Origin of the sequence: Nostoc sp., assembly GCF_036917675.1 — a bacterium.
GTDB lineage: Bacteria > Cyanobacteriota > Cyanobacteriia > Cyanobacteriales > Nostocaceae > Nostoc.
Genome location: NZ_JBALCT010000003.1, coordinates 115344 through 173014, shown reverse-complemented (window position 1 = coordinate 173014; position 57671 = coordinate 115344). Strand labels below are relative to the sequence as shown.

The window sequence follows — 57671 nt, the reverse complement described above, 5'->3', positions numbered from 1 at the left end:
ATGCCAAGCGAATTTGTTTAGCGGGATTGCTGGCATAGATAGCATTATTAGCAGCAATTAGCCAACGAGCATATTCCCGATGTGTAACAATTTTACTGGGTTCAAACTGGTTAGTTGTGGTAGTAGAGTTGCTCTTAGTTGCCTTTGGTTCTAGAGACAAAACACCTAATGCAGCCAAGTCTTGGATATGTTGCCGCCATTCTTGCGGTGCCTTATTCAGATCATTGAATGCCTGAGATTCGGCTGTGGCTGTAGGAGTTGTTTGGTTATTAGCCGTGCTTGGTGGCTGGGAAGCCAAATTTGCAGGTGGTGCCGGGCCAATGAACTGTGGATTACTTGGTTGAGGAACGGCGTTATTAGTTTCGCTAGGATTTGTAGTTGGGGTAGGTTGTACCGTTACAGTACTATTCGGTACGTACTCAATCAATAATTCAGTGGCTGTTTGGGGTTGATTGGGTGTGGCGTTAGTAACTGATTTAGGCTGAATGGAAACTTTTAACAGCAAATCGTTACGACGTGCCTCAAATGCACCTGCCGCATCATCTGTTGGCTGTTGCAAAATCTGCCAGTTATTTGTTTGAAACTGGCTGTGATAAAAGCTAGCAATAAAGTTGCTGGGATCAGAACTCAACCAACGAGTTGAGATTCTGTTTTCTGAGCCGCTAGCAGGTGTAACTTCCTGGAGTTTGGCGTTGGAATATAGTGGGATATCTTTAGGAAAATCAGCTGGTAACTTAATTGTTGATTCGTTTGGCTGTGCTTGCGGTTGGTTAACCTGAGATTCTCCAAAGACAGCTGGATTGTTTTGCAGCTTAGGATCTGCCGCCAAAGATTGCTCAAGGTTTTTGGCGACTGGACTGTTAGCACAGGCTGTTAACGAGGTGAGTAGAACAGCCCAAATTAGAAATACAGCTGGACGTTTACAGGGAAGCACAGGAAATCACAAATTGAGTTTCAATTCCTACCCTAGCGCAGACTGTTCATTAAATGGGAATCCGAATAGGGGATTAGGCATTGCTCTGCTCCAATCCCCTACTTCCCTGCTGTTCTTCCTATTGATGAAGATGATGATATCTCAAAAAATTAGTAAACGGTAGCAAAAAGCTACCGTGTTGTCTTTGTTTTACAGCCATTAGGTTTTGTTCCCATGCTTATTTATAGAATTCCCTAAAATTCTGGCAAACTAACATTTTCGGAAAAAAAATATAAACAAATCTGGAATGCTTACTAGATAAGAGTTTTCTGATCTTGGTGCTGTCTTTAGTTGTGAGATCAGGGTTAGAGCCACCCACTAGGAACTGAGCAAAATTAATCTGGCAGACTACTAGATCGTGAATCAATTTTTCAGATAGTTCTCGAAATATTCAATTACCAGAGCGGATAAATGATTGAAAACTCGCCAAAGAACAGTTTAGTTACCAAAAGCTTTAATCTCCTTGCAGATGCACTATTAGTCAGGCGATGCCTAGCTTGGGCAAAGCCTACGCCAACCTACTCAAGTGATAGACTAGGACTAAAGCCCCCCTTAGCCTCACCCAAGGGGGGCATCTCTAACGTTGGCTTACAATCGATTCTGGAAATTATTCATCTAACGATGGTAAGCTTAGTAAGGCAATAGCTGGAAAATGCCAGTTTTAAGCAATTCCAGGAACTTGGCGACTGGGGTTATATGCAAAGCAATCAAGTATTGCAGCAGTTTCCCTAGTATCTGTTATCTATGGCTGTTTCCCAATCATTAGTAGGATTGGGTAGAGACAAAAAAGACACTTCATCGGATGCACTGGCGGTTGAGAAAACCCTCTACAAACTTGGTCTGAACAGTTAACAGCTTCCTGATAGATTAGATACAATTAGGGTTTGCGTTTGATTGGGCGATCGCTTGTTCAAAGCTATCACTCGGATTGACATGGTGCTGCACTAGCCGATTTGACATAGTATTAAACCTTTGATCTGCTGGCTCTGACGAAAATTTTGATTCAGGGCAATTAAGACTTATATTCAAGGGGCTTGGGTGTTTCTTGGAGATGAAGTTAGCCAAAAGGGGCAAAAGGCAGCAAAAAGATATGTCTGATGTCAAAAACGCCGATCTGATAGAAGTATGAAAATCTAAAATAGATATTAAGAAGAAGAAACAACGACCATCGACAACCGCCAGTCCATTTTACTTTCTGTAAAGCGTCACCGGGTTGTTACGAGTGCTGAAACACGATTACATGCAAGTTTCCCAGGATCAGCCTATTTATTCTGAGGCTCCACTCCAGCTGTTACTGTTTGTCGATGGACACCCCAAGTCTCGACAACAGGTGCAGCGAATACGTGCTTATTTAAAAGAATTGCAGACTGAGTATAGTTTTGAACTTCAAATTATCGATATTGGACAACAACCTTACTTAGCAGAACATTTTAAATTGCTCGCAACGCCAGCTTTAATCAAAATCCATCCTGAACCACGACAGATTTTAGCTGGGAGTAATATCATAACGCAATTGAAAAACTGGTGGCCTCGCTGGCAAGCTGCTGTGGAAACCTACTTAAAATTACAGTCAGACTTACAAGAACGTATAGAGGACAATGCTAGAGTGACATTACCCAAATCCACTATCCGTTCAGTTGCTGTTTCTGCGGAACTAATCCGACTCTCAGACGAAATTTTTCAGTTGAAGCAGGAAAAAGATCACCTCCAAGAGCAGCTACATTTTAAAGATCGGGTGATTGCGATGCTGGCACACGATCTCCGTAATCCGCTAACTGCTGCCGCGATCGCCATAGAAACTCTCCAATCTAACTACAATTTAGAGACAGGGAAATTCCAGCGCCTCAAACCATCCTTGACGGCACATTTATTAAGACAAGCCCGTAATCAAACTAAGATCATTGATCGGATGATTGCCGACCTTTTAGAGGTAGGTCGTGGCAAAGATACAGAGCTGCCAATTATACCACAAAAAGTACAGCTAGGTAAACTGTGCTTAGATGTACTAGAAGAATTGGGCGATCGCTACACCGCCAAAGCCCAAGAGATAGAAACGGATATTCCCAATGATTTACCTTATGTATATGCTGACCCAGAACGCATCCGCCAAGTGCTAATGAATCTGTTGGATAATGCCATAAAATACACCCCAAAAGGTGGTAAGATTAGCATGGCCGGATTGCACCGCACTACCCAAAAAGTTCAGTTTAGTATTGGTGATACTGGACCTGGTATTCCTGTAGAGAATCGCGATCGCATCTTTGAAAATCACTTCCGCCTGCAACGGGATGAAGGTACAGAAGGTTACGGCATTGGTCTTTGTTTATGCCGATGCATCATCCTGGCACATTATGGCCAAATTTGGGTAGACTCTGCCCCCAATAATGGAGCATGGTTTCACTTCACATTGCCAGTTTATCCTTCTTAGGGATTGATGATTCACAAATGACAAATGACAAATGACAATTAAGAACTTGAGACAAAGCGATCGCGTCCCCCGTTTTTTGCTTGGTAGAGTGCTTTATCTGCCAGCACAATCAAATCTGAAGGTGAGGATTCCCAAGTGGGGACAACAGTTGCAATGCCCATACTGAGGGTGAGATACTGACTCACCGCAGAACCTTCATGAACAATTTGCAAATCTTTGATTCCCGCTTGTATCGCTGCGGCAACGTGAACTGCGCCAGATGCAGGGGTGTATGGCATAATCACAGCAAATTCTTCGCCACCATAACGCGCTACTAAATCCTGATGTTTTTGTGCCTTAAGACCTAAGAGAGTGCCCACCTTTTGTAAACAGATATCCCCAGCAGGGTGGCCATATTTATCGTTATAAAATTTAAAAAAGTCGATATCACATAAAATCATTGACAAGGGAGATTCGTCTTGTATGAGATTAATCCACTGAGTATGCAGATAATTGTCAAAGTGGCGACGATTTGCCAACTCAGTTAAGCCATCTACATAGGCAAGGTGAAGCAAAGCTTGGTTTGTTGCCTCTAATTGTTTGTAAAGTTGCGCTTCCTTTAGCAGTCCCCGCAACCGATGGCGCAATACAGCGAAGTTAATTGGCTTAGTGACGTAATCAGTCGCCCCTGCTGCAAAAGCAAGGTTTACAGATTCCTCGTCGTCCAAGCATGTGATTATCAATATGGGAGTGCGATCCCACATGGGGATGATAGTATTGTTAAGGATCGAGTCAGTATAAAAGGTTGCAACATCTGATATTCTTTTATTCCTGGCAATCTGGAGCAAGTGCTTACAGCAGGTAAAGCCATCCATCACAGGCATTACAGCATCTAGTAAAACTATATCAGGTTTGATAGTCTCGTAAGCATCTAAACATTGTTTACCATCATTAACCTCGACCACTCGATAACCTTCTTGTTCCATAGCTTTACGCAACAAGACTCGGGTGCTTTTCTCGTCATCAACCACTAGAATCAGTGGTGGTTGCTTAGAATCAGTAAATTGGCTTATGCCTGACATGAGTTGCCTTCTAGTTGCGGGACTATCTTGAAAAAGGCTGTGTAACTCAATCGCATGGGGGCGATCGCTCTTTTCATCAATGCCAGAATTTGCGGCAATGGTGGATCTGGCTTCACAATCAACTATTTTTTGACAATAGACTGCTGAATGTTAGTGAGCCAAGCAAGCGGTGGATAACTAAGTTGCATAGACAATCTATAATTGGAACACGAACGCAATTGTTACCTTTTTGTTCAACTATGGTTATGAGAGGAAGCATTGCTTTTATATTTCCCCATTGTTCAAGTTAAATTGCAATTTTTAAAAAAATTGTAAATGCATACCTTAATTATTTAGTTTTGGAGTTAGTTTTTAAACCTCTTGAGACAGGGCAAAGCAATTGCCAAAGTGCGCTCAGAAGATAGCTAATATTAATGTCATTTGACTTAAATTTATTATTTTGAACAACTAAATCCTATAGTTACTTCACAGACAGCACATAAAACCATCACCTTTTTGGCTACGCAAACAATCAGAAGTTCTTACAAAAAAATCAAACCCTATTTAGATTCACGAAAACTTTAAAATGCCAGACCCCTTAATGTACCAGCAAGATCACTTTGTTGTTCTAGAAACAAATCAACCAGAACAATTTCTGACACCATCAGAGTTATTAGAAAAGCTCAAAAAAACTCTCCAACAAGTCCCAATTGAAGATTTATCACCTGACTTGCAAAAGTTTGATGCTGTGGAAGCTCAAGCACAATATTTACTCGACACCAGCTGCAAATTAGATATTGCTCCTGGGCAATATTTACAGTGGTATGCAGTTCGTTTAGAAAAGTAACTTTTTAGTCAGTGGTTAAGAGGAAAATGTGTTAACTCGGCGATTAGTTAAAAGTCTGTTACACAACTAAAAGCAATGGGTAGTTTACCATACTCAGGGCTGTTAGCGGATAGCTAAAGCTAAGGTTTAGCCCGTGCTGAGTGAATTAAGAAGTACTCAGTTCAGATGAAAGGATGCCTACAAGCACTCGTATCAAATCTTCTAAACCTTCAGGAACACGGTAAAGTTTAATATCTTCTGCAACCCGCTTATCTTTTCTATGAAGAGTACCAAATTTCCAGTCATCTCCATTGGTAACTGCTCCATATAAAATAGCTTTCTCATGATCTAGGAACTGATCAAGAGCGATTAATTCTACTGCTAGCTGTATAAACCCTCTTCTGATATCTGATTGTTTTGCTTCAATCACCAATAGGGAGTTAGATTTATGTAAGTAATAATCAAAAGTACCTTTGAGTTGTTCATTAACATTAATCGGATACTCACTATATAGTTAAGCCTTTGTATGAGCGCATATTTCAGCAAGGATAGGTGCAATTAAAAATTCCCGTATTGATATCTCAGGGATTGGGTTAAAAAGCTTGATATTGCGCTGCAAATAATTTTGTAAAAATTCTAAATAGCTCAGTTCAGGCAAATATCTTGGTAATTCTAGCTCTGTGCGATCGTAGCTGTACTCAAACTCAGCCAGTATGTCTATTGTTGGGTTGGGCAACAAAAAGTATTCACTAAAAGTGTAACTTTGCTCCGGTTTTAAAATTCTATACTTGCTCATGGTTTTTATTGTCTATGAACCACACCGGAGATATTATGGCCGAATAATTATTAATTCATAATTAAAGAATGGGTACAGAGCCAATACTGAATTAAAGCCGAGGCTTTAATTCAGTGGTCTTAAATCAGTGGAGAGTTCAGGAGCTAACACTGATTTAAATTATGAATTATCAATTATAAATTATATTGACTCTTTTTGAGTATTAATCAGTGCTAGCTCAACTGTATTTTCAGATGGCTGCGTTATTTCAACTTCCAATCCAGGTCCAAAATAGTTGGTCATTTTTTCCTGCTTTTTTTGCCACACATCAATTGGTATTAGCGGCGAATCAAATTCTAAAATTAGGGCATAGCTGCCATTAACTTCTGTTTCTCGCAACCCTGTGACTGTTGGCCGTTCCTGGTCTGTGGGACTCAAACCTAGAAAAGAAAGTGTTGTATCTAGATGAGCATCTTGACCGTAGCAATATCGGGTGATGTCTTTGCGAATTTTATTTTGAGTCTCAGTTGCTTGCTGCTGGCGCAGTATCAATGCTGACGGTGACGTAGTTTCGCTAAATGGTACTGGCTTAAGTTCATTAGCTTTCAGCGCCAGCCCTCCCAACAATAGAGGAATCCCGTAAAAAAATCCGACAAGATTGAGTGTGGGATTATTAGCAGCATAGGCGACAAAGCCAATGATGGTTAAGATGCCGCCGATAGTTAAACCGATTGTTCCCAAAGAGATTTGGCGTAGCATGAGCTTAAATTAGTATAAATTATTAATACCTCAGTTTTATCATCGGCTATGACTAACAAATTATGGAAGAATATTAACTTAAGTCAGTAAGTGGTGGTATAAACAAACCAAATACTTAGATACCCGACTTCTCTAAGAAGTCGGGTATCTATCTCCTGAGCGTTTGATATTTAATTAGGTTGAGCTACTTAGTGCCCCAGAATGTTGGATTTTGAGTTAACTTTAAATTTAGAGGTAGTTAAAGATGGGAAAAAATAATGGATATACAGACTATAAAAGAACGAATTGTCGCAGTTCAAAGTAAACGCGAGTACCTATTAAGTCTACTGGAAGAACCAAACCTGGGAACTTTGAGAGTTGACGTAAATCAGGCTTTGGAAGAACTGGATGAATTAATTGATGAATTTAGACGCACCATTCCGGTAGCGTAGAAATTATCAAAAATTGCGTCGGTTTAACCGTCAACTTTAGGGTGTACCGACGCTCCTCAGTACTATCACGTCCTCAAATCCCCAGAATTGAACTAAGCCTGAGTTGGCGAAGCAACATACCTGGATCATTTATCCTGCAACTGGTGCATTTCCTGTACGCTGACCTAACTGCCTAACTAAGGCAATAAGTTCAGTTGTAGGTATATCTTTCTTACAAACGTCATCAAAGCTAGACATTGCCTTTGTACCCTGAAAATTTACGTCTTCCACTGAGGAGTAAGCAAGAATCTGGGTGTTCGGAGATATAGCTTTAATGTGACTAGACGCACTCCAACCATCCATGACTGGCATTTGTAAATCTAGAACAATTACGTCAGGATGGCAACGTTTAACCATTTCTATAGCTTCTTCACCATTACTAGCTAAACCTACTACTTGAATATTTTTCTGGCAAGAAAAAACCAATTGTAAGGTTAAACGAGTCAGTTCGTGGTCATCAACTACTAGAACACGCAAGGTAGAAAGCTCACAGGATAACATTAACATTGAGGGGAAAGAGGAAATTATTCAAAATAACCTCTCTAGTTTATGAGAACAAGTGCCAGCACTGACTCTATCCTATGGTTGAATAAGTTGTCTGAACCCATGACAAACAACTTAGGAATAAGAATTAAATAACATACAATTTATGTCCCTGGCTTACCTCACCCTCAATCCCTCTCCGATATATTGGAGAGGGATCGTGAGACAGGATGAAGTTTTGCATTTTATTTAATCCACGTTCTTTTAGATAACTTCTCAAAAATTCAAGTTTTCTAATAAAACTAAGTTGAGCTAGTTGTCAAGGTAGAAATAACTTATTTTTTAATCTATCAGGTTTGAAGCTACACCAGTTGAGCGTAATGCCATATTCATGAGAATTTTTTGTGAATTAGCTTCTGGAGAATCATCATAGGGACGGCGTTGAATGTAAGTGCCATCGGCTTGTAATTCCCAAGCTTGGCGATTATCTGCGAGCATAATTCCCATGATTTCTTGCAAATCTTTAGCAATATCCGGGTCTTTAACTGGGGTAATTACTTCCACTCGGCGATCTAGGTTGCGGCGCATCCAGTCGGCACTGCCGATATAGATTTCCTCCTGTGTGTTGTTATGAAAATAAAAAATGCGAGAGTGTTCTAAAAAGCGACCGATAATGCTGATTATACGAATGTTTTCACTAATGTCTTTGAGTCCTGGACGCAAACAGCAAACGCCCCTGATAATTAAGTCGATTTGCACTCCGGCGCGGGAAGCTTCATATAAAGTGGCGATAATTTCCGGATCGACTAGGGCATTCATTTTGGCAACAATGCGTCCAGAAAATTCATTTTTAACATTTTCGATTTCGCGGTGAATTAGTGCTAAAAAGCGATCGCGCATATTCACAGGCGCAACCAGCAACTCTCGATAAGATTTTTGCAGGGAGTATCCTGTTAAGAAATTAAATAAATCTGTGACATCAGCACCCAATTCTTCACGGCAACTGAACAATCCTAAATCTGTATACAGCCGTGCCGTTTTGGGGTTATAGTTACCAGTGCCAATATGCACGTAGCGACGTATCCGGTCTTTTTCGCGCCGTACCACCATCAGGGTTTTACTATGGGTTTTCAGCCCTACTAGACCATAGACAACATGAACTCCAACTCTTTCTAGTCGTTTTGCCCAGTAAATATTATTCTCTTCATCAAATCGCGCCTTTAATTCCACCAGTACAGATACCTGCTTACCATTTTCGGCGGCGGCAATTAAGGCGTTAACAATGGGCGAGTCACCAGAAGTCCGGTAAAGAGTCATCTTGATGGCTAACACATTCGAGTCATAGGCGGCATGGGTAATAAAGCGCACTACTGTTTCCGAAAAGGATTGATAAGGATGGTGTACTAGCAAATCCTTTTCCCGAATTACAGCGAAAAAGTCTTTTCCTTCGTCCGTCTCTACGACATCTGGGTTTAAATTCGGTTCCTTGAGTCGTTGCAGACGTAATGGTACAACAGATTGGCGTGGTGGATCTTTGAGTTCCGGTAGTGGCAAGGACATAAAGTACATTAAATCCCGCAGTCCCAAAAGACCGTCTACTTCGTAGATATCAGTTTCTGTTAATTCCAAATCTTGCAATAAGCGCGATCGCACTATTTCAGGAGTTTGAGATTGAATTTCTAGCCGGACTGGACTCCCACCCAGGCGCCGTTTTCGCAGTTCCTGTTCGATCGCTAATAACAAATCATCTGCGTCATCTTCTTCTAATATTAAATCGGCATCACGGGTAATGCGGAACGGATGATATTCTTGAATGTTCATCCCTGGAAATAGAGATTCCAAGTTATGAGCGATCGCTTGTTCTAAAGGTACTCCAGTCCAATGGGCAGGTTTTCCCTCGTCCACAGTTCCCAACTCAGGCGGTATCGGCAAAAATCGTGGTAGAACACTGGGGACTTTAACTCTGGCAAAGAATTCTTCTTCGGTGTCTGGGTTCTTGACGACAACAGCCAGATTCAGACTGAGATTAGAAATAAAAGGAAAGGGATGACTGGGATCAACAGCTAGGGGAGTCAAAACTGGAAAGACTTGTTCTTCAAAATAACTGTTGAGATGAGTCCGTTGTTTTTGATTTAAATCTATGTAATCCAGGATATGGATGCCATGATTTGCTAATAAGGGTCGAAGTACTTGCTCAAAATGTTGGTGCTGTTTCTTAACCTGGGGACTGAGGCTAGACTGAATATCGTCTAGCTGTTGTTGTGGCGTGCGACCATCGGGAGTTAATAGGCTGACTTTCGCCTCTACTTGTTGCTTTAAACCAGCAACCCGCACCATGAAAAACTCATCCAAATTAGAACAGAAGATTGCTAAAAACTTGAGGCGTTCCAGAAGGGGTGTGCGATCGTCACAGGCTTCATGTAACACCCTGCTATTAAATTCTAACCAGCTTAACTCTCGGTTAAGATAATATTGTGGATCGCTGAGATTGATGGGAGTAGCGCTTTTCTTAGATTTTGCCATAATGACCTAAAAGCAGGCAGATGAAGCCCATTGAGCTGGGGGACAATAAACATATTAAGTTAAATGGTGCTTGAGCATAACGCTGAGGCGATCGTTAGCCAAACAGAAACCTCACCCAATCCTGATGCACATCCCTCTCCTTACCGTAGAACAACTCTACTTCTCTCTAAGTTGAGATGTGCAAGCTTTTCAAAATATAACTAGATAACTCACAAAATCCTTCCCCTTCGGCAGCAGTGGTAATATAAGCAGGGTGATATTTCAATTGATTCGCATATTCCAGCACGTTTGCCACACCTACAGAAACAGGAAAATAACGCCGATCAAATAAACTTTCATCATTGGGGCTATCGCCAACTGTGAAAATTTGTTCTGGTGAATACTGAGGTAAATATTCGCGCAATACCTGCAACAATCCCACAGCTTTATCTTGCCCTTGGGGTTTAATGTGGCACTGCACATTGCTATAGGTAAATCCCCAACCCATTTGTTGACAGAGATTATCTAAGGTTTGTATTTCATCTTGACTCAAACCAGCTACATCAAAAGTCCAGTCGGTGATGCGAAAACGATTATCAGCAGATTCTTGGATTTGGGGAAATTTAGTTTGTAAATTCTCAAAAGCCGTAGCCAAGTGCTGGCGATGTTGAGCTAAATCGGGAATGGGTGTTAACACTACTGGTTTGTGGTTCCCAGGTGGAAAGTACAAACTGCCATTTTCTGCTATAGCACCGGCTACTGGCATAATCGCACTCAATCCACTCACCCACCCAGCAGAACGTCCGGTGACAATCAGCACCTTAATGTCAGCTGTCGCTAAATCCTCTAAAGCTTGCAGCAGTGCGGGAGTAAATTTTCCTCGTGTAGTCAGAGTGCCATCCATATCTGTGGCTATCAGGCGAATATTGCTCAGGCTAGTAGATGAAATCTCAGACAGGGCAGGGAGGCTCTGGTGTCTGGACATACGCGGTTTGTAAAAGGCTGTAAAGAAAGAATATTAATCATACAGCAAGATGGCATTGAAGATTTGGGCATCCTAAACATCAGGAGTCAAGTTTTTCAGTTTCTCAACCATGCCCACTTCGATCTTTCTTGCCCAGTCCTCCGGGACAAAGACTAAAAAGCCATCCCAGGAAGTGCCAGCGAGTAATCCTCAAATAGTACCATTATTGGTAGTAAGCTCTGGAGGACTGGCTTTAGCCGTCATTGCTTTGATTGTGTATAGTAAGCTCCAGATGAATAAGCTGGAGAAAAAACTTAAGTTTGAACAATTCCGTGCGCGAGAACTAGAGAAAAAATTTAAGCTGGCGCTGGAAACAATTCGCAAAATGGAAACTAATCCCGATTTGGTCAACTCACGGGACTTTAACCTAGATTATCTGCGAATGCGGATGGCAGAGGAGGTGTTTCATTTTGCAATCCTTAATCAAGTGAAGATTCAGATCAAAGATAAAATTACTCAAGCCCTGCGTCCAAATCAAGCACAACAAGGATCAGTCGGAATTGCTAATAGTGCTGGACGGCAAGTAGATGAAATTTTTGATGTAGAGTATGAAACTGGTAGTCCAGGGAATTCTGCCAAGCGGGTGCTGTTTCGCATTCAAATCCGGTTAACGAAGTTACCGACGCAAGCAACTTCTGCGACTATTAGTCAAATTATTGACTGTATAGAAACTTACCTAAGCCCGGTAGAAAACGAAGATAGTTGGCAACCAATAATTCAAGGTCGGATTGCTACTATGCATTGGGATCAAAAGGCTAAACCTACGCCTCTACTGGTGCTGGAGCAATCGAATGAAGGGGTGAATGTGACTTTTCGTACTAGTCGCCAACCAAATACCCCACCTCAGCCAAATCAACCTGGAATGAAAAAATCAGGCTCGACTAAATAATAATTATGGCTGTAATTAGTCATTAGTCATTAGTCATTTGTCCTTTGTAGATACAAATGACCAATGACATAGAAGCTTTGTGCAAGGTAGGACAACCCTTATGAGTAAATAGGCTATGTTTATTTGCGTCACAGCTTAGTTATATGAGTTATGATTCCTCACTTTGGAATTATGACTGAATAGCTGTATTTGGGGAATTACGGGTTAAAAGACCATCTTCCATTTCTACGATGCGATCGGCTATGTCTAAAATGCGGTTGTCGTGTGTCACTAATAAGATAGTAGTTCCCTGATTTTTGGCTAGACTCTGCATTATTTCCACAACATCGCGTCCTGATTGTTTGTCTAATGCTGCTGTTGGTTCGTCTGCTAGCACCAGTGGGGGACGATTCACTAGGGCGCGTGCGATCGCAATTCTTTGTTTTTGTCCACCAGAAAGATTGTCTGGGTAGTAATCTACTCGTTCTTCTAGACCAACTGACCCCAGCATGGCTTTTGATTTAGCCACTGCTTCTGTTTGAGAAATATTATTATTCAATTCTACCGCCATTTGCACATTTTGCTTCGCTGTCAAGAACCCTAGCAAATTGTGAGCTTGGAAAATATAACCAATCTTGCGTCGCATCTGCACCAGTTTATTTTGACTGACGCCAACGAGTTCTTCACCTAAAAATTTTAAACTTCCTTCTTGTACAGACCGCAAACCACCAATTAAGCTCAGTAATGTTGTTTTACCTGAACCTGATGGCCCCGTCATAATTACAATTTCACCAGAATAAATTTCTAGGTTGATATCAAATAATATCTGTTTTCTCAATGCGCCTTTGCCATAGTAGTGATTGAGATTTTTAATGGCAATTACAGGTTCTTGTTTCATCATAAATTTGTTAGTTATAATTTAGTAGTTTCGAGACGTAACTGTAGGAACTGTTAGAAATTAAGCTTTCTTAATTATTAACTTTAACCTAGGATGAACAACAATATCTTTTAATTAATATTGAATTAACTAAAAGATATCTGCTGGATCGGCAGAACGTAATTTTCGGACTGCGATCGCACCAGAAATAATGCACATCATCATAGTCAAAAACAACACCATTACGGCGCGATCAAAACTCATAAAAACTGGTAAAAGTGTTGCTTTTCTGGCACTATCATACATAAAAAAAGCAAATATAATTCCAGGAATATAGCCTAAAACCGCTAATAGTAAAGCCTCTTGAAGGATGACTGTCAATAAATAGTTTTGTGTATAGCCTATTGCCTTGAGAGTCGCGTATTCAGCTAAGTGATCTGCAACTTCTGTATAAAGGATTTGATAAACAATCACAGTTCCCACAATGAAACCCATGACAGTGCCTAGTGTGAAAATAAACCCAATAGCTGTACTATTTGCCCAATAATTCCGCTCAAAATCAATAAATTCTTGCTTAGTTAAAACATTTACCTCATTAGGTAAATACTTTCGTAATTCTTGGGCGACAACGTTAGCATCAGCTCCCGGTTTTAATCTAATCAACCCAATATCAATTAATCCTTTTTGACGATTATTAAATATACGTAGAAAGTTAATATCACTCGTAATTAAATTACCATCTGCGCCGAATGATGCCCCTAATGTAAATAGCCCTTCTACTTTAATTCGCCGCCTTCGCACTTCTGCTGTTACAGTCTTTCCTTGCTCATAGTTAGCAGCAATTGGCCCATATTCTACCCTAGAAGAACGGTCAAATAAAACTACATCAGGTAGTTTAAGTTTATCTAAATTCTCCTGAACTCCAGGTAAGTTAACTAGGTTAGTTTCTGGGTTCATTCCAAATATTAGGATACTACGAGGACGGCCTGTTACAGGATTTTTCCAGATTGTAAAGTCCAAATATATCGGATGTACTGATTGGACTGCGGGTAAATCTAAAGCTTTATATAATCGCCGTTGAGAAAAGCTTCTCATCGCCAGTACAGCGCTAGATTGACTGTTAATTAAAACAATATCGCCTTGCAAGCTATTATGGAATCGAACGTTACTATAATACAGAGCATCCCGGAAACCGAGTTGCATAAACATTAAAATATCAGCAAAAGCAATTCCTGCTAAAGCTACAGCTAGGCGAGTTTTTTCTCTTGTCAGTTGTAGCCAGGACAGAGGTATTTTTTGATTCATTTTCTAGACATCCAAGCACAGTTAGCGATTTTAGATTTTAGATTTTTCCTTAAATCCATGCGGGTGACGCTCATACCTATAACTTGATTAGTTATTAATTTCGACGACAACTTTAGCGTAAGTTAAACCAGAAACTTTCTGGCTATCTGCTGGAGGTAGAGCAATTTTTACTTCTACGACTCTGGCATCCACATCTGCTGCTGGATCTGTATTCAGCACATCTTTTTTACCAATTTTTCTGCCGATTTCAGTGACAGTTCCCTTTAATTCGCCGCTAAATGCTCCATTGTCGCTGGTGATAGTAGCATTTTGACCAATACGCACTTTACCAATGCTGTCTTCGGCGATTTCAGCAATCGCAAACATTTGCTTGGTTTGGCCAATTTCAGCAATGCCATTTGCACCGATCGCTTCGCCTGATTTGGTGTAAACTTTTAAAATCTCTCCAGCGATTGGTGCTTGAACGTAGCTCAATCTCAGTTCTGCTTCGGCTTTTCTGACATTTGCGATCGCATTACTAACCTGGGCTTGCGCTACTTGCACATCGGTAGGACTAACATCTAAAATTTTGCTCAGTTTGGCTTTTTCTTCATCGATTTGTCTTTGCAAAGTTGCTACAGTTTTATCGCGGTTAACTTTGGCTTCGATTAGCTGCTGTTGCAAAGTTGCTAAATTTTGTATTTGGTTAGCTCTAGCCTCAGCAAGTTGCTGTCGTAGAGTTGCCAATGTCTGCTTCAGCGTAGCTTGACTTTCAGCAACCTGCTGATTAGAAGTTACTGCACTCAAGCGTCTTCTGTCCCGCTCTTGCTGAGAAATCGCACCTTCTCGGTATAAATAATCATAGCGTCCGGCATCAACTTGGGCATTGCGCTGTTCGGCTTGGACACGTCCGATTGTTGCTCTTAGGACATCTCTTTGCCCACTAAGTTCAGCTTCTAGGCGATTTACGGTTGCTTGTTGGACGAGTTTACCACCACTTAACTGAGCTGCAATCCGCGCGATCGTTGCTTGTTGAGCATCCCTTTCCCCAAGTAACTGCGCTTGTAGGCGACCAATAACTGCTCTTTGGGCTTGAATATCTCTTGGAGATCCGGCTCTAACTTGCGCTAAATTCGCACGGGATTCTTGCATTTTGGCTTTTGCCTCTTCTAGTCCGGCTATTTGGGTATCGCGGTTGTCCAAAATTGCGACAATTTGACCTTGCTTTACCTGTTCACCCTCTCTCACCAAAAGTTGCTGAATTCGTGATGATGGTGCTAATCCTGATGATGGGGCGGACAATTTAACAACTTCGCCTCGCGGTTCCAAACGCCCTACAGCACTAATGGTATTGGTAGATGGCATTATGGGTGCGGATGTAGTTAGTTTTCTCAACTGCTCGATTTTGGCTGTACCTAGTATCCCAGCAGCGATTACTACTGGCACAGCGACAGCGATACCCCACCAAATCTTAGGTTGTTCACGATTAAGTGTCTGCTCACTTGGCTTTTCAGTCACCCTTGACATAGTATGTTGCCCGTTTACCTGAATTGTGCTGATGGAAGTAAAAATAAAAGGGTTTTTAATCAACAGCCAGCCGCTTAGGACAAACAACAGTGGTTTAAAGCTGGGTATGGCTTAAAATCCATTGTGTGATGAACGCTCAACACTATGGCTTTGTAAAATGGTGTTTTCTATAGCGATCGCTCGTTTGTATGCAATACAATGACCTCACTTCCCTTGCTCTTAAGGGGCTGTTCTTATTAGGTCTGTATTGAAACTAAAAACGCTATAGTAGCTGGCTATTCAATAACTCTGAGTATTATTGAGACATGAGTGCAATGGAAGTTAGCAGAATTCACAAGCAGTATGAATCTAGATGTAGAGATGCGATATATCACGTCTATACACAAAATCCTAAATTGGTATGATGCGGTACTCTACTGCTACATTCATTACGGCTACAGTTAGTCACAAAATTGAAAAGAAACATCAAAAATAGACTGTTGCCAATGCTTGATATAATGTTGATACAAAAGTGAGTCTTCCTTAAGTCAATCAACAATTAACTAACTAAAAAATATCTGTTCACCCTGAGCATTTTTAACATTAGAGTTGCCTTAACTTTCTGATCAATGAGTTAGCTGTCTCTAGTTACTTGCACCTACCAAGACAACAAACCATTTTGTGATATTCGCTTCAAAGACCTTTATACTCTCTCTGTTGCTGTTTTGGGACTCCATTAAACTCTCTTTGAATGAATTCTACATTTATCCGTTACGCGAAAACGTAACAGAGCCTACAGATGGTGAACTGTGAGTCTCCCAAACCAAGCTAAGGTGAACCCTATAGCTTTAAGGAAACAAAAGATAACATAGTAAAAATCCCACAGCAAAGCTGAATGTTCGAGCAAATCTTTAAAAATATTGATGAGGTTCTCTGGAAAGAGTCGGGCTGCACTACAGAGTTAGATTACACGGAGCAAATTTCTTGACTGCTGTTTCTCAAATATTTGGACGATCTGGAGCCTCAAGAGGTAAATGCTGCATGATTAACCTTGAGAACCTTGAAAAATGGCTGAATGTACCCGTAGAAACAGAACGGCTAGAATTCAAAGAAGCCAAGCAACAGTTTGATACAACCAAATTGTTTCGCTACTGCGTAGCTCTAGCCAATGAAGGCGGTGGATATCTGGTTTTGGGCGTAACCGACAAGCCCCCGCGTCAGGTCGTAGGTTCCCAAGCTTTTCTATCCCCGACTGACCTTAACCAGATCAAAGCTCGCATTGTGGAGAAACTCAGGTTTCGAGTTGACGCTACAGAATTGGAGCATCCTAATGGACGAGTGCTAGTTTTTGAAGTGCCAACCCGTCCCGTCGGGCAACCATTAGCCTTTGATGGAGCCTACCTAATGAGAGCGGGAGAGGATCTAGTGCCGATGACACCAGATGTACTAAAAAGCATTTTTGCGGAAGACCAACAAGATTGGTTTTCGCAACCCGCCCGATCTGACGCTAGCCCTGACGATGTAATTGCCCTCCTCGATACCCAAACCTACTTTGAACTGCTAAAAATCCCCTATCCGACTAGCCGCGATGCTGTCCTAGAACGATTGCAGAGCCAAGATTTAATCAAACAGACAGCACAGAGTTGGACAATCTCCAACCTAGCCGCCATCCTTTTAGCAAAAAAACTAGATGCCTTTTCCCTCGCATTGGCTCGTAAAGCACCCCGTGTCGTGATCTACGAAGGTATCAACAAACTGCAAACCCGTGATGACAAGATGGGTAATCGAGGATATGCAGTTAGCTTTGAGAGGTTAGTGGATTTTGTCCACTCAGCAGCACCGCAAAATCGTTTTATCGAGGAAGTTGTGCGGGAAGAAGTAAAGATGTTTCCGAAACAGGCTTTGCGAGAACTTATTGCTAATGCTTTGGTGCATCAGGATTTTCTAGCGACGGGCGCTTCAGTCATGATCGAGATGTACAGCGATCGCATTGAGATATCTAATCCCGGCATCCCGCCCATTAAGGTGGAGCGATTTATTGATGAAAATCGATCCCGCAACGAACAACTCACTTATATAATGCGACGTTTTGGTATATGTGAAGAAAAAGGCAGTGGCATTGACAAAGTTGTAAGCGCAGCAGAGATGTTTCAACTACCCGCACCAGATTTTCGAGTAGGTGAGACACGCACCACAGCAGTACTGTTTGCCCATCAAGATTTCGCCGACATGAGCAAACCAGACCGAATTCGAGCCTGTTACCAACATTGTTGCCTGTTGTACGTCAGCAATCAACCCATGTCTAATCAAACCCTACGAGAGCGGTTTCGTCTAAGTGAGTCAAAGGCAGTAATCGTTTCTCAGATTATAGGAGCTACCAAAGAAACTGGCTTGATCAAGGCAGACGAATCCGAATCAACCTCTACCCGCTATGCTCGCTATCTCCCTTTTTGGGCATAAAAGTGTTTTAACGCAAACCGATATGAATAACTCTCAAAGCCTGAAACCCTTTCACAACAAACAAAAAAGTGCTTAAAAGCAAACCGATATGAATAACTTTCAAAGCCTGAAACCCTTTCACAACAAACAAAAAAGTGCTTAAAAGCAAACCAATATGAGTAACTCTCAAAGCCTGAAACCCTTTCACAACAAACAAAAAAGTGCTTAAAAGCAAAACGATGTCAAAGTCTCTCTATATATATTTGAGGCTACTTTATCGTAAATTAAAGGGTTTAAGACCCCTACATCTATAGGTAGTCCCAGTTTCAGTCGGGGTTTAAATCCCCATCTGAAATTGTCTTTAATTTGGCAGATCGAATAGAACTGTGGTCATGTAATTTTCTGCCCAAGCTGGGCCAAAGGCTTTTTCTAGTACGCGGCGGGTTTTATCATTTTGCTGCTGTTTGGTGCAGTAGTTGTGTTGTCCGGCGATATTTTGTGTGACTTGTTCAATTGAAACAGGATGTGAGGCGATCGCTTGGGTGCAATGAATGTCTAAAAATTCTCGCACCCGCGACAGAAACATTGTTTCTTCTTCTGGCGAACTGGGGCGGACAAAGATGCAAAAATCCGAAAAAATATTTCCCCATTCAGGTAATTCACGGGGTTGGGAAAAGTTAAGCACTGTTAGCTGTGTTAGTGCAGAAGTATACGATTCTGGTAAGGTGCGCTCTACGTGAATCGGTGAAAGATCAGCGATCGCAGCACTAATTTGACCTCTACCCCCAACTAAATCGCAACCAAACATCGGCAGGTTGTATTCTGGACGGGGAAACATGACGCAATGCAAAATATCCAGCATATTTCCGATTTTTGCCAGTTCCAAGTGCATTTTCCGAAACTGGGGCGTTTGATAGCAGCGATTTTCAATCGTCAATTTTTCGCCTTCTAGTCTACCTTCCACATATCCCAACTCATCAGGCAAATGGTAGGGCGATAGATCCAGGTGCTGATGCCAAGCTGCCTCAATACAATCAGCTAGCTGACGAATTAGGGGATGTTGTTGTTCACGCAGCGAGGGCATAGAAGTAAATGACATATTCTAGTTGGGAATGCGATCTAGTAGCCAGTCTACAACCTGTTGTGCCACACCTGCTGTGGACTGCAATATTAAGCAAACACTTCATGGCCATTGGGCTATTGCCAGAAATCAGTGACATCGTATCCCAATTCACCTAGCATCTGCCGTAACAGGGGTAAACTGAGTCCAATTACATTGCTGTGACAGCCTTCGATTTTTTCCACGAAGAAACTACCAAAACCTTCAATGGCAAAGGCTCCAGCACACTTGAGGGGTTCACCTGTGGCAACATAGGCTTGGATGGCGCGATCGCTCATTTGAGCAAAGTAAACTCTTGTAACTTGAGACTTGACTAAAGTCCGATTTTGCTGTATATCAATTAAGGTGTGACCTGTGTACAAGTCGCCAAAGTTACCTTGCATTATCTGCCAACGTGCGATCGCTTCCGATATGTCTGGTGGTTTACCGTAAATTTCACCATTGATGGACAAAACTGAATCACAACCCATAATCAAAGCCGATTCAAACTGCGGGGCTACAGTTTTCGCCTTGTATTGGGCAAGAGCTTTGACTAATTCTGCTGGTTCACTTAGTTCAATTTGCGACTCATCAAAGTCACTGGGTCGAACTATCGGTTCAATACCAACAGTTTGCAGCAAGCGGCGACGGGCTGGGGAAGCTGAGGCAAGTACAAAAGGTGGAATTTTCATGATATTTCTGAAAAACTTGGTAATTGGGTATTGGGCAATTCAATTTTGGATTTTGGATTTTAAATTTTGGATTAAATTTCAATCTAAAATCCAAAATCTAAAATTCTTGCTCCCCCCACTCCCCAATTAATAAACAGAAAAAGAATTGACAACCTCATCAATCATTCGTTTAACTCTCTGCCAGCGTTTTTCAGGAATTGAGGCGTTGAGGGTAAAAAGTTTACCACGACTAACAGCGACACTGGCGATATTATGTCGTTGCTGTTGATTGGGGAGTTTAACCTCATACTCTAAAAGGTAGTATATTTTACCGTCTACTTCTCGCTCTGCGGCATTGACTAATTCAGCCGAACGACCAGAGTCAGGAGGTGCAAGAGCTGCTTTTCCTAATTTATATCCTACTTCTGTTGGGGTTCCCAATTGTGACAAAGTTTTGCCTTCTGGAACTGGACTAATAACAACCGAAACATTTTCCGACACCTCAATCAAATCGTGGAAAACCACATCTGGTCCGTTGGCAACTTTAACTTGCAGCCAGCCGTTAGGATATAAAAACTGATAGCCATCACTACTGTCTACAAAGCTTTTGAGTCCAGCCGCAGTCGCTACACCAGAATTACTCAGGCTGAAGCTCAACACCAATAGTAAAATTAATACAATTCTTTTCCACATTTCTACAGATTCCTTTGGGCTGGAGATAACACCAGGCTTGCATGATTTCTCGTTATTATTCTCCCACCAACCGCGACGCTTCGGATGACGCATTAGATCATTAGATGATGATCAAATGTCGGCAAATACTCACTGGTGTATCGCCTTACTGATGAAGCGGTGTGAAATGGGTAAGGATAGCTTGTCGTAGACAAGCTATCCTTACCCACCTTGGAATGAATTCCAAAGCTAATAGCTTAAGTCAGCTTAAGCTGACTGAAAGATTTTTAACCATTGTGGGAATACTAGAGGTAGTAATATTCCATTAAAAACAGCACGTACATGGCTCTGTGGCGACTTTACTATCATCTTATTTGGGCGACAAAAGAGCGACAGCCACTAATTACCCCCGAATGCGAAACTCAACTTTACGGTTATATCATTGGCAAAGCTAATACACTTGGTAGTATTATCCATGCTGTGGGCGGAATAGAAAACCACATTCATTTAGTAGCTTCTATTCCGCCTAAACGTTCTATCTCTGATTTTGTCCAAAATCTTAAAGGCAGTAGCGCTCATCATCTCAATCATCTCTCGCCCTCACAAGATTTGTTTGGCTGGCAACGCGGATATGGCGTTTTTTCAATGGGAAGCAAACAACTTGAGCAAGCTGTTGTGTATGTGCAGAATCAGAAAGCGCATCATTCCAACGGGACTATGATTTTGTCTTTGGAACGGCATAATCATGAAGATGATGGGCCAAAACTCACGCAGCTAAACCAATGAATTCAATTAATTTTTAAGTTCGTTGAACACTAGTCAGCTTAAGCTGACTTGAGCTATTAGCCTCAGAATTCATTCTGAGGCGGACTTGTGGTCAAGCCAATATTCCGCAATTATCATAATGTTCAATCTCGCGCCTGAACCCATCACCCGCCATAGGTTAGAAACCTACGGCTAATAGCGAAAGTCATCTCAAAGATGACTAAATCAATAGTAACTACTAAAAGCTAGCACTAGTTATGTAGTTAAGCTGTGTAAACAATTTTCACTAAAGTATTATAAATAGTTAAATATACTTGACAAGAAGACTGATAGCTTTTTAAGAGCTACTTATCAGGAACAGTATAAGATTATTTTTGGAGGTGTGGTAAGTGAAGTAGAGAAGATAGAATGGTTAACTGGCTAAGATAGTGGGATAAAAAAGAGTACCGATGTGCTTTGGGGAGTAGAAAAACTGAGCGATTAGCTGCATAAATCAAGTTAGTCGGAATTAAGCCAGAGATTTGAGAAGCTAGCTACTAGATCACCAAAGTCTTTACAATTCTTTTGTTACCTCAAAAAGTATTTTTCGACCTATGACGAATCAAGCTCCTATCCCGGTTATTGTCAACGGTGCTGCTGGTAAAATGGGACGTGAGGTGATTAAGGCGGTGGCGCAAGCGCCTGACTTAAACCTAGTGGGTGCAATTGACCACAGTTTGGAACATCAAGATAAAGACGCTGGAGAGTTGGCGGGTTTAAGCGAACCCCTGGAAGTGCCAATTACCAATCAATTAGAACCGATGTTGGGCTATGTGGCTGGCGATAGAAAGTCCCCTCCAGGGGTGATTGTAGACTTTACGCATCCTGATTCAGTTTATGACAATATTCGTAGTGCGATCGCTTACGGTATTCGTCCTGTAGTCGGCACCACCGGGTTAAGTCCCGAACAAATTCAAGAGTTAGCAGACTTTGCCGACAAAGCTAGCACTGGTTGTCTAATTATTCCTAACTTCTCCATTGGCATGGTGTTGTTGCAACAAGCCGCAGTCGCAGCCTCCAAATATTTTGACCATGTGGAAATTATCGAACTCCATCACAACCAAAAAGCTGATGCTCCCAGTGGTACTGCCATTCAAACGGCACAGTTATTAGGAGAATTGGGTAAAACTTTTAACCCGGCTCTTGTAGAAGAAACGGAGAAATTACCAGGAGCCAGAGGAAGTATAGCAGATGAAGGGATTAGAATTCATAGCATTCGCTTGCCAGGACTGATTGCCCATCAGGAAGTTATTTTTGGCGCACCGGGACAGATTTATACTTTACGACATGATACCAGCGATCGCGCTTGTTATATGCCAGGAGTGTTACTAGCAATTCGTAAAGTCTTAGCGCTAAAGTCGTTAGTATATGGATTAGAAAAGATACTTTAAACAGACTATTCAGCATTCATCACTCAGCACTCATGTTAGTACCACTGACTCGCCAGAAATTTGAACAAGTTGTCCCCCTAATTGCCACTGGTTTGCAGTACAAGTACTACTGGGGGAAATTCTCAAATTTTTTGCAACGGCTGTTAATTTCTGTAGTTGCCGTAGTTGCTATTTTGCTTGCGACATTCGTTTTCAAACTTGAGTTCGCTTCAATAGTATTTGTGCTAGGGATAGTTAGCGCTTTTTTTTGGCTGTGGTATCCAGTCTTTCAAGCAAGTATGCGGAATTTGCAATGCCGCCGTTATAAGTACGGCGGCTTTTTCCGTGGTCGAGTGCTAGATTGGTGGATTACAGACCAGTTGATGGGTAAAACCGAAACAGTCAACAACAAAGGCGAATTGGTAATTGTAGAAAACCGAGAAAAACAGATTAACTTAGAGGTGGGTGATGACACAGGATTTAGCATTGAGTTTGTAGCACCATTACGTTCTGCCCACAAAGTTATTACTCGCGGCCAAATTGCAGAAATGGTAGTGATGTCAAATCGCCCAGATTTGAGCAGTATTGAACAATTCAGCGATATATACTTTCCCAATCGTAACCTCTGGGTCAGCGATTATCCTTATCTGCGGCGGGATTTCTTTAATGAAGTCGGTCGCCGCTTGCGTGAAGACCAACAACAAAAGCCGCGTCGGCGGCGTCGGAGAGTAGAGGATTGAAGAAGAAGTCACACAAACAATTTTGGATTTTGGATTTTAAATTCAAAAGAGCAATAAGGGACTTCCAAGAAATAAATTATCCAATCTTGTGGGGTGGACATCTTGTCCGCCCTTCTCTACGTGCCCTCGTGTCGCCCACCCCACAAGAAGTAGTTGAGTATTTTTTATTTGGAAGCCCCTGACTTTAGAGACTTGTCATTTAAATCTAAAATTCGGTGAAGCAGGCAGCAGGATGTAATCAGTATGGGCTTCTGTTTTATACCCGATACTTCCTGCTTTTTTGCTAACGAGAACATCCCACTTTGATGAGTTTCCCTTGCAAACGATAATTCACTGTCCCACAAACAAAACCTGCTGACTTAGACTCTACATAAGTCTGCTTTGGCGGATTTTGTTTATCTAGCTGCGATTTCCAATCGCCAGATATTTTTTCTAAAGTGGGATGCTTACTTAAAAAATCTGAGTCTGCAACAATATCGTGAGGACCCTTAACACTTATCTTAGAACTATTCATGTAGATATTATAATCATAAATAACGTTTTTATTTTTAATGTTACTATTAATATCCTTCCCAGGAAAAGCATAGAAAATGTTATTTAAAATTTGGACATCAGATGAGGCATTAGCATATATTTGCGCGCCTTTAATTTCTGGACTCTGATTATTTAAAACAGCAGTGTTATTTAGAATATCAACATGATCGCTTGAAAATGCATGAATACCTGAACCACCATTATTAAATGTCAGATTGTTTTTAACTAAAGTACGTCCTGTATATGCAGCCAATTTGGGGTTATGATCATTTCTAGAACTATCGATAATAATGCCATTCCCGTCTGTGATCCTTCCGACTGCAATCCAAGGTATGTACATGCGATTGTTGTAGCTCTTGTTATTAGTTACAAACATCTTGTATCCCCGGCTGTTGTCAGAATTCCAATTCCTCAACATCGAAATACCACTATTACCATAAACTGAGTACCAGGCATTATTGAACACAGTGTTATTATCCACCTTCACATAATCAGCCTCGATTACTGTAATACCTGCTCCTCCACAGTCATGCACTTTATTGTTCAGAATACGGATGTGATGAACATAACCATTGGTTCGTCCATCAATGCTTATGCAGTTTCCGCTCGTCAGTGGGTTTTGTTTGTTAGTCTTCTGACTCATGGCATAATCAAGGGTTACATTGGCATTGTTCCCGATGACCTCCAGCCCATTTATCTCGATATATGAAGCTCCATTTGCAATCAGGATACCGTGCCATGTATTGTGCTGAATTTTTGGGAAATGCCCAGGATATGCTTTATACGTAATCCATGCTTTGGCATTTCCAGAACGTTTAATATTTACTACACTCCCAGCTTTGGGTAAATTTGTGTATACTCCGTTCATAATCAATACTGTGTCGCCAGGGTTAGTCCTATCTGCCGCCTTTTGAATTGTCCGAAAGGCGGATGAAGCAGAAACTCCACTATTTTTGTCGTTTCCAGTACCACTAACATAGTATGTTTTCCGAGTCGCGTTAGTGCTGATTAGGTCGCGGCTGGTAGTGGATACCTGACGGGCGTTTTCAACTAAAGATACTTTTATCCTTTCTCCCGCAACCAAAAGACTTAAGACCAGGGGAATTGCCAGATATGCGCTTAAACTGAAACCTTGAATTACCACAAGAAAAGGCTCCTTTGTCGGCACTACTTAACAAAAATATCAGGATATTCAATACTTTTAAATAGTATTTAGCATAAAAGGTACGAGCAAGGCAACTTTTCTAACTCCCCCGATTTCCATCTTGTCCATAGGCTTGCCATGCCAAGTCTACCAATCCATCAACGATCGCAGCTGCTACAACTGCATTACCTTTGCGACTGTCAATTGTAATGTGAGGCACTAAAGAATCTCGTAAGCGCTCCTTAGCTTCATCAACATTTACAAATCCCACTGGAGTCGCAATTATCAAAGCAGGTCTAATTTCCTCGGCTTCAATTAAATCCACCAGTACTGTTAGTGCTGTTTGGGCTTGGCCTACCACAAAAATGCCCTCTGGATAACGCTTTGCTAAGGTTTCTATTCCCCATGCTGCGCGAGTTTTTTCTTTTTGAGGGCGTGTCACAGCTTCCATACTGCAATACACCGGATTAGCAAAGGTGTTTTGAATCTCGTAGGCAATACCTACTTGTACCATTGGCACATCTACCACAATCGTAGTACGCGCGGCTAGTGCTGCTGCTCCAGCTTGCAAGGCACGCTCAGAGAAACGAATTAAAGACTTATACTCAAAGTCAGCTGTAGAGTAGATTACCCGACGCACAATCTCATACTCTGCGGGTGAAAAGACATGATTATCAATTTCGCTATCAATAATTGCTAAACTCTGAGCATCAGTTACGTGCCATTCCATTTTTGTTGAGCTTTTCAAATATTAGCTTTCAGCTTATCAGCTTCAGGGAGTTAGGAGTAGAGACGCGAGGAACATCGCGTCTCTACTCCTAACTCAGCACTCATAACTCATTATTGGAAGAAGGCCGACTGAAAATAGGAGATAGGTAGGCAACCAAGACGCCGATGAGAAACCCAGAGATATTGCGAACTAGAGGTACCCAGTCGCTTGTGCGTGTCACCACTGGCCCAATACCAAAGGCAATAAATAAGATTCCCCACAAAGGTGATAAAATTAAAGCCCATTGCCAAGCAAAAACTTGTCCTTTATCGCGGGGTTGAGCTGCAAACCCACAAATCACCCCACCAATAATTGAGGAAATCAAGGTGAGAATCCATTGCTCTCGTGGCAGTCCGGGGACAACATTGCAACCACCCTTGAGTAAACAGCCTTTAACCGATTCTAAGGCTTGGAGAATGGCTTGGTCTTCGCCTTGTTCGCGGACAAAGTACAAATTACCGAAGCGGGTTTGCAGTTCTATCCAGAATGTCCGGGGTAAAAATTGATAAACAGCATCGCCGACGCTAAAACTGAGGATGTTACCCCCACGAGAATCGGCAACTAGTAGAATACTTTTGTCATCCAAACCCCAATATTTTATAACTGCCCGACCTGGGGTGCGGTCATACTGGGTCAATACTCGCAGTTTCCAGCCCGTATCGGCTTCAAACTGCTCTAAATCTTTGACAAGCTTTTCTTCTTGCAGCACAGGAAGAGATTTTGCTAAGTCTACAACTGGGGTAAAGGTGGCAGGGAGTAAGTCAGGATTGTCATAAGCCAGTGCTGGGGGAGAATGCATGACCCAAATTGACCCAACCAGGAAAAATACTGCAATAGATACAAGAATTCGTCGCCAAAAACAAGATTGCATGGACGTTTTTATACAAATATCAACGGTAGAAGTAAACAAGTTGTTTTAAAAGAGTACTGGAAAAATGATATTTCTTTACACTTGTTTACTTTACTCTAATCTAAGGGATTAAAGCAAAGGGTTTTTAGGGAGTGGGGCATTGGAGAGTGGTATTCCTGAAAATTTAAGATGTAGTGCATTTTGTCAATCAGTTAAAATACTCAAAATTGACTAAGCCATAGCGGAGTTACCCATACAATAAAAGGAGAATAATTAGAGGTGAGAGATGACTAACAAAGAATTATTGATCCAAGAAATAGAGACTTTATCGCCGGGGTTGCTAACAGAAGCACTCGATTTGATACGTTCTATTAAGGTTAACTATACAAACAAGAAGTTGGAAACAGGTAAGCTTGAACCTATCCCTTTAAGCGATTCTACAGAAACTTCTAGCGAGCAAGAGCAACTTACATATCGTCCTGCTTCGGGACGCTCTATCCTTCGACATGCTGGCACTTGGGAAGGTGATGATTTTAAAGAATGCCTTCAAGCAGTATATGCTACCCGTGGTCAAGCTAAAATTGATGACGAAAATAGTTGTGACTTGGATTGACTACCCTAATGCAGAGTTTCAAGAATACAGCGCAATTATCCTGTTTTTAGCTGAATCTACTTTTTGGAATCAAATAGCTCTCTATAACAAGCAACTTTTTGATGAGAAGCAGTAATTATTGATTTTATTAATAAAGACAGACAAAGAGACACTTTACAAAAGTTATAGAATTAATCCTCACCTTTCTTAAGCTGGTAAAATAGCATATTTTGACACCGCATAAGTGAAGATAAGCAATGCCCCATACATACCATTTTTTGGTCAATCTTCATCATCAAAATTGGTTTCCCAGCTATTGGCGTCGTTGTAACCGTCATTAGCGCGGTATACTTCTGTTTTTATCCGGCGATTTTCTGGCCTGGGCACTTCTCGTTCTCGCAACGTTAGTGGTGGTTGTTCATTGCTTGGGAGGCGATCGCTTATTCGCCTTGTGGGTTTTTGGCGTGTGAAGTTTCTCCAAGCAGCTTTCGCGCCAATAAAGATGCTGCGTGTACCTACTTGCAGATTTTGAGCCTGAATTCTTGCACTATCAAGACTTTGGTCAACTTTTTTCACGACTTGACTGGCACTTTTTACACCTTCACCGACATCATCAGTTAAGTCAGTGATTTCCAAACCAGTCACGCGGATAGCTTCTAGAGTCGCCGGTAACTCCCGTGAGAGTGTATCAAATAGCTTTTCTGCGCTGCGAGCCGCGCGTGCTAACTCCTGCAAAGCCGGTATTGCCGCCATTAAAACCGCAGTCAAGCTTGTGGCGACTAAGAGTAAGGAAAGTCCCAACCAAAACAGGGGTTCAATCACGGTTGTGTCATTTATGAGCGTTCTAATTCCTGGGGAAGAGAATCTGAGTCTTCAACAGATGTTTGTCGCTTTAAGATTTGGCTTTCTTGCTGACTGGCATCTACACCTGCTGCGATCGCTTCCCGTAATCTATCTAAAGTCTCATCCCAGTTTCGCAGTGCGCTGGCAGAGAGACGATCTGCCTGGATTTGCACACTCGTTGATAAATCTTCTGCCAATTCTGGGATCGCATTGGCAGATTTTTTCAAAATTTTACGCGTTTCGCGCCCTGTGCGCGGAGCCACGAGCAAACCAGTCAAAGCACCGATGGTAGCTCCCAGCATAAAACCGCCAATAAATACTCCAGAACGGTTATTAGACATCTTGTTGTTTCTCTCCTTACACCCATTTTAGGTGGGTTTTCTCCCCTTGTAAGACTCCACCGATTTTATTCAGTTAATCTCTCGTGACAAAATATCAGCCATAAATGTTACTTTTATTCATTAAATATCAAAACCATCAATTACTTATAATTCAAAACTCCCCGTGTCTGTCAAAGTTTTTATGCCTCCGGTAAGCCTTCTGGCGGGCTTCTAAGTCTCAAATTGGCGCTTAGACAACTCTATTGTGTCACCATATCCCGGTGTCCTCGCATCAGCCCTAATTATAAATGTTCATGAACCTGACATAAATCATTTTGCAACAGTACTTTTCCCAGATGTTAACTCTAGCCTCCGAAAATAACGCTGCCAGATTTGCCGTCCTAGCAAAAGTAGACTGATAATTTGCCGCACTTGTTGGATTTGCATTTGTAGCGCTTGATTTTTCTGTCGTAAGTTGTAAATATTCTCCTGGCTGAGATAAATATTTTCGGGTGCTTTATTCAGTGCTGCATGGGTACAACTTTCATAGACGGTTAACCTATCTGTTATGTATGCTAGCTGCTGCTTGAGTTGCCACACCCGCCAAGCCACATAGAGTAGTATTAGCGAAATGAGGGTGTTAACGAGGATAACTAAAATTACCATTGTTTATCTTCACCAATATCAGCTTTGAGGAATTATTCTATATACTTGACTTGGCTCTTATTCAATGATGAAGAAACTAAAGGATAAAAATTATGGCACAAAGTACAGCCGGGATTATGGCAATATAGAGCAGTTAGATAATGCTCTGAGCGCTATTGAAAGGCTTTACTTGATGAAAATTAGTGTAACAAAGGCTGATGGCTAAAAAATCGCCAATTCGCCAATTTTGTCACAACCCTATGCCCACACCTCGCAAAACCACAGTTACAATTGCCTTAGATTCACGACTAGGTTTGTGAAATCAACCTGTATGCTCAATAAGCCCCACCATTGCTACATTCCACTCCTTAACCTGATAATCCTAGTTGATTTGCAACCTTTGTGGCGTCTAAGCACAATAGCATAGCCCCTTCAACAGACGATGAGAGAACTACACTGCACTCCTTACCGGAGTCTCCCCAGCATCGCCTTTATTATTGTGCTTCTACCTCTACCAGTTTTCCAGTCTGTCGCGTGAAGTTAACTAATATTTTGCCTGCAAAAACCTCACTAGTGAGTGGTTTAGCAAGCAAAAATAGCTGGATGTGGGTTGGGGAAAGAGAAAGTGGGAAAGAGAGAGTCTATTAATTCCTCTTCCCTTAACTTTTACACTTTTTCCAGCCGAAGGCTTCCCCCTAGTATTTCACTAATCCGTTACTGATAATGATTATTTTTTCAATACATCCAGTAGGAGTTAAGGATGTCAAAAAAATTACCATCAAATAATTCGTTCCGAGCTATTCTTGTTGCCTTGACGATTGGATTTGTTGGGTGTGGAAATCAAGCTGCAAGAACCGCATTCACTCAGACTACCACCCAGGTAAATGAGAATCTTCCCCAAGTGGTAGCGACTACAAGCGTACTGTGTGACTTAACCAGACAGGTTGCCGGGAATACAGTTAACCTTACCTGCTTAATTTCCCCTACAGCCAACCCCCAATTTTATAAACCAAAACCGCAAGATCGTAAAGCCATTGAGCAAGCTAATCTTATTCTTTATAATGGTTACAATTTAGAGCCAAATCTGATCAAATTAATTAAAGCGACTAAAAACACTGCACCGAAAATAGCCGTCGGCCAACTTGCGGTGTCTAAGCCACAAAAATTTCAGAAAGGCGGTAAAAATGTAAATGATCCTCATCTTTGGCACAATACCAAAAATGCGATCAGAATGGTGCAGGTAATTAATAGTAACCTGAGAAAATTAGAATCTAGTGATGCAGAGGTTTATACCAGCAATACCAAAAAAATTACAAATGAACTCACTCAACTAGATCGCTGGATTAAGTCAAGAATTGCCAGTATTCCTGCCAAAGAACGCAAGTTAGTTACAACCTCTGATGCACTGAGTTATTACGCCAAAGCATACGGTCTTTCATTAGCAGGGGGATTGCAAGGTATTAGTAGTGACGAAAACCTGACAGCTGCACGAGTAAAAAATTTGGTGACAAATATTAAAAGCGCTAAAGTGTCAACAATTTTTACTGAGGCGGCAATTAACCCTAATTTGCTTCAATCTGTAGCAAGAGTTGCTGAAGTGAAAATTTCTGACAGGAAGTTGTATGCTGAGGGACTTGGTGAACCAGGAAGCGAGGGAGACACTTATCAGAAAATGATGATTGCCAATACACGCACAATTGTAGAAGGGTTGGGAGGGACGTATTTAATCTTTGAAGCGAAAGCTGGTAAGGAATAAGAATTAAATAACATACAATTTATGTCCCTGGCTTACCTCACCCTCAATCCCTCTCCGATATATTGGAGAGGGATCGTGAGGCAGGATGAAGTTTTGCATTTTATTTAATCCACATTCCTAAGTAGTTATAACCTCAATTTAGTAATCTGATATAGCGTTTCCTAATCACATGAGCTAGATCATAGCCCCCTCTCGAAGAGCGGGGAGGGGGTTGGGGGTGGGGTTCTTGTACCTCACAAGGGCCGAGAACCGCTATATAGCGTTTCCTAATACAGAATGAGGTTAAGCTTAACCTCACCCCGATAAAGTTGTGCTTTATCTCCCCTCTCCGAACTCACGGAGAGGGGTTGGGGGTGAAGTTTTGAGTTTATCAGCCTCTTTGTTGCTTCTCCTGTCAGAGACGGGGAAATAGATCAAAGAAAGTGTGAATATTATTTCTCGAATCTGATATCAATAACAGTTGCGTTGAAGTTGTAGTTAAAGCCTTCCAACTCAAATGGCATACCAATTTTAACTTTACTGCTACCTAGAACTAGTCCGCTTTCAGTGCGTTGGGCTTTACCTTCTAGGGTCAAAAGCATATCTGTACTATAATTGTTGGTCTTCGGATCTGGCAATTCTTTAACAGTACCATCAGGTTGGGGAATATTGATTGTTCTAGGTAGCTGTTGAACAGATTTAATCTCAATCTCCCCATAGGGTTGATTGCGGATAATTACATTAATTTTCCCGCCTTTTTTTAAGCCGTTGTCAAATAATTGCTGAGGATCGCGTACATTCAAACCACGAACTATTAAGTCTACTTCTATGGGTACTGTTTTCGCTCCGACTTGGGCAACAGAACCAGAAGTGCCAGGAAAGACAAAGATGCCAAATATAACTAGCAGAATTACCAGCGCAGCACCTAAATCTAGGAGATTGATTTTGCCGAACAAACGACCTTTTGAATCTAAAATAGCCATAAAAAGTTTTCCGAGGTAATAGCGAAGTAATTGATTGTAGCAAGAAAGTTTTCGATGGGAATAGCAATTTTCCCTATTTGGTAATAACTCAAAGCGGCTGGGCGTTGGAGTTATGCGACAGTTTATCACGAGTTTGTAAGTTGGGAGTAGCGGCAGATGACTCTCAAACTTTTGCCTGTTAGGACTGACGCACCCAAAAAATAAAATCTAATGTTTAAGCCTATCCCTAGAGGGAATCCCTAGTCTTACACAATTCGTTAGATTTGCGTAAGCGTTGGCTGTATAACAACCCCTTTGGTGTTGAGTTAAGAATGCAACTTAGAATGATCTAAAACCGTCTCATAATTTGTCTCATCATTTTATGTTGTCCGAAAATTATCTTCAGTACAGATTATGTTGAATTGGAAAGGTTTTGTTGCAAATTACCGTGTGTGGCCGCGTCGCTGGTTTTATCCTTTAATTTCAGTGGTAGTCGCCCTGAGTCTGTGTCTGAGTACACCCTTGCCTGGAAGAACTTTAGACTTCTTGCCTCTTCTACTCCAAGGATTTCAGGCATTTCAGCTTTCTAATATATCCCCTAACCAAGAAGTTGATCTTGGTAAGCAGATTAATCAGGAATTAGTCGGTAGTCAAGTCCGGCTTAACCGCAATCCCGAAGTTAATCGCTATGTGCAACAAGTTGGTCGGCGTTTAGCAGTTAATAGCGATCGCCCCGATCTCCCCTATACCTTCCAAGTAGTTCAAGATGACACTATTAATGCTTTTGCTACCTTGGGCGGCTATGTATATGTCCACACGGGTTTGCTGAAAACCGCAGACAATGAAGCGCAACTAGCAAGTGTACTCGCTCATGAAATTGGTCATATTGGCGGGAAACACGTAGTCAAACAGATGCAGCAAAAAGCGCTCGAAAGTGGTCTATTAACAGCTGCTGGCTTAGACCGGAGTACGGCGGTGCAAATTGGTGTACAGTTAGCGCGAGACTTGCCACGCAGTCGTAAAAATGAATTTGAGGCTGATCAAAGAGGATTAAGAACTTTGACACGCACTGGTTATGCTCAGTCTGCAATGGTTTCCTTTATGCAAAAGCTGCTGAAAAAAGGTGGTTCGGCTCCGACATTTTTGAGTACGCACCCCGGAACTAGCGATCGCATTGAAGCCCTCAGACTTGCTATTAACTCTCAACCTAGTAATGGAAATTATGGTATGGATAATGCTAGTTATAAAGCTAATATTCGAGCATTAGCCAGGTCTTGAGCGTATTGGGCATTGGTTATTCCCCTCGTCTCCCCACTCCCTTTAATCTCAAATATTGCTCAATTCTGATTGCGGCGATCGACTTTGATTTTGGCTGGATCAACTTGGATCACTACATCTTCTAAGGGCAGGACACGGAGATAATTTTTAAAAATGTTAACTTGATAAACTAAGTTATTAGTCACATCCAATCCAGTCAACCAGCCACTTTTGGGATGATAAGCGCCAGTATCTATGTCTAGCCATCCCTGTCCTTGTGCCAGTTTACCAGGAGAAACACCCGGCAGAGTAAAAGTAATGGTGTGACCGATGATAATTTGCTTATCTGGGAAGTACGGTTTTTCAATACTATGAAATTCCTCTCGTATCCAACACAGTTGCTCGGCAGTTTGTTCTGTCACCGACTTGGAAGGGTCAACACCAGCATGAGCTAACCAAATATCCCCCAAGTCGAGATATGTAGGCAAACTCTTGAACCAATCCAGATGGTCGTCGGGAATTGTGGACTGGTGGTAACTGGCTACAGTAGCTTGCCCTCCACTATACAGCCATGCTTGCATCGTCGGGGAGGAGGTTCTTTCATTGGTCAGAATGTTTAATAACATCTGCTCATGATTTCCCAGCAAACATGGGTAGTTATTTCGCTTGACAAAATTAACTACTTGTGCGCTATGAGGACCACGATCAATTAAGTCTCCCAGAAAATAGACTTGATCCTCCGAGGTGGGGGCGATCGCCTCCAACAATGTCATCAAACCTTCATAGTGACCATGCACATCCCCAATTACAATTCGTCTGGGGCTAATTTCGCTCATTGTCTCTTAGCTTCAATAGTTTTGGCTAATACTTCTGCTACAGTTTAAGCTTTCTGGTTTCCGCAATGACAGGTAAAAATACTGAATAAGTTTTATTTTAATTTAATTATTCCCCCAGTAATAAAATTACTTTATGAGGGCAATGGGGTAAAATGTATAGTTTTGAGTGGTAAGAGAGAAAATCAGCAAATTTCATTCAGGTTGTTTTTCCGTCCTTTTTGGGGATTGGAATTTCGCGTAGCTTCTGGTGTTCCCAGTTGCTGCATTCATCCCAAAAGCATCAGCCCAAAGTGGAGTTAAGGCAAATAAGAAGCCAATTAGCACATAGCAAAATAAACTAAATATCAATCTCGCCCAAAGATATAGTCTTACTGCTCATAAGTAAAATATAGCGATCGCTTGCATTAGTTAAGGTTGTGATAGTTGCTCACAATCTTGATTTGGGAGCATCTCAATTTTGCAAATACACCATAGGAGAAACAAGATTCCTGCTCCCTCTCCGAACTCACGGAGAGGGCTGGGGTGAGGTTTAGACTTTCTACACTCGATTTTTTAAAGCGATCGTACTTATCAGAACAACAACCAAATCTCAAACATTAGATGCCTCAAATTAGTCGTGGGTATAAGCGCCGACTGTATTCGTCTCCTTTACCTCTTTATTGATTACTGTGGCATAAGGCTTGGTTTGGATAATTTCAAGCTTCCAGTCTGAAGAATAATCAGGCAACTCATAGCCAACACTCTTAACATGAGTCAACATCAACTCATCCCGTTGATGCCAAATTGCAAATATTCTCTCCCTGCCATCATAAAGCGTTTCTAGGTCGATTTGATAAACCTCATTTACCCGCTTTAGTTTCAAGCCCAACAAATTTAACAGTCGGCTGAGTATTTTTATTGCCGAAACCTGCTCTTTCTCCCCGACTAAGTTAATACCAAGCGCTCTTTTAATATGCTTACTATGCTGAAAAACAACATTTTTAAGCAATATCAAATCTGTATGACTCTCGGTAAACTCTCCTTCTGCTTCGAGAAACTGAAGCATTCCCAAGGCTCTCATAGCCTCAATTTTTAGCGTATAAGTTTTTAAATCTGGAAGAAAAACTTTCCCTTCACCCCAAGACAATTGCTGATGCCATTCTTGCTGATCTCTGACGTGAAAATACTCGCTTTCGTGAGTTAGATAATAATGAATTAACAGTTGACGATGATATCCGTGGTCATCCTGCAATTTCAGCCAAGGAGTAACTTCTACACCATACCTTTGTCTGAGAACATATTTATTGATTTGGTTGCGTTCTCCATCAGTCAGAGAATGCTTCACTAATAACTGCTCATACTCTACATAATTGATATCTTGAGCATTAGCTACAGCAGTTGCTAACCATAGTTGATTTTGCTGCTTAATATCTTTAATTTTGCGTTTAATTTCTTTAGCTTTTTGACGGCTTTGTGCCCAATCCTTTTGAACTTTGACAATTTCTAAAATTAATCTTCTACGGGTAGCTAAATCATCAGCATCAGTTGCCAAAAAGGCCAGGCGCAAATCTCGAATAATATTATTGTGAACAGCATTACTCCGCAACTGAATTTGATGGCCATCAGCAATCAAAGCATCTTGCATCGATTGACGGTAGAGGCGGATAGAAGCATTTACCCGTGCAGATAACTTAGCCCAAGTTCGCAAATGAATCGGGTCATGAACTAAAGGTAAATCCACATCTATTTTATGTAGTGGACTAAGCAAAGCTAAGTTTTCTTTTTGATTTTCTTGATACCAATCAGATAGTAAGCGATAATTTGTACTACCACTACCAATTAAGCCAATACCTCGTTTAGCGCACCAGACAACACGCGGAACATTATCCCGCACTCTCGCTAATGCTTGTCTTGCTTCCGAGTCAGGAATTACCCCTTGAAAAATACCATAAACTCGGTCGAAATGTTGGACATCAATACTAATTCCCGTACCAAGGCTAGGGGTAACAAAAACGCCGTCATATTCAGAGATTTTTTGATTGATAGCGGCGATAAAATCAACCGCTTCATGCCCAGGTGTGTTTGTAGTGTGGCTACTAACTACTAAGGTTTTGGGAAATTGCCGTCGGAATTTTTGTAACCGCTCTTTTAGATAACGTTCAATTGTTTCACAACTGTAACGCCCAGCGCGACTATCGGTAGTAACATAACATTTACGTCCAGCAAGTAAATCTAATTCCAGTTGGTGAATTAGCGGTGTTGGATTTGGCGAATCATAAAAAGTTACGTCCCAACCATGCTGAGGTTTCCATTGGTTGAGAACTACCCAAGGTGTTAATTTAATTCCTGCCAATCCCTGTAAATATTCAAGTGACACATCTGATAAATCAGCATCTTGGGCAATTACTAACCCACCAGTTGTTAAAACTGTAGAAATTAATTGCTGGAATAATTTTAATATTTTAACACGCTTGTATTTACAAGTATTACTGTTTAATAGATGCCATAAAGATTGCTCTACTTCATCTAAAATTACTATTGCCCCGTGCCAATTTTCCGGGTTAAGTTTCCAAATAGAATCAACACACAAGCCGAGGGAGTGCTGAGGAAAGAGAGAGCGGAGAATGGGAGGAGCCGGGGTAAGTCTTTTATCAATAGACTTGTCCGCATCTTCTTTATGTGTTCCCCATTGAATACCAATTTTTTCACACAGAAACCGTCCTAGTAATATTCTATGAGTAATTAACAAAACAGGTTGATTTCTACTTTTTGCTTGCTGAACAACGGCTTGCAGTGCTGTAGTTTTACCTGTTCCTTTTGCTGATTTGACTCCTACTAATCCAGAGGTGGGGAAAGGGATTTCACCTATATAAGGGCGATTCAAGGTGAGAGCAGCAGGAATAGTTAACTCAGTGTGGGGTTTGGTTTGAGCAAGATAAATTTCTAAATTAACACTTTGGCGATAAACTTTCTCGAAACTACTTGCACCTTTAGCAAGGATAAACTCATCAACTCCTTTTTCCATTCCTGGAAGTTCGATGACTTTAACAGTGCAATTTTTTCGCTGGAATAAACAACCAAGCTGGGAAATAGCATTATTTACAGCAGCAATTGTCTTAGATTGAGTTTCAAAATCAAAGCAAATGTAAAAGCTACGCTTTGTAATTGCAAACGCTGCTAAGTCAGGAATTAGCTGACGACGGGTAATTTTACCAAATTCGTCTTTAACAACCCGATAACCACTGGTAATTCCGGGAATGGCAATAGCTGCATATCCTTGCGTCAACAGCGTGGCTGCTTTTTTCACACCCTCGCAGATAACGAGGGGAATGTTCTGTTGCATCACCCATTGCCAAAAGCCTTCAGCTTCACCATCAGGAGTAATGGTGATATTCTCAGGCATGAGCAGATTGTAACGTCCAGCGACTTGCTGCCACACTTGCAAAGTTACCCGCAAACAAAATACCCGCGTTGGCGTGCTGGGGGGATGCTCGTATTTGATAGACTTACCATTGTGATTCTGTCGGGGCTGGTTTGGCTTAAAGCATCCCCATTCCATCATTTGCCAATTATTCAAAGGGTCTAGCCCCGAACACCACCAACCACCTTCAGCAATATGAGCATAACGTTGCAACCATCCACTTTTCACTATTCCGGTATTGGTGCGGGGGAGTAGCTCAGAAATTAATAGGTACTCATAAGCAGCTACGCCTTGGAGTGACCTAAAATTGAGTTGCACTAAGTGTAAGTCTATACCACTGCTCTTGACTAATTCTTCAAGGTGTTGGGGGTGTAAATAGTGCAGATGCATAGGGAAAGACGCTAAGGGAAAGTCAATGAGATTAAAACATTAACACGCATCTGCTTTTTTTGTATAAGAGGAATTGCGAGGCTTTTGTGATGCTTTTTTTACTTCGTTACAGGAGACACATCGGTTAAGACTCTAGTGGGTTATTTTGCCTATTAGATCCCCGAAATAATAATTTTGTATTGTGATATTTGTTCGCGATTAATTTTTATTTATCAGTAAATTTATTGGTTAAGGAATGCGATCGCAATTTACACAAATGTAATGCAAGCTTACCTTGCCGCTTACCATTCTTTCTTGCTCCAGTATAATTGCAATATAAATAAGGTCAGGAAATCTCCCATGCAATAGTAGGAATTAATAAAATCCTTTTGCAACAGTAGAGATATGCCGTGGCACGTCTCTACTGTTGCAAAGCGGGCGCTAGGCAGCAACAGGAGTAGCAAATCTAGCATATCGCTCAATGTAGAATTCTTTGTTATTGGCGATCGCCACCACTGAATCATGTTGTTTTAAAGCGTGTTTCCAGCGACGTAGACGAGTAAATTCTTCTGGTAGTGCAAAGCCTCGATAGTGCTTCAGTGCAGACCATCGCTCAAACCAGGGATAAAAGGTGAAATCAACCAGACTAATAAATTCACCAAACCAGTAAAGTCCTTCGCCCGATAATTTCCCTAGAGCTTCATTCTCGATAAATTCCAGGTGTTTATATAGTTCCTGTTTGGCTGCTTCTTGCTGTTGGATATCAGGACTACGCAGGAGAGCAGAAAAAGCTGGAACAAATTTAGTATTGGCAAAATCAATCCAGATACGAGCCTGTGCCTTAGCAATGGGACTATTGGGTAAAAGAGGCGGATTAGGAAATACCTCATTCAGATATTCGTTAATTACTGCCGATTCCCAAACTCGGTGATTATTATGTGCGATCGCAGGCACTTTTCCATAAGGAGAAATATCTGTAAATCCATCCGGCTTATTCTGCAAATTAATCTCAATCAGGTCAAAGTCGATGCCTTTTTCTTGCAGTACCAAGCGTGAACGGTGAGCATAAGGGCAAACGAGCGCACTATATATCTTAATTTCAGCCATGTTAATATTCCTTGTTGATGAAAATATCAAACCCGAACCAGTGGAAGTCGTAGCGATACAAACCAAGTCCGCCTACGCAAACTAACAGAAAATTGCAGAACAGGATAAAACTCTTTCCCCACTACCCATCCCGACCTCAACCGTGATTCAAAAATTTTGGGATAGTTGAGTACTAAAGCCAAGGTACTTCTTCAGGTGCATAACGAAAGGCGCAAAAGACTGACGAATTTTCGTAGCTTTTAATGGTCTCCTTACTTCCGCCGTGCTGTACTAGGGACTGTTTTCAAACCCAAAATTAGACTTAAATGTAGGTTAGTTGAGGAACAAAATTCAACATTTATCTTGCTTTGTTGGGTTGCGCTGCGCTTAACCCAACCTATTTTTCTGGCGTATCAAGTTATTAGGTTTAAAAACTCAGTACTCAGCACTTTCAGGGTGCTGGATTCGGAAATTGAGTATGAACTGCATCCAATTCTGCCAAAATATTTTTATTGAGAACTACATTGATGCTTTCCAAATTCTCTTTGAGTTGTTCTAGTGTGGTGGCACCAATAATCGTACTAGCAACAAACCAACGACTCTGCACAAATGCTAAGGCCAATTGTGCAGGACTCAGTTGATGGCGTTTGGCAATTTCTACATAAGCTGCTACTGCTTTGCTAACATTTGGTTTTAAATAGCGCTGACCAAAGTTTTCAAACAAAGTAACTCTTGCCTTCTCTGCTTTACTGTTGAGATATTTCCCAGTCAAAAAGCCAAATCCCAAAGGACTATAAGCTAGTAAAGGGATATTTTCGTAATAAACTGCTTCTGCAAAAGCACCATCAAAAAATCGATTGAGCAAATTGTAGGCATTTTGAATGGAGACAACTTTAGGTAATCCTAATTGTTTAGCTGCATGACTAAATTGTACAACTCCCCAAGGGGTTTCATTGCTCAAACCGATATAGCGAATCTTTCCTGCTTTGATGACATCAGCAAAAACTTCCAGTTGTTCTGCAATAGGAACTGTTTCTCCTACCTGGATCGGGTCAAACACTGTTTGTCCAAAACGTGGTACATAGCGATCAGGCCAATGGATTTGATATAAATCAATATAGGCTGTCTGCAATCTTTTGAGACTATCATCTACAGCTTGTTTGATATTGTTCCGGTCAATTGCTTTGGCTCCACCACGCACCCATTTAAAGCCTCTACCTGGCCCAGCAATTTTAGTAGCAACTATTAATTGATCTCGCTGTTGATTTTTTAACCATTCTCCAATGTAAGTTTCGGTTAGTCCATAGGTTTCAGCACTGGTTGGCACTGGGTACATCTCAGCCGCGTCAATAAAATTAACTCCCTGGTCAATTGCATAATTTAGCTGCTGATGGGCTTCTTCTATAGTATTTTGCTGCCCATAAGTCATAGTACCAAGGCAAATTTTTGAAACTTTTAGGTCACTATTACCTAGTTGATTATACTGCATATTCCCAGATAATTCTCTGATTAAATTGACAAGCTCATACCAGTAAAAATCTTTTTTTACCTCGCTTTACTAGCAATGCCAGAAAACACAAATAACTGTTGCTCTTTGGGTACAGCCAAGTTTTCACCAAGGTAACGATGAAGACCCACTCCCATATCTCTTGTAGACGTAAGTTTAAAGTTCACTTCCTCAAATCCAGATGTACGCAAAATTTTCCGCACCGTTTCAGAGTAAGTAATACCATTAGAATGTCCGCGAGTCCAGATGATAAAAGCACCTTGTTTACTCAAAAAACTCAGGTTATCTAGTAAGCGATTGAGTTCAGCTTCGTCAGCAAGATTGCCAAAAACACCACACACAATCACAATATCTGCTGGTACTGCTTCTACATAGTTGGCGGCAAGAGTTGCATCACCATTGATAAACTCAATTTGGCTGGCTAAATCCAAAGATTCTATAGTTGCTCGTCCACGTTCAACTAGATTTGAATTTATTTCAACAAGTCGTGCAGAAACATCCTTCGCACGGGGGTGATTTTTTAAAATTCCTAGTAAATCTCGTCCATCACCCGCGCAAACACTCACTATCCGAATAGCTCCATCTGGGGAGGCATTCAAGCTATAAGCAATATATTCACGCACGATTTCTAGACGCTGCTGCAACTTCGGCTCAGTGTTGTAGAGGTCGTGCCATTCATACCAATCTTTTGGCATAGTGGGTAATTCCCGTTTGATGCACACTGTGAACTATAACTACGGTTATAATATCGAGTAACTGTAGTTTATGGATAAAAGCAGAGTATCATAGAAATTCATCTAAAATCAAGTCTTATTCCGTATAAACACTCTTCAGGGGCTGATTATACGGAAAAGTTCCGTATAAAAGATATTCAGGCGTTAAGTTACTTGTTAAGACTAGCCTCTTAAATGTCCATCAAGTCATCAGGGATGCGGGACGTGAAAGCCGCACAGGCACATCAAGAGCAATCCTACCTTCTCCAATTAAAATTACCTTGATTCAGATTCTTTCGCTTCTCTACCAGACACTCCGCGATCGCTCGCAATGACCGAAATACCTTACTTTTGCTCCCGTCCTCAAGCTACGCGATCGCAGTTGTTTGAGTTGACTTACCCAATAATTTTGACATATTTTCATCTCATAAAGAAATACTGGGTCTTGCATTGTACCGAACTCTATGCAAAGATAATTCTACCCAAAGTACGGTATTTCTATCGGATTACAGTACTTAACTAACAATTGATGCCGTCAAACATAGCTGATTACAAATTACTGCGTTCAGCTAATCTTGATTGGCAGATAACAAATTGAATCAAAAGAAAGCTTTAGTCAATGTCAGTAATCATTGATTAACTTTGTGCAGCAGAACCAATAAAAACCTGATTTCAAAGGTGGTTTTACTACGGCTTTTAGATTCTACATTCAACTGCTTATTACTGGTTTTGATATCTATAGGAGATTGCTACTTTTCTCCCTAGTGAAACCTTTGCTAAGGTTATTTTCTAATGGTTTAGCAGCGACGTTGCATCAAATATTGCCTCTAGTTTATCTATCTAAATTAGAGCTAGTTATTCATCATTAAGGTTGAGGAGTTGAAGAGTCATGTCTAATTTTCGCTGGAATTATAGATGCCTGATATTACTGCTTTCGTTGCTAGATATTCTAATTATCTTGGTTTTTTCTCCGGCAAAAAGTAAAGCTGAACTGCCTAAACCTGATGCCTCTACTGTCCAAATAGAAGTGAAAAAAGCACCAGAAGCAATTATCAATCAAACAGTAGAAACTTCAATTGCACCGTTAAGTAGTAAAAAGGGTACAAATAATGTAACAGGGCAAGTGACACCTGTATCACAATTGTTGGAAGTTGCACCGCTAACTAGTAAAAAAGCTACAAATAATGTAGCAGGGCAAGTGACATCTGTTTCACAACTGTCAGATGTTAAGCCGACAGATTGGGCATTTCAAGCATTACAGTCTCTAGTTGAGCGCTACGGTGTAATTACAGGATATACAGATGGCACATTTAAAGGCAATCGTCCTCTAACACGCTATGAATTTGCAGCTGGGTTGAATGCAGCTTTAAATCGCCTCAATGAACTAATAGCAACTTCAACGACAGATTTAGTCAAACGGGAAGACTTGGATACCCTCAAAAAACTACAAGACCAATTTTCTCCAGAACTTGCTCAACTTCGGGGACGCTTAGATACCTTAGAAACGCGAAGTGCGAAGTTAGAAGCAACTCAGTTTTCGACCACAACCAAACTTATCGGTCGAGGCCAGATTGTTCTTGGCTCAGTTCTGGCGGGCAATAACGTCGTCAGCAAAAGACCAGCAGCTCACAATCCCACACTTCAAGGTTCAACTTCTTTACGGTTAAACACCAGTTTTAACGGTAAAGATTCACTAGGTATAACACTCACAGGTGGAAATATTGAATCATTGGGACAAACAAGAGCTGGATTATTGGGAACTTATGAGGGGAGAACTGCTGATAACTCCAGTATTACTTTTGCACGCAACACTATTACTCTCGGTGGTGTCCGCTATCGGTTTCTACCTTATCCAAATACCCAAGTCAACATTTATGCCCTGTCTGATGGAGCTAGTGAAATAGGTCTTTCTGGTCCCATTAACCCATATTTTGAATCGTCTTCTGCGACTGGTGCTAATGGGATTTCACGATTTTCACGGCGGTCTTTGGTCTATAACTATGGAGATAGCGGTGCCGGAATTGCCATACTCCAGGGATTAGGCAAACAGGTTCAATTAGGATTAGCGTACAGTGCACCAAACGGCAACAATCCGACAGCTAATAATGGCTTCTTTAAAGGCAGGTATTTAGCTTTAGCACAGTTAATATACTACTCTTCTAATAGGAATTTTCGGTTGGCGGCAACTTACGTTAATACCTATAGCCCACCAAATACGATAGGTTTTAGTGGAACAAATTTCGGTCCAGCAGTCGGGAGTAACTTGGTAAACAGCACCGTGGCCGGAGCGGGAACTGTGGGCAACCTTTATGGTCTACAGGCGTTCTATCAAATTAGTCCCAAGTTGGCAATCAATGGGTGGGTAAGTTATGCAGCACATCGCTATTTGGGACGCGGAGATGGCGAAGCGATGGATTGGGCGGTAGGACTGGCATTCCCCGATCTTTTTAAAGAAGGTTCTCTAGGGGGGATTTTAGTTGGTATGGAGCCGAAACTCATCAGTCTCAACAAGAGTGTAAATTTAGGAGCAGGTGCGGGACAAGCGGACAAAGATACTTCCCTGCACGTTGAAGCATTCTATCAATATAAAATCGGAGATAATATTGAGATTACGCCGGGTTTGATCTGGATTACTGCACCGGACTCTGATTCTAGCAATCCTGATAGTTTATTTGCTTGGGTTCGTACTCTCTTTAGGTTTTAACCTATGAAAAACAGGTAAGCTCGGTAAAACCGGATTGAAAAAGAGGCAAGGGAGCAGGGAGCTAAAAGTCAAGTAATTTTGGATTTTAGATTTTAGATTTTAGATTTATTCTCGCGTTTAAATTCCCTTGCTCTCAAACCTTTTTAAATTTTGGATTTTGAATCTTATTTTCCATTATCCAAAATTTAAAATCTAAAATTCGGTAAAGGGAATTATGGATGGTAAAAATATTTTCAGAGATGGGTAAAATTGTAACCTTGCTGCATAATCATCTGTTTGTGATACTTCTAATTCAATTGTTTGTTGCTCTTTTTCATCAAAGAGTAACTGGATTTGATAATTTGTCCAGAATTGCTCACCTAGCTCATCTTCTAAATCGAAAAGTTTTTCTTCATCACCCCATATATTTGACCAAAGGACTATCCTATTAGCCCGAAAATGATTTTGACCTGTTGTATCTGCAATGACAAAATATGCTTCGACATTTAAATCAAATTCCAACTCATCGATCTCTGTTCCTGTGATGTTACAGTTAACGACTATTAAGGTGTCTGGGTTAACGTTTATTACCTGCTCTTGGCGTTTTAATAATTCTTGAAATACGAAATCAGGTAATAGCTGGGAACTTCCCTCAAGGGCTTGTTTTTGAGTTTCTGGCGAGTAACGACTTTTTAACTCTTGCGTGATTAAAGTTAAAATATCTTCACTTGCTAAATTGACAACTATCTTTTTTTCTGTGGGATTAAGGAAACATCCTTGATTAAGCTCGATATTTTTTTTAATTGGCATAGTTATCGAAAATCATTTTCATGTGATTATATCATTCACAAATCCAGATAGAACTAACTATAAAATAAACCTTATCTGAGCTTCAGCTCTATATCTTAGCAATCATTATCTAACAGCAATTACATCCGGGAAATGATAATTATAAATCACTGTAACTTCCGATCTAGAAAAGATTTATCTGCTAATTTGTAAAAATGCTCCAGTGCTTAACCAAGTAACGGATTGGTTGAGTAAGTAACGAATAAATAAACTTTTAATCCCATATTCTGCACTTCATTTTTTAATACACATACTGACTTTAAATATTGCTATAGCAATCCGAATTGAAACGTGAGAAAATACTGAGATTAAAAGTACGTATTTTAAAGCCTTTCAGCGATTTTCTATCGCACGAACGATTTAGGATTGCTATAGATAATCTAAATATAATATATACTATTGAAAATATTGTAGAGTATAGAATTGTCCTAAGTATTGCCCTACGCAACTCACCCTATGACTACCGCACCCTTAAGCTGGCAAGAACTAGAAACCCTCACGGACTATCAAATAGATACCGTTAATGGTCTCACCAACGCTAAAGCCCGGTTGCGCTTGTTTGGTCAGCCCGAATCTAATGTGCGGGTAACACTGTACCGCGATAACCACGCCTGGTGTCCTTACTGTCAAAAAGTTTGGTTATGGCTAGAGGAAAAACAGATCCCCTATCGCATCGAAAAAGTGACAATGTTCTGCTATGGGGAGAAAGAAAGTTGGTACAAACGTCAGGTACCATCAGGTATGCTCCCCGCGATCGAGCTAGATGGACGGATTATTAAGGAAAGCGATGACATTTTGATCGCTTTGGAAAAGGTTTTTGCTCCATTGAGCCAAGGGATGGAAGACCGGACGGTGCTGACTCTACGTCAATTAGAACGACTTTTATTTAGAGCCTGGTGCGCTTGGCTGTGCTCTAGAGCAGAGAACTCTCAACAAGAACAACGCAACCGAGAACAATTTATCGGAGTGGTGGCTAGGGTCGAGTCGGCTCTGGGTCGCACCCCAGGACCTTACTTTCTAGATAGCTTCGGCATCGTCGATGTCATTTTTACGCCCTATGTCGAACGGATGAATGCGAGCCTTTATTACTACAAGGGGTATTCCCTGCGTTCGGAAAACCCTCGCTTGAGCGCATGGTTTGCGGCAATGGAAAGCCGACCTACCTACTGCGGTACTCAGAGCGACTTTCACACCCACGTACATGATTTGCCGCCCCAGATGGGGGGCTGTTGGGAAAACGGCGAAACCCAGATGCTTCTCAATAAAGCGCGGGTGGATAACGGTCCCTGGTTCGGGCTACCAGATGTTACTTATCCAGAACCCGAAAACTCCCGCATGGAAGCTCTTCAACGAACTATCGAGCACCGCGTCAATATTATCCGAGTCAACCCCTTAGATGATAAATTGTTTGATCAAGCCCTACGTTGTGCTTTAACACACATGATGACCGATGAAGACTGTGTACCTCCATTGGGATCTGATGTGGCTCTACGATATTTGCGCGATCGCATTAATGTACCCCGAGATATGTCCATCTACGCGGCCAAGCGATTGAGGGAATCCCTGGAGAAAACCGCAGCCCTTGTGGGTGATGGGCAGCCGGCCCCCATTCCCACTAAGCATCGACGAGATCAAGACCCGTCTAATTTTGTCATCAAGTAGGATTCAGGCATCCATCCTGGCAGATCGCGCTCCTCTAACAGTTAACATACCCCCGATCTCACCTACCAGTAATCTCATTGAAGCGGGACTATTCCTGCATAGTGGCAGAAGCAACAAGGTTGCCCCTGACTTACAGTTTCTCTTCAGTCCATCTTTATGGGTGGGTGCAGCGATCGCTCCTGACATTCCAGGATTGACTCCTGGCAAACCATTTATTAGTGCGTTTCCTTGAGCCGATGCCCTACCAAACATACATGCCATTGCTATTTGTTCTAACTTCGTCCAATCTGGATAACGTAAGACAATCCCAAGTAATTCAATTGCCACTATTTCAGAATGAGAATACCAATTTTTAGCAATTGCGATTGACTTTACTGTACAATCAGCTCATATTAGTAGTTTTTTTATACAGTGTAAAATAGTTTTTCTCCCTAAATCTTTCTTCGGTTTGACACTTTTGGTAGCTCTTTTAGGAGTTTCTTAGCAAGCCATATCCACAATCTATTTTCGCGGAGTACTTGTATATAGTTGGTCCCGACTTGATTGAGCCGAGCAAAGATACTTGGCTGTCTTAGTACAAAGACCCATAGCAACGTTGTGATTCTGTATAAAAGCCCTAACCAGGGGTGGTAAACGATTAATGCAATCAGGCTCAGGTCAGAAGCAGCATGACCTTCTTCGACTTGTTGAGCAGAAAACTGAGGTAAGACGAGTGATAATTGATCGCCGTGCTGCCCAAGCAAGCAGTCAAGGACAACTGCATCGTTAATGGCTGCGGTGCAACCTTGTCCCAAAAGACTAAACATAGAGTGTGCAGCATCCCCAATCAGTACTGCCCCACCCTCCAAGTGATGATAGCACCGACACTGACTCCAGTATTCATGCCCCGGCTGGGCTTCTAAGAATGCCGCAGCTTGCTCTGGGTCAAGCTTAAGTGTAGGTAAGTTTTTTGGGAACATCTCCTGTAATAACTGCTGTAATTCCTCTACAGTTGTAATTCCACAGGGATTGACTTGATCGCTACTGCCTATTGGTTCCCAAAAAATCAGCGCAGTTAAATGCCCATCTTTTCGCGGTAAGCAGCCACCAAAAACAAGACCATATTCAGTACTTCGCTTTTGAAGTCGAATGATCCGAGGTGGAGATTTTTGTAATTCTGCCTGCATCGGTAGTTGCAGTACTTTCCATACCTGTGGTCGTTGCTGCTGTTGAAAATCTATTTCGTCTGGTCTTGAGATGATCATCGCACTTCGGATGGTCGAGTGAATTCCATCTGCCCCCACTAGCAGATCGTAGGCTACTTTTTCATAACCAGATTCTCTCTCAATCACGATCTCACGATGTGCCAGATCAACATCTACGACTGAAGCTTTAAAGTGTAGTGATAGCCGTGAACTCTCATCAGAGCTTCGATCGCCATAACGCATCAGTAGTGAGCGCACAAGTAAAGCACATACAGTCCGACGCGGAATCAAAATAAGTTCAGCCTTCGTGAATTCAATCCCTTGAGAGGCTAACTGCTCCCCTAATCCTTCGATACTGTTCAACCAAAGCTGTACTCTTGCACCTAATCCCAAGCCGAACCCTCGACTGTCAAAAGATTCTAGACCTTTCGGATTTTGATTACAGTCATATAGTTGTACCGTATGCCTTGGGCTTTGGGCGAGCAATCGATGGGCTAAGAATAGACCTGCTGGCCCTGCGCCAACAATGACGATATCCATATTAACGCGAGTTTACAAACTGGTTTACGTACAAAAATAATGAGACTTTAATTACATAAAAAAAGGTTTGTATTCCTAACCCAAGTCCAGCTAGACTTTAAATAAAATTGATTTTTTCATCGGATAGTGTTATGAGGAACTTGTATATGATTAGATACCAAATTTATCATACGGAAACGGGGGATAAAAACCCAGAAGTCCCAAGTCTTACCTAAGACTCCTCTTCTTACACCACCATACTGCTTTGGAGCGAATTCAAGGCAGTTTTTGTTTTAGGCATCATTCAAGCCTGATAATAGAGGGGTGAGAGTTCTCGCCGTCGGGGAGGATTGAGAAACTTGCCAGTATATACTAGTAGCATATTATCTGCCGTCTCAGTGGCTATTCATCAAATCAATCTCTTGCATTGCGATCGCCATACAGCCAATGTTCATACTAGCTAAAATAAATCTCAGAGTGGGCAATAAAAATTAATAAACATCAAAAATGCTTGAGGGAGTCTAAAATTGGTAAATCTAAACAGGCTCTTGAAAACACCTGTGTTGTTGTGCTTCTCTCAATTATGCTCGTTGCGATTAGATGCCGACAGTTGAATCATCTCAGAAAAACGTGAATACTTAACCGCATCGGTAGGGGGATAATCCGCCGACACTGCAAGTAAACCAATTTTTATATCCTCAAAATAAATCACACCCCCAATACGTCCTTTAACTTGGAAAGATCCATGAAATAACTGATACTTTGCAATGTAGATCAGAAAAAAGCCACTAATCTTTATTGCCCTGCCAAACAAATGCTGACAAGTTTTGTGGAGGACAGCATCTAGGTATCCATTATAGGCAGGCTCACCCAGTTCAGTAAATTCCTCCTGATCCGCAAAATGATCCATATAAAATAACCAGATATGGGACAAGTCTGCTTCAAACGTCAGTTTTTGCTTAAGTTCCTGCAATCGGTCGATTTTCATAGTGTGGATATTCACTTTAGGGGGCCCGCAGACAGCACTGTTAAAAATCTACCACAGCGATCGCTCCAACCCACCGGAGGTGAGCGGATCATCAGCAGGAATTACAGCCACTCTAGATATATCACTTGTCACCTATTTCCCCGCAACCAGGGGTGGAGATTCCCAGGAAAAATTTTTTGGTGCTGCAATAGATTTATATTCTGTTAGGTGAAATCATTGCTGAATAGGACATAAAACTTCTAATTCACTAGGATGAGTTAAAACCTTGCCTAATAGCTCACTGAAATAAACAACTTGATAATTAGGTGCAAGTTCTGTTTGCAATTGCTTCCACAGGCTGATTCGTTCTTCCTCAAAAGCTGCTTCAGCTTCTTCACTCAAATCTGGTGAGTTAGCAGGATCTTCCCAGTTCAACTTTGCCTTATAAATTTCTTCCATTTATTCAGGCGTTTAATAGTTTCTGGAATTAATGGCAATGTTTCTGGATCAATGTTACCAACTTTCTCAGGACTTACCCACCATAGCGGATAGCATCCATAGTCAGCCATGAGTTTGATTTTTTCTGCCTTAAACTGTCTGTCTTGTATCATGTTCAATATTTCCCCAGGTTTCAGGTAGAGGGTTGACCCAGGAAATAGGCACAGAAACAACATCTAGAGTTTCACTGTCTTTAAAGATTTCTAAAATATATCCTGGCTCTTGCTGAGTTTTAGTAGGACGCAGATGATCCAACACAACCCCTCTATCGCCAGCTTTTACAGGACTATTAGGAACATTGTGCTTCAGTTCTACCCACTGAAATAAACTAGCTGTTGTCATCGTTTAAGTCTCCTGTGATTTATCAGGATATAGTGTTATAAATCTAACAAATTCTGTTTCTTCATCTTGTTGCCAGATAGTAATTACCTTAATTAATTGACCATTAGGCCCAGTCCACTCGCTTTTAACCTCAAACTGAGTCCCCCAATCACTAGGGGTGACTTTTGCAATTTCAGAACCTTCTACAGCATTTATTATATCGTTCTTAAGAAGTTCCCAGTTATCAAGATTATATCCTGCTAAAGCTAGATATCTTGATTTATCACTTTTAGGTTGATAAACAAGTAGGTATTTAGTGATTTTTTCATCTTGAATTACTAAACCTGATGGTATTTTCATTATATTTAATTTGGTTATTTTAAATAGTTTTTGAGAGAAATATATAAAAATTAATATTACATCTATGGTATCTCATAATTTAATTTTTATCACTAAAGCAAAAAAATGGGGGTAAAGAGTATACATAACTCCTCACCCCTCAATATTCTCAATTAAACTCTAATCTAAGCCCCAACAGCTTCCTTGGCGGCATACAGTACCTCAGCGTTGATCTCTTTGAAACCGCGATCGCGGGCAAATTTTTCAGTATTACGCTTCACTTTACCGCGAACAAATCCAGGAATCTTATTCAATTCTGCTTGACCATCTTTTGTCCAATTCAAATCAGAATCAGCAGAAATTCCCCTAGTAATAACTTCTTTGGTATCGTGACCACCAAAGATTTCTAATAGGTGATCTTCCATTCCCAAAGTGAAGGAATTGTAGATCAAATCTGTAATCTGATTTGTACCTTCGTAACCCATAAATGGTTTGTAACCAATGGGGAAGTTTTGGACGTGGATTGGTGCAGCAATTACGCCACAGGGGATATCCAAACGCTTACCAACGTGGCGTTCCATTTGGGTGCCGAAAATGGCGGAGGGTTCGACACGAGCGATCGCATCTCCAATTTCACCATGATCTTCGGAGATTAGCACTTCATCGCAATACTCGCTAACCTGTTCGCGGAACCAGTCTGCATCATATTTACAGTAGGTTCCAGCCCAAACAACATGAATCCCCATTTCTCGCGCCAGAATCTTGGTAATGGCGGCGGCGTGGGTGTTGTCACCAAAAACCACAGCTTTTTTGCCAGTCAAGTTTTGACAGTCAATCGAACGGGAAAACCAAGCAGCCTGAGATACATGCAGGGTTTGCTCATTGATGAAGTTTTCGTAGTCAACTTCTGCACCTTGAGCGTTAATTACCTGCTGAATCTTGCGAATACAACGGGCAGTTTCCACTACACCCATTGGAGTAATGTCTATATAAGGTGTGCCAAATTGTTCTTCCAGGTAACGAGCTGTGGTTAAACCGAGTTCACGGTAAGGCACCAGGTTAAACCAGGCTTTGGGCATCTTCTTCAAGTCATTCACCGAAGCACCTTCGGGAATTAAGGTATTTACCTCAATCCCCAAGTCAGCCATCAGCCGTTTCAGTTCGGTGCAGTCGTGATTGTTGTGGAAACCAAGGGTGGTAGTACCGATAATGTTAACCGAGGGTTTCTCAGTTTTGCCTTCTGGCAATTCGCCCCGCTTCCGGGCTTTTTCAATGTAGTATTGAACGATTTGATCGAGAGTGCGATCGGCGGCTTGCAGTTCGTTATAGCGGTAGTGGTTCACATCCGCCAGCATTACGTCTCCTTTTGCTTCCAACTGCGATCGCTCGACAAAGTTGTGCAAATCCTCTTGCAAAATGCTGGAAGTGCAGGTGGGAGTTAACACAATCAAATCTGGGTGTTCCTCGGCATCCTTGCGGATGATGTTATCTACCACCTTCTCTTGAGAACCACGCGCCAAAACGTTGCGATCGACGACACTGGTTGTCACCGGAGTAAAATCCCTCTCGCGCGATAGCATGGAGCGCATGACGTTAAAGTAGTCATCGCCAATGGGGGCGTGCATGATCGCATGAACATTTTTAAAAGAAGTAGCGATTCGCAGAGTGCCAATGTGGGCTGGACCTGCATACATCCAGTAAGCCAATTTCATGTTTGTGTTCTCCCTTTTCAACAGAAATAACACGGAGTCCGATAAGAGTGGACTGTGACATGACTCCGACCTGTTCGCGCTTGCGTCTCCCCTTGGGAGAAGGTACGGAGCTTCTAAGAATCACTTCAAAGACTTCCTAGTTACTCCCTTACGGGATTTCGACTTTGACCTAGACTGAGATATCTGATATCTCAGTCCCTGGCAAACCGTCTGCATAGGCGTTTTGGATTCCCGACTGTCCATCGGTACTAATTAGCATTCCACTATCTTAAGATATTTGGTGGCAAATCCAATACTGGTAAAGCCGTGCTAGAAGCACGGGGTTTTAAACCCAATTTTTCGATAAATTAACTTAGAGAGGTGTTAATTACTGCCGAAAAATTTCTACTTTTTGTAACACCACCTCTTGATTTGGACGATCTCTAGTCGTAGGCACATTAGCGATTTGGTTGACTATATCTAGACCTTGGACAACTTCACCAAAAACACTGTGTTTCTTGTCAAGGTGAGGCGTTGCTGCTTCTGTAATGAACCATTGTGAACCATTTGTACCGCGTCCGGCATTAGCCATCGACAGGATACCTGCACCAGTGTGTCTCAATTCGGGATGAAACTCATCCTCAAATTGATATCCCGGTCCACCAGTACCCCATCGGCTGGCCGTATCCAGATAACGACTCAGAGGATCGCCACACTGAATCATAAAATCAGGGATGACCCGGTGAAAGCGAATCCCATCGTAGGCTGGAGTCCCCTTACTAGATTCACCAGTTTTAGGGTCTTTCCAGTCGATTGTTCCGGTTGCTAGACCGACAAAATTTTTGACGGTGTTAGGGGTTCGCTCTTCCTCCAAACGAACTACAATTTCACCCAAGGAAGTAGTTAAACGAGCGTGCAGCGTGCCATTACCGGGAATATTAATTTCTGGAAAGTTCATCAGATATCCTATTTTAACAAGTGCCAGTATTTGACCTATGATAAGTTTATCAGCATTCAAGTTGCTCGCTTTAGTCATTACAAAAAAACTGAACGAAGGAAACTTGAGCAAAGGAATATTTCACTCTGGCAAATTTATCGCTGGATTACGGCTAAAGAATCCTCTAGGGACTAGCTTAAAGCCAACTCGGTGAACAGGCATCACAGGCCAATCTTCCGATCGCGGAATATGAGTTATACCCATTGTGTACCACAGCACGATATCTTCACCCATCAAGGATTCATCGTCAGCAATATATTTTGGTAAACCCTGTCCAGGTTGAGTCTGGTTGGGATAATCGCCACCAGCATAGAGTTCAGTAGGTTTATATTTTGTTACCCAGACGTGGTGAGTCGCAAATTCTGCCCGTTGACGGATTTTTGAGCCTTCCACAGGGAAAAATACGGAGTTTCCTCCTGGCATCAGCATATATCCAGGTGCAGCGCCTAGAGGATTCTTTTTATCTGCACTCACAATCATCCATTCCCGACTGCTTTTCATATCCAAATCGCGCACAGCAGTAGTTTCTTTTGTTAGTGGGGTTTCTGCAAGTGCGATCGCATTTCCTAAAGGATTTTTTTCATCCATCGGCAAAGCTTTGACATTCATTTCCATCACGGAATTAGCTTGACCATCGACATCGAAATCTAGGCGATAGTTGAAAAAATGCTGGTGATTTACTCCGAAGATATTCTTAGCAATCAACCGACCATAAGAATCATCGTCAGATTGCTTTTCATCAGCCGTTCCCTGCGCCAGTACGATACCCGTTAATTCATTTTGGACTTCCAAAGTCCCATCCTCGTGAAAAATCCAATTGATGCTGTAATCATAGTTGTCAATGGCCGCAGTCATCGACATCACTAATTCTCGACTGCGACGGACATCATTACGCTGAGTATTATATTCATAGTGCTTCCACAGCATTCCGTTATCGCGCTCGTAGATACCGATAACCCCTGGCATTACATAAGGTTCTCCCTGCTCATTAGCAAATACAGCATTTAGTAATAGGCCGTTTTCGGGAATTTCCTTACCTAACTCCATCGTATTTGCTAGCAAACCAAGGTTATATTCTCCAAGATCAAAGGCATTTCTAAATGACCAAGTAGGCTCAGGATCGCCATAAGGTACTACCATTTCTGATAGGCTAGCGCGGTATAAAACTGGTCGGATATTTTCCCCGTCGTCGCGTGTCACTTGGTACAGCATTAATCCATTACGAGGATGCATTAAATAGCGAAACTTCCAACCTTGCCAGCTAATTTCATTGTCTTTGATCTGGAAACTTGCACCATTTGGTTGCAGAATCTTTAATGCTTTAAGTGGTGAAAGTAATTTGCCCAAAGATTTGATATCGTAGTTCCAGTTTTCCTTAGAGAAAGGTACGTTTCCTCTGTCAACAAAACTGGCGATTTTACCTGTGTTAAAATTGACGGTTGCTAGCACTCCTTCAATCGGACTACCGTAATAGTTCCAGCCTTTGCCTTTATAGTAAGATAAGCTCCGACAAAGACGATTACCTGTTGCTTCTTCCTGTTGACTCAGGATTCCTGGTGCCCACGAACTGATTTTGACTTGATCGAAATCAGTAATTCCCCGCCTTTGCATCGCTTTTTGCCATCGAGGATCGGCTTTGACTATCTGAGTTGCTAGTTCATATTCGGAATTAACGATCGCAGATTGGACAGAGGGTATTTCTTTCCAAGAACTTAAGGTTTTGCTTGTCAGATCAACAATTCCCTCATAGGTTTTGTTTTGCGATCGCTCAGAGATTACCAAAAAAGCTTTTCGCCCAAAGGCTTTACCCGGTGTAAAATTCAGAACTTCTTTTTTATCTGGTTCTTGTAAAGCAATCAGTGGAAAAACTGCGATTTCGCTCAAAGTTTTTTCTCTTTTGATCACCGAAACAGCTGTATTAATTTCTGCCTCTCTTAGCGAAGTGAGAGGATGGGAAATCGCAGGCTGTTGAGCCGTCAATATTTCCATTAGTCCCAGTGAGATCGAAATAACGACAATGATCGGAATAGCTAGCCGCAAAAAACGCTTTAACCGCTTAGTCATCTTTGACATTTTTAGAAAAGACTTATAGTTATCTATTTCCAAGCCTAAGATTGAAAACCGATAAATTAAGAGGTTAAAGCCAAATTAATTTGTTAACAGTTGGAGAGTAAGGATTAGGTAGGACTTACGCACAAGTTACGGAATAACGAACCACAGAGGCGCAGAGGACACAGAGAAATAAGAGTTTTAGAGATATTTTGCGTAAGTCCTATTAGGGACTAGCTAACTTTTCACGGCATCTGTAAAACCTCTGTCTAAATTTCCCCCTTCCCGACACGGGAAGGGGGTTAGGAGGTTAGGTTTTCATGGGCTTTTCGACATGACTTGAAAAGTCAATACCCAATGACAAATAACCTTAATTTACGCAGAAACCAACCGACGTAAAGATTCAGCACGGCGTTTAGCAATAGCGTTATTTGGAGCAAGTTTTAGTGCTTCTTCGTAACTTTCTAACGCCTGAGTAGTTAATTTTTTTTTCTCGTAAGCGTGTCCGAGATTATTTAACCCTGTCACATAGTCTGGTTTAGATTTGAGAGCTTCTTTGTAGTGACGAATTGCTAAGTCATATTGCTCTTGGCTAAAATAAATATAACCCAGCCCGTTGTAAATGGGGGCGATATCTTTTTCTTCCTCTTCTTGGGCAGCTTTCAGAGCTTTTTGAAACAGCGCGATCGCTTGAGAATACAATTTTTTCTCTGAATAAATACTGGCTAACTCATAATATTCTTGAGTCGTACCCTTTTCTTTCTCTAACTTCTTTCGCAATCTTGCAAAGGAGCCTTCAATCTTGCGAGTTTTGAAAATCTGGCGAAGAACAGCCACGGCTGCAAGTGTGAGGAAACCTACCAAAATGGAGAGATAAACAACGGCTAGACTGTTATCCATTGCTGCAAATACAAATATTAAAAATTGCTTCTGTAATCTATTATCAGCCTATTGGGCATGATGGAGATCAGGATAATTATCCTAACTCCTGTACAGACGCGATTAATCGCGTCTCTCTTTTACGGTAAACCCCAATATTGAGAGCGTTGCTGGAGCCAACCTTCTGCTAAGTAACGAGCGATCGCTTCATTTACATTTCGTCTTAACTTATCGTACTGCAATCCCTTGGGCATGACTACAGACAAGGGTTCAGTTGATAGCTTAGTTTGCAGTAGCCGATATTGGGGATATTGTTGCACCCAACCGCTCAGAACGCTAGCATCTGCGGCAAAGGCTAAGGCGGCATTACTTTCTATTTTCTCTCGCGCTTCGTGATATGAATTCACTCCTACCAACTCGGCGCTTGGGAGATAGTACCGCACTTTAGCAATGGTGCTGGAATTGTTGAGTACAGCAACTTTTTGTTTTGCCAAATCACTCAACTGCTGCACAGAGGTATCTTTTGTAACTAATACAGTGCTATCCAAATAGTAGGGAACACTAAAACTAACTATGCGGGCGCGTGACTCAGTAGCTGTGACTCTAGCGATCGCAAAATCAACTTTCTTGTCTAAGACTACAGACAGGCGATCGCTATTTGCGACTGGTTTAAACTTGACAGCCTTAGCTTTACCAACTAAATCAACACTCAAGCGCTGTGCTAAGTCAATTTCCAAGCCCTGCAAATTGCCACTAGCATCCCTAAATCCCAACGGACGCAAGTTATCTTTAACGGCAACAATTAGATAGCCTCGCTGCTGAATTTCTGGCATTTCGGCAGCAGATGCAGTTAATCCCGTCCCCACTATGGAAAAGCAAAAAATCCAAAAAATAGTGGCGGATAATACCAGATGTAACCGAGTAATTACTTCCCATCTGCTACATCCGTTATACATCCGTTACCACCTTTATCCTTTTGCTTGATTTGCCAATTCAGCAACTTTGCCGAAGCTAGCTGGATCGAGGACTGCCAATTGCGCCAACATCTTCCGATTTAGTAAGATATCAGCTTTTTTCAAGTTCCCGATCAACTGGCTGTAGCTCAAGCCGTGTTGCCTTGCAGCAGCGTTGATGCGGGTGATCCAGAGGCGACGAAAATCGCGCTTTTTCTTTTTGCGATCGCGGTAGGCACTCCGTAGCGCCTTCATCACTTGTTGGTTGGCGGTTCTAAACAGAGTTGAATGGGAACCGCGAAAACCTTTAGCTAGTTTGAGAATTTTATTGCGGCGCTTCCGAGCTACATTACCGCGTTTTACCCTTGTCATAACTTATTTCCTAAAATACTTACAAATATGGGAGCATCAAGCGCACGTTAAGTTCATCGCGTTCATGTACAAGCGCACTATGGCGCATACCACGCTTTTTGTTGGAAGATTTGTGCTCTAAAAGGTGGCTTTTGAAAGCTTTACGCCGGACGATTTTGCCGGTGCCGGTGGCACGGAATCGCTTCGCTGCGGCTTTACGAGTCTTTAGTTTAGGCATGGTTTAGCTTTAATTCGACACGACCCATAATTATATACTAAAAAAATTGCTTGAATGGCAATTAAATAAGGGATTTAACTTTTACGCCGTAAGTCCGCCACTGAATTTTGTACTGAGAATTCAGTGGCGGGATATTCGGATTGTAGCTTGCTTCTCCCTTGGCGTCGCCTCCCGTAGGGAAGGAGTACCTTCTACGGCGTTGCTGAACCAAAATATGAATCAAGCGATCGCCTTCGATAATTGCGTTCTTGATATTGTGCCGTTGCTCGTCGGTTTGCATTGCCAACATTGGCCCAAAATGTTTGTTACTCTCTTAACT

59 protein-coding genes (1 of these 59 only partly in view) are annotated in these 57671 nt (G+C 41.6%); 15 read left to right on the top strand and 44 right to left on the bottom strand.

Features of this window, described 5'->3' with window-relative positions; translation table 11 throughout:
• On the bottom strand, positions 1 to 934 hold the 5' portion of the coding sequence (locus V7K31_RS01380) for an S-layer homology domain-containing protein (RefSeq protein WP_335092133.1). 461 nt of this gene lie to the left of the window's left edge; 934 of the gene's 1395 nt are visible here — the first part of the coding sequence; the start codon lies at positions 932 to 934; its stop codon lies beyond the left edge, outside the window.
• A 1261-nt stretch (positions 935 to 2195) separates the two neighbouring features.
• Here V7K31_RS01380 and V7K31_RS01375 point away from each other — a divergent pair.
• Entirely contained in the window at positions 2196 to 3401 is a 1206-nt protein-coding gene (locus tag V7K31_RS01375) for a histidine kinase (RefSeq protein ID WP_335092132.1), read from the top strand.
• 38 nt (positions 3402 to 3439) lie between these two features.
• Here the strand turns inward: V7K31_RS01375 and V7K31_RS01370 are convergent, their stop codons facing one another.
• Together V7K31_RS01370 and V7K31_RS01365 are read right to left on the bottom strand one after the other, a co-directional pair.
• Complete coding sequence (locus tag V7K31_RS01370) at positions 3440 to 4462, bottom strand: PleD family two-component system response regulator (RefSeq protein ID WP_335092131.1); 1023 nt, start codon at positions 4460 to 4462, stop codon at positions 3440 to 3442.
• Positions 4450 to 4578 carry a hypothetical protein gene (locus V7K31_RS01365; protein ID WP_335092130.1) on the bottom strand — a complete coding sequence of 43 codons (129 nt, stop codon included), beginning with the start codon at positions 4576 to 4578 and terminating at the stop codon, positions 4450 to 4452. The genes V7K31_RS01370 and V7K31_RS01365 overlap by 13 nt, the downstream gene beginning before the upstream one ends.
• 449 nt (positions 4579 to 5027) lie before the next feature.
• On the opposite strand from V7K31_RS01365, the gene V7K31_RS01360 reads away from it, so the two are divergent.
• Positions 5028 to 5288, top strand: a complete 261-nt coding sequence (locus tag V7K31_RS01360; RefSeq protein ID WP_335092129.1) for a chlororespiratory reduction protein 7 — start codon at positions 5028 to 5030, stop codon at positions 5286 to 5288.
• Between the two features lie 145 nt (positions 5289 to 5433).
• Here the strand turns inward: V7K31_RS01360 and V7K31_RS01355 are convergent, their stop codons facing one another.
• The 3 genes from V7K31_RS01355 to V7K31_RS01345 form a co-directional block, all read right to left on the bottom strand.
• Positions 5434 to 5697 carry a hypothetical protein gene (locus V7K31_RS01355; protein WP_335092128.1) on the bottom strand — a complete coding sequence of 88 codons (264 nt, stop codon included), beginning with the start codon at positions 5695 to 5697 and terminating at the stop codon, positions 5434 to 5436.
• Between the two features lie 84 nt (positions 5698 to 5781).
• Positions 5782 to 6063 (bottom strand): hypothetical protein, encoded by a 282-nt coding sequence (locus V7K31_RS01350; protein WP_335092127.1) that lies wholly within the window; start codon positions 6061 to 6063, stop codon positions 5782 to 5784.
• Between the two features lie 180 nt (positions 6064 to 6243).
• A complete protein-coding gene (locus tag V7K31_RS01345; RefSeq protein ID WP_335092126.1) occupies positions 6244 to 6801 on the bottom strand; it encodes a DUF2854 domain-containing protein in 558 nt (185 codons plus the stop codon).
• A 257-nt stretch (positions 6802 to 7058) separates the two neighbouring features.
• Here V7K31_RS01345 and V7K31_RS01340 point away from each other — a divergent pair, with 257 nt between their 5' ends.
• Positions 7059 to 7232 carry a hypothetical protein gene (locus tag V7K31_RS01340; protein ID WP_335092124.1) on the top strand — a complete coding sequence of 58 codons (174 nt, stop codon included), beginning with the start codon at positions 7059 to 7061 and terminating at the stop codon, positions 7230 to 7232.
• 129 nt (positions 7233 to 7361) lie between these two features.
• On the opposite strand, the gene V7K31_RS01335 is transcribed toward V7K31_RS01340, so the two are convergent.
• The 3 genes from V7K31_RS01335 to V7K31_RS01325 form a co-directional block, all read right to left on the bottom strand.
• Positions 7362 to 7778, bottom strand: a complete 417-nt coding sequence (locus V7K31_RS01335) for a response regulator (protein WP_335092122.1) — start codon at positions 7776 to 7778, stop codon at positions 7362 to 7364.
• Positions 7779 to 8096: 318 nt separating this feature from the next.
• A complete protein-coding gene (ppk1, locus tag V7K31_RS01330) occupies positions 8097 to 10277 on the bottom strand; it encodes a polyphosphate kinase 1 (RefSeq protein ID WP_335092120.1) in 2181 nt (726 codons plus the stop codon).
• A gap of 166 nt (positions 10278 to 10443) precedes the next feature.
• A complete protein-coding gene (locus V7K31_RS01325) occupies positions 10444 to 11241 on the bottom strand; it encodes an HAD family hydrolase (RefSeq protein ID WP_335092119.1) in 798 nt (265 codons plus the stop codon).
• A gap of 109 nt (positions 11242 to 11350) precedes the next feature.
• Between V7K31_RS01325 and V7K31_RS01320 the strand changes: the two genes are divergently transcribed.
• A complete protein-coding gene (locus V7K31_RS01320; protein WP_335092117.1) occupies positions 11351 to 12169 on the top strand; it encodes a hypothetical protein in 819 nt (272 codons plus the stop codon).
• A 169-nt stretch (positions 12170 to 12338) separates the two neighbouring features.
• On the opposite strand, the gene V7K31_RS01315 is transcribed toward V7K31_RS01320, so the two are convergent.
• The 3 genes from V7K31_RS01315 to V7K31_RS01305 form a co-directional block, all read right to left on the bottom strand.
• On the bottom strand, positions 12339 to 13049 hold the full coding sequence (locus V7K31_RS01315) for a DevA family ABC transporter ATP-binding protein (RefSeq protein WP_335092115.1): 711 nt from the start codon (positions 13047 to 13049) through the stop codon (positions 12339 to 12341).
• Between the two features lie 126 nt (positions 13050 to 13175).
• Positions 13176 to 14330 (bottom strand): ABC transporter permease DevC, encoded by a 1155-nt coding sequence (devC, locus tag V7K31_RS01310; protein ID WP_335092113.1) that lies wholly within the window; start codon positions 14328 to 14330, stop codon positions 13176 to 13178.
• An 87-nt stretch (positions 14331 to 14417) separates the two neighbouring features.
• Positions 14418 to 15836: an HlyD family efflux transporter periplasmic adaptor subunit gene (locus V7K31_RS01305; protein WP_335092112.1), complete on the bottom strand. Its 1419-nt coding sequence runs from the start codon at positions 15834 to 15836 to the stop codon at positions 14418 to 14420.
• A 1020-nt stretch (positions 15837 to 16856) separates the two neighbouring features.
• Between V7K31_RS01305 and V7K31_RS01300 the strand changes: the two genes are divergently transcribed.
• Positions 16857 to 18275: an ATP-binding protein gene (locus V7K31_RS01300; RefSeq protein WP_335092111.1), complete on the top strand. Its 1419-nt coding sequence runs from the start codon at positions 16857 to 16859 to the stop codon at positions 18273 to 18275.
• A gap of 340 nt (positions 18276 to 18615) precedes the next feature.
• Here V7K31_RS01300 and V7K31_RS01295 read toward each other — a convergent pair whose 3' ends face one another.
• The 3 genes from V7K31_RS01295 to psbP form a co-directional block, all read right to left on the bottom strand.
• Positions 18616 to 19353: a phycocyanobilin:ferredoxin oxidoreductase gene (locus V7K31_RS01295; protein WP_335092110.1), complete on the bottom strand. Its 738-nt coding sequence runs from the start codon at positions 19351 to 19353 to the stop codon at positions 18616 to 18618.
• A gap of 98 nt (positions 19354 to 19451) precedes the next feature.
• Positions 19452 to 20045, bottom strand: coding sequence for a Maf family protein (locus tag V7K31_RS01290; protein ID WP_335092109.1), 594 nt, complete (start codon positions 20043 to 20045; stop codon positions 19452 to 19454).
• A gap of 126 nt (positions 20046 to 20171) precedes the next feature.
• A complete protein-coding gene (gene psbP / locus V7K31_RS01285) occupies positions 20172 to 20717 on the bottom strand; it encodes a photosystem II reaction center PsbP (RefSeq protein WP_335092166.1) in 546 nt (181 codons plus the stop codon).
• 321 nt (positions 20718 to 21038) lie between these two features.
• On the opposite strand from psbP, the gene tnpA reads away from it, so the two are divergent.
• The 3 genes from tnpA (at position 21039) to V7K31_RS01270 (ending at position 23610) form a co-directional block, all read left to right on the top strand.
• Positions 21039 to 21482, top strand: coding sequence for an IS200/IS605 family transposase (tnpA, locus tag V7K31_RS01280; protein WP_335092108.1), 444 nt, complete (start codon positions 21039 to 21041; stop codon positions 21480 to 21482).
• A 572-nt stretch (positions 21483 to 22054) separates the two neighbouring features.
• The gene (gene dapB / locus V7K31_RS01275; RefSeq protein WP_335092107.1) at positions 22055 to 22891 is read left to right on the top strand and encodes a 4-hydroxy-tetrahydrodipicolinate reductase; all 837 of its coding nucleotides are present in this window, start codon (positions 22055 to 22057) and stop codon (positions 22889 to 22891) included.
• A gap of 32 nt (positions 22892 to 22923) precedes the next feature.
• Positions 22924 to 23610 carry a phosphate ABC transporter permease gene (locus tag V7K31_RS01270; RefSeq protein WP_335092106.1) on the top strand — a complete coding sequence of 229 codons (687 nt, stop codon included), beginning with the start codon at positions 22924 to 22926 and terminating at the stop codon, positions 23608 to 23610.
• 283 nt (positions 23611 to 23893) lie between these two features.
• Here V7K31_RS01270 and V7K31_RS01265 read toward each other — a convergent pair whose 3' ends face one another.
• The 3 genes from V7K31_RS01265 to V7K31_RS01255 all read right to left on the bottom strand — a co-directional run bounded on the left by V7K31_RS01265 (position 23894) and on the right by V7K31_RS01255 (position 26928).
• Positions 23894 to 25288: a right-handed parallel beta-helix repeat-containing protein gene (locus tag V7K31_RS01265; protein ID WP_335092105.1), complete on the bottom strand. Its 1395-nt coding sequence runs from the start codon at positions 25286 to 25288 to the stop codon at positions 23894 to 23896.
• 100 nt (positions 25289 to 25388) lie between these two features.
• Positions 25389 to 26018: a precorrin-8X methylmutase gene (locus V7K31_RS01260; RefSeq protein ID WP_335092104.1), complete on the bottom strand. Its 630-nt coding sequence runs from the start codon at positions 26016 to 26018 to the stop codon at positions 25389 to 25391.
• 100 nt (positions 26019 to 26118) lie between these two features.
• Positions 26119 to 26928 carry a TPM domain-containing protein gene (locus V7K31_RS01255; protein ID WP_335092103.1) on the bottom strand — a complete coding sequence of 270 codons (810 nt, stop codon included), beginning with the start codon at positions 26926 to 26928 and terminating at the stop codon, positions 26119 to 26121.
• 265 nt (positions 26929 to 27193) lie between these two features.
• Between V7K31_RS01255 and V7K31_RS01250 the strand changes: the two genes are divergently transcribed.
• On the top strand, positions 27194 to 27520 hold the full coding sequence (locus V7K31_RS01250) for a DUF2281 domain-containing protein (RefSeq protein ID WP_335092102.1): 327 nt from the start codon (positions 27194 to 27196) through the stop codon (positions 27518 to 27520).
• 261 nt (positions 27521 to 27781) lie between these two features.
• On the opposite strand, the gene V7K31_RS01245 is transcribed toward V7K31_RS01250, so the two are convergent.
• The 3 genes from V7K31_RS01245 to V7K31_RS01235 form a co-directional block, all read right to left on the bottom strand.
• The gene (locus tag V7K31_RS01245) at positions 27782 to 28321 is read right to left on the bottom strand and encodes a DUF948 domain-containing protein (protein WP_335092101.1); all 540 of its coding nucleotides are present in this window, start codon (positions 28319 to 28321) and stop codon (positions 27782 to 27784) included.
• 11 nt (positions 28322 to 28332) lie between these two features.
• Positions 28333 to 28683 (bottom strand): YtxH domain-containing protein, encoded by a 351-nt coding sequence (locus V7K31_RS01240; protein ID WP_335092100.1) that lies wholly within the window; start codon positions 28681 to 28683, stop codon positions 28333 to 28335.
• Positions 28684 to 28992: 309 nt separating this feature from the next.
• Entirely contained in the window at positions 28993 to 29328 is a 336-nt protein-coding gene (locus tag V7K31_RS01235) for a hypothetical protein (protein ID WP_335092099.1), read from the bottom strand.
• Positions 29329 to 29392: 64 nt separating this feature from the next.
• On the opposite strand from V7K31_RS01235, the gene V7K31_RS01230 reads away from it, so the two are divergent.
• A complete protein-coding gene (locus V7K31_RS01230; protein ID WP_334828261.1) occupies positions 29393 to 29533 on the top strand; it encodes a hypothetical protein in 141 nt (46 codons plus the stop codon).
• A 534-nt stretch (positions 29534 to 30067) separates the two neighbouring features.
• Positions 30068 to 31063 carry a metal ABC transporter solute-binding protein, Zn/Mn family gene (locus tag V7K31_RS01225; protein ID WP_335092098.1) on the top strand — a complete coding sequence of 332 codons (996 nt, stop codon included), beginning with the start codon at positions 30068 to 30070 and terminating at the stop codon, positions 31061 to 31063.
• Positions 31064 to 31494: 431 nt separating this feature from the next.
• On the opposite strand, the gene V7K31_RS01220 is transcribed toward V7K31_RS01225, so the two are convergent.
• Positions 31495 to 32025 (bottom strand): DUF4330 domain-containing protein, encoded by a 531-nt coding sequence (locus tag V7K31_RS01220; RefSeq protein WP_334828257.1) that lies wholly within the window; start codon positions 32023 to 32025, stop codon positions 31495 to 31497.
• Between the two features lie 393 nt (positions 32026 to 32418).
• Here V7K31_RS01220 and V7K31_RS01215 point away from each other — a divergent pair, with 393 nt between their 5' ends.
• Positions 32419 to 33282 (top strand): M48 family metallopeptidase, encoded by an 864-nt coding sequence (locus V7K31_RS01215; RefSeq protein ID WP_335092097.1) that lies wholly within the window; start codon positions 32419 to 32421, stop codon positions 33280 to 33282.
• Positions 33283 to 33341: 59 nt separating this feature from the next.
• Here the strand turns inward: V7K31_RS01215 and V7K31_RS01210 are convergent, their stop codons facing one another.
• From V7K31_RS01210 to V7K31_RS01185, 6 genes are all read right to left on the bottom strand, one after another.
• Positions 33342 to 34097 (bottom strand): metallophosphoesterase family protein, encoded by a 756-nt coding sequence (locus V7K31_RS01210; RefSeq protein WP_335092096.1) that lies wholly within the window; start codon positions 34095 to 34097, stop codon positions 33342 to 33344.
• A 610-nt stretch (positions 34098 to 34707) separates the two neighbouring features.
• Positions 34708 to 37887 (bottom strand): plasmid replication protein, CyRepA1 family, encoded by a 3180-nt coding sequence (locus V7K31_RS01205; protein ID WP_335092095.1) that lies wholly within the window; start codon positions 37885 to 37887, stop codon positions 34708 to 34710.
• A gap of 420 nt (positions 37888 to 38307) precedes the next feature.
• A complete protein-coding gene (locus tag V7K31_RS01200) occupies positions 38308 to 38973 on the bottom strand; it encodes a glutathione S-transferase family protein (protein WP_334941012.1) in 666 nt (221 codons plus the stop codon).
• A gap of 430 nt (positions 38974 to 39403) precedes the next feature.
• A complete protein-coding gene (locus V7K31_RS01195) occupies positions 39404 to 40441 on the bottom strand; it encodes an NADP(H)-dependent aldo-keto reductase (protein WP_335092094.1) in 1038 nt (345 codons plus the stop codon).
• A gap of 56 nt (positions 40442 to 40497) precedes the next feature.
• On the bottom strand, positions 40498 to 41154 hold the full coding sequence (locus V7K31_RS01190; RefSeq protein ID WP_335092093.1) for a class I SAM-dependent methyltransferase family protein: 657 nt from the start codon (positions 41152 to 41154) through the stop codon (positions 40498 to 40500).
• Positions 41155 to 41476: 322 nt separating this feature from the next.
• Positions 41477 to 41623 carry a hypothetical protein gene (locus tag V7K31_RS01185; protein WP_335092092.1) on the bottom strand — a complete coding sequence of 49 codons (147 nt, stop codon included), beginning with the start codon at positions 41621 to 41623 and terminating at the stop codon, positions 41477 to 41479.
• A gap of 438 nt (positions 41624 to 42061) precedes the next feature.
• On the opposite strand from V7K31_RS01185, the gene V7K31_RS01180 reads away from it, so the two are divergent.
• Positions 42062 to 43876, top strand: a complete 1815-nt coding sequence (locus V7K31_RS01180) for an iron uptake porin (protein WP_335092091.1) — start codon at positions 42062 to 42064, stop codon at positions 43874 to 43876.
• Positions 43877 to 44068: 192 nt separating this feature from the next.
• Here V7K31_RS01180 and V7K31_RS01175 read toward each other — a convergent pair whose 3' ends face one another.
• Complete coding sequence (locus V7K31_RS01175) at positions 44069 to 44665, bottom strand: hypothetical protein (RefSeq protein ID WP_335092090.1); 597 nt, start codon at positions 44663 to 44665, stop codon at positions 44069 to 44071.
• A gap of 495 nt (positions 44666 to 45160) precedes the next feature.
• Here V7K31_RS01175 and V7K31_RS01170 point away from each other — a divergent pair, with 495 nt between their 5' ends.
• Positions 45161 to 46366: a glutathione S-transferase family protein gene (locus V7K31_RS01170; RefSeq protein ID WP_335092089.1), complete on the top strand. Its 1206-nt coding sequence runs from the start codon at positions 45161 to 45163 to the stop codon at positions 46364 to 46366.
• Between the two features lie 3 nt (positions 46367 to 46369).
• On the opposite strand, the gene V7K31_RS01165 is transcribed toward V7K31_RS01170, so the two are convergent.
• The 3 genes from V7K31_RS01165 to V7K31_RS01155 form a co-directional block, all read right to left on the bottom strand.
• Positions 46370 to 46693 (bottom strand): hypothetical protein, encoded by a 324-nt coding sequence (locus V7K31_RS01165; RefSeq protein ID WP_335092088.1) that lies wholly within the window; start codon positions 46691 to 46693, stop codon positions 46370 to 46372.
• A gap of 104 nt (positions 46694 to 46797) precedes the next feature.
• Entirely contained in the window at positions 46798 to 48090 is a 1293-nt protein-coding gene (locus tag V7K31_RS01160) for an FAD-dependent oxidoreductase (protein ID WP_335092087.1), read from the bottom strand.
• 556 nt (positions 48091 to 48646) lie between these two features.
• Positions 48647 to 49057: a hypothetical protein gene (locus tag V7K31_RS01155; protein WP_335092086.1), complete on the bottom strand. Its 411-nt coding sequence runs from the start codon at positions 49055 to 49057 to the stop codon at positions 48647 to 48649.
• 1 nt (position 49058) lies between these two features.
• Here V7K31_RS01155 and V7K31_RS01150 point away from each other — a divergent pair, with 1 nt between their 5' ends.
• On the top strand, positions 49059 to 49268 hold the full coding sequence (locus tag V7K31_RS01150; RefSeq protein ID WP_335092085.1) for a hypothetical protein: 210 nt from the start codon (positions 49059 to 49061) through the stop codon (positions 49266 to 49268).
• Between the two features lie 2 nt (positions 49269 to 49270).
• On the opposite strand, the gene V7K31_RS01145 is transcribed toward V7K31_RS01150, so the two are convergent.
• The 12 genes from V7K31_RS01145 to V7K31_RS01090 all read right to left on the bottom strand — a co-directional run bounded on the left by V7K31_RS01145 (position 49271) and on the right by V7K31_RS01090 (position 57632).
• Positions 49271 to 49495, bottom strand: a complete 225-nt coding sequence (locus V7K31_RS01145) for a hypothetical protein (protein WP_335092084.1) — start codon at positions 49493 to 49495, stop codon at positions 49271 to 49273.
• Entirely contained in the window at positions 49468 to 49605 is a 138-nt protein-coding gene (locus V7K31_RS01140; RefSeq protein WP_335092083.1) for a hypothetical protein, read from the bottom strand. Before V7K31_RS01140 ends, V7K31_RS01145 begins: the two co-directional genes overlap by 28 nt.
• A gap of 19 nt (positions 49606 to 49624) precedes the next feature.
• On the bottom strand, positions 49625 to 49876 hold the full coding sequence (locus tag V7K31_RS01135) for a hypothetical protein (RefSeq protein WP_335092081.1): 252 nt from the start codon (positions 49874 to 49876) through the stop codon (positions 49625 to 49627).
• A 3-nt stretch (positions 49877 to 49879) separates the two neighbouring features.
• On the bottom strand, positions 49880 to 50215 hold the full coding sequence (locus V7K31_RS01130; RefSeq protein WP_335092080.1) for a DUF6883 domain-containing protein: 336 nt from the start codon (positions 50213 to 50215) through the stop codon (positions 49880 to 49882).
• 164 nt (positions 50216 to 50379) lie between these two features.
• On the bottom strand, positions 50380 to 51906 hold the full coding sequence (gene bchB / locus V7K31_RS01125) for a ferredoxin:protochlorophyllide reductase (ATP-dependent) subunit B (RefSeq protein WP_335092079.1): 1527 nt from the start codon (positions 51904 to 51906) through the stop codon (positions 50380 to 50382).
• A 367-nt stretch (positions 51907 to 52273) separates the two neighbouring features.
• A complete protein-coding gene (locus V7K31_RS01120; protein WP_335092078.1) occupies positions 52274 to 52921 on the bottom strand; it encodes a peptidylprolyl isomerase in 648 nt (215 codons plus the stop codon).
• A gap of 42 nt (positions 52922 to 52963) precedes the next feature.
• Positions 52964 to 54946, bottom strand: a complete 1983-nt coding sequence (locus V7K31_RS01115; RefSeq protein WP_335092077.1) for a primary-amine oxidase — start codon at positions 54944 to 54946, stop codon at positions 52964 to 52966.
• Between the two features lie 360 nt (positions 54947 to 55306).
• The gene (locus V7K31_RS01110) at positions 55307 to 55831 is read right to left on the bottom strand and encodes a tetratricopeptide repeat protein (protein WP_335092076.1); all 525 of its coding nucleotides are present in this window, start codon (positions 55829 to 55831) and stop codon (positions 55307 to 55309) included.
• A 119-nt stretch (positions 55832 to 55950) separates the two neighbouring features.
• The gene (locus V7K31_RS01105; RefSeq protein WP_335092075.1) at positions 55951 to 56766 is read right to left on the bottom strand and encodes a transporter substrate-binding domain-containing protein; all 816 of its coding nucleotides are present in this window, start codon (positions 56764 to 56766) and stop codon (positions 55951 to 55953) included.
• Between the two features lie 12 nt (positions 56767 to 56778).
• The gene (gene rplT, locus V7K31_RS01100; RefSeq protein WP_229545555.1) at positions 56779 to 57135 is read right to left on the bottom strand and encodes a 50S ribosomal protein L20; all 357 of its coding nucleotides are present in this window, start codon (positions 57133 to 57135) and stop codon (positions 56779 to 56781) included.
• Between the two features lie 19 nt (positions 57136 to 57154).
• Positions 57155 to 57352, bottom strand: a complete 198-nt coding sequence (rpmI, locus tag V7K31_RS01095) for a 50S ribosomal protein L35 (protein ID WP_335092074.1) — start codon at positions 57350 to 57352, stop codon at positions 57155 to 57157.
• A 61-nt stretch (positions 57353 to 57413) separates the two neighbouring features.
• Entirely contained in the window at positions 57414 to 57632 is a 219-nt protein-coding gene (locus V7K31_RS01090; protein WP_335092073.1) for a hypothetical protein, read from the bottom strand.
• Between the last annotated feature and the right edge of the window lie 39 nt (positions 57633 to 57671).

Coding starts and splice junctions, on each gene's coding strand:
- V7K31_RS01185 (WP_335092092.1), bottom strand. CDS start 41,623: ATGCAAGACCCAGTATTTCTTTATGAGATGAAAATATGTCAAAATTAT.
- V7K31_RS01260 (WP_335092104.1), bottom strand. CDS start 26,018: ATGGAATGGCACGTAACTGATGCTCAGAGTTTAGCAATTATTGATAGC.
- V7K31_RS01240 (WP_335092100.1), bottom strand. CDS start 28,683: ATGTCTAATAACCGTTCTGGAGTATTTATTGGCGGTTTTATGCTGGGA.
- V7K31_RS01160 (WP_335092087.1), bottom strand. CDS start 48,090: ATGGATATCGTCATTGTTGGCGCAGGGCCAGCAGGTCTATTCTTAGCC.
- rplT (WP_229545555.1), bottom strand. CDS start 57,135: ATGACAAGGGTAAAACGCGGTAATGTAGCTCGGAAGCGCCGCAATAAA.
- V7K31_RS01350 (WP_335092127.1), bottom strand. CDS start 6,063: ATGAGCAAGTATAGAATTTTAAAACCGGAGCAAAGTTACACTTTTAGT.
- ppk1 (WP_335092120.1), bottom strand. CDS start 10,277: ATGGCAAAATCTAAGAAAAGCGCTACTCCCATCAATCTCAGCGATCCA.
- rpmI (WP_335092074.1), bottom strand. CDS start 57,352: ATGCCTAAACTAAAGACTCGTAAAGCCGCAGCGAAGCGATTCCGTGCC.
- V7K31_RS01235 (WP_335092099.1), bottom strand. CDS start 29,328: ATGGTAATTTTAGTTATCCTCGTTAACACCCTCATTTCGCTAATACTA.
- V7K31_RS01370 (WP_335092131.1), bottom strand. CDS start 4,462: ATGTCAGGCATAAGCCAATTTACTGATTCTAAGCAACCACCACTGATT.
- tnpA (WP_335092108.1), top strand. CDS start 21,039: ATGGCTCTGTGGCGACTTTACTATCATCTTATTTGGGCGACAAAAGAG.
- V7K31_RS01145 (WP_335092084.1), bottom strand. CDS start 49,495: ATGGAAGAAATTTATAAGGCAAAGTTGAACTGGGAAGATCCTGCTAAC.
- V7K31_RS01270 (WP_335092106.1), top strand. CDS start 22,924: ATGTTAGTACCACTGACTCGCCAGAAATTTGAACAAGTTGTCCCCCTA.
- V7K31_RS01195 (WP_335092094.1), bottom strand. CDS start 40,441: ATGCAGTATAATCAACTAGGTAATAGTGACCTAAAAGTTTCAAAAATT.
- V7K31_RS01315 (WP_335092115.1), bottom strand. CDS start 13,049: ATGATGAAACAAGAACCTGTAATTGCCATTAAAAATCTCAATCACTAC.
- V7K31_RS01090 (WP_335092073.1), bottom strand. CDS start 57,632: ATGCAAACCGACGAGCAACGGCACAATATCAAGAACGCAATTATCGAA.
- V7K31_RS01255 (WP_335092103.1), bottom strand. CDS start 26,928: ATGCAATCTTGTTTTTGGCGACGAATTCTTGTATCTATTGCAGTATTT.
- V7K31_RS01360 (WP_335092129.1), top strand. CDS start 5,028: ATGCCAGACCCCTTAATGTACCAGCAAGATCACTTTGTTGTTCTAGAA.
- V7K31_RS01320 (WP_335092117.1), top strand. CDS start 11,351: ATGCCCACTTCGATCTTTCTTGCCCAGTCCTCCGGGACAAAGACTAAA.
- V7K31_RS01175 (WP_335092090.1), bottom strand. CDS start 44,665: ATGCCAATTAAAAAAAATATCGAGCTTAATCAAGGATGTTTCCTTAAT.
- bchB (WP_335092079.1), bottom strand. CDS start 51,906: ATGAAATTGGCTTACTGGATGTATGCAGGTCCAGCCCACATTGGCACT.
- V7K31_RS01115 (WP_335092077.1), bottom strand. CDS start 54,946: ATGACTAAGCGGTTAAAGCGTTTTTTGCGGCTAGCTATTCCGATCATT.
- V7K31_RS01215 (WP_335092097.1), top strand. CDS start 32,419: ATGTTGAATTGGAAAGGTTTTGTTGCAAATTACCGTGTGTGGCCGCGT.
- V7K31_RS01210 (WP_335092096.1), bottom strand. CDS start 34,097: ATGAGCGAAATTAGCCCCAGACGAATTGTAATTGGGGATGTGCATGGT.
- V7K31_RS01110 (WP_335092076.1), bottom strand. CDS start 55,831: ATGGATAACAGTCTAGCCGTTGTTTATCTCTCCATTTTGGTAGGTTTC.
- V7K31_RS01225 (WP_335092098.1), top strand. CDS start 30,068: ATGTCAAAAAAATTACCATCAAATAATTCGTTCCGAGCTATTCTTGTT.
- V7K31_RS01190 (WP_335092093.1), bottom strand. CDS start 41,154: ATGCCAAAAGATTGGTATGAATGGCACGACCTCTACAACACTGAGCCG.
- V7K31_RS01295 (WP_335092110.1), bottom strand. CDS start 19,353: ATGTCATTTACTTCTATGCCCTCGCTGCGTGAACAACAACATCCCCTA.
- V7K31_RS01155 (WP_335092086.1), bottom strand. CDS start 49,057: ATGAAAATCGACCGATTGCAGGAACTTAAGCAAAAACTGACGTTTGAA.
- V7K31_RS01250 (WP_335092102.1), top strand. CDS start 27,194: ATGACTAACAAAGAATTATTGATCCAAGAAATAGAGACTTTATCGCCG.
- V7K31_RS01135 (WP_335092081.1), bottom strand. CDS start 49,876: ATGACAACAGCTAGTTTATTTCAGTGGGTAGAACTGAAGCACAATGTT.
- V7K31_RS01290 (WP_335092109.1), bottom strand. CDS start 20,045: ATGAAAATTCCACCTTTTGTACTTGCCTCAGCTTCCCCAGCCCGTCGC.
- V7K31_RS01130 (WP_335092080.1), bottom strand. CDS start 50,215: ATGAAAATACCATCAGGTTTAGTAATTCAAGATGAAAAAATCACTAAA.
- V7K31_RS01170 (WP_335092089.1), top strand. CDS start 45,161: ATGACTACCGCACCCTTAAGCTGGCAAGAACTAGAAACCCTCACGGAC.
- dapB (WP_335092107.1), top strand. CDS start 22,055: ATGACGAATCAAGCTCCTATCCCGGTTATTGTCAACGGTGCTGCTGGT.
- V7K31_RS01140 (WP_335092083.1), bottom strand. CDS start 49,605: ATGGCTGACTATGGATGCTATCCGCTATGGTGGGTAAGTCCTGAGAAA.
- V7K31_RS01180 (WP_335092091.1), top strand. CDS start 42,062: ATGTCTAATTTTCGCTGGAATTATAGATGCCTGATATTACTGCTTTCG.
- V7K31_RS01345 (WP_335092126.1), bottom strand. CDS start 6,801: ATGCTACGCCAAATCTCTTTGGGAACAATCGGTTTAACTATCGGCGGC.
- V7K31_RS01325 (WP_335092119.1), bottom strand. CDS start 11,241: ATGTCCAGACACCAGAGCCTCCCTGCCCTGTCTGAGATTTCATCTACT.
- V7K31_RS01340 (WP_335092124.1), top strand. CDS start 7,059: ATGGATATACAGACTATAAAAGAACGAATTGTCGCAGTTCAAAGTAAA.
- V7K31_RS01200 (WP_334941012.1), bottom strand. CDS start 38,973: ATGGCTGAAATTAAGATATATAGTGCGCTCGTTTGCCCTTATGCTCAC.
- V7K31_RS01105 (WP_335092075.1), bottom strand. CDS start 56,766: ATGTATAACGGATGTAGCAGATGGGAAGTAATTACTCGGTTACATCTG.
- V7K31_RS01220 (WP_334828257.1), bottom strand. CDS start 32,025: ATGGCTATTTTAGATTCAAAAGGTCGTTTGTTCGGCAAAATCAATCTC.
- V7K31_RS01335 (WP_335092122.1), bottom strand. CDS start 7,778: ATGTTAATGTTATCCTGTGAGCTTTCTACCTTGCGTGTTCTAGTAGTT.
- V7K31_RS01230 (WP_334828261.1), top strand. CDS start 29,393: ATGATGAAGAAACTAAAGGATAAAAATTATGGCACAAAGTACAGCCGG.
- devC (WP_335092113.1), bottom strand. CDS start 14,330: ATGAATCAAAAAATACCTCTGTCCTGGCTACAACTGACAAGAGAAAAA.
- V7K31_RS01300 (WP_335092111.1), top strand. CDS start 16,857: ATGATTAACCTTGAGAACCTTGAAAAATGGCTGAATGTACCCGTAGAA.
- V7K31_RS01305 (WP_335092112.1), bottom strand. CDS start 15,836: ATGTCAAGGGTGACTGAAAAGCCAAGTGAGCAGACACTTAATCGTGAA.
- V7K31_RS01120 (WP_335092078.1), bottom strand. CDS start 52,921: ATGACTAAAGCGAGCAACTTGAATGCTGATAAACTTATCATAGGTCAA.
- psbP (WP_335092166.1), bottom strand. CDS start 20,717: ATGTGGAAAAGAATTGTATTAATTTTACTATTGGTGTTGAGCTTCAGC.
- V7K31_RS01205 (WP_335092095.1), bottom strand. CDS start 37,887: ATGCATCTGCACTATTTACACCCCCAACACCTTGAAGAATTAGTCAAG.